The following is a 56992-nucleotide window of genomic DNA, read 5'->3' as shown; positions in this document are numbered from 1 at the left end:
ATCGGATGCGAATTGCTCTGATCAGAGTACGTGACAGGCCGTTCACCAGGCCTGGAAGTCGGGGGTGTGACCGCCGCGGCGCGGCCCGGCAGCCGGCGCCGGATCGCCGCCCCCACCGCGAGCGCGTCGGGCACCTTTGCCGCCCCCAGCACCCCGCCCAGGATCGGCAGCATGATCACACCGAGCACGATCAGTCGCAGCAGCGAACCGAGGCCGCCGCCGTGCTCGGTCAGCGACTCGAGTCCGAGCAGCTGGTCGACGATGTGGGCGGCCAGGCCGGCGATCATCGAGGCGACGATCGTGACCAGGATGGTGCGCACGACGTCGAGGCTGATCATCTTCCCGCCGGGGGGGTTCAGGTTCGCCCGTAGCACCAGGTATCCGATGGTGGCGCCGGCCAGGAAGCCCAGCCCGTTGGCCAGCCCCAGGTATCCGGCGACGATGCCCGGATCCGACACCAGATGCGGTACCGCGACCGATGCGGCGATCTTCACCGCGGTGATCACCAGGATCAGCACGATCGGCGTCCACGGCTGTTGGCGCGCGTAGAACACCCGCAGCTGCAGCAGCACCAGGGTGTAGGGGATCAGGGTGAACGCCGACAGTGAGATCGCCATGCCGAGGTAGCCCGCATCGGTCTGGCCGAAATTGCCGTAGGAGAACAGGGCGCTGCCGATGGCCGGGCCGCCGACGGTCATCATCGCGACGATCGGGATGAGCGTCAGCATGGTCAGCCGGGTCGCCAGGTTCAGATCGGCCAGCACCGCGGGCCCGTCGTCGGCGGCGGCGTTGCGGGACAGTCGCGGCATCACCACCGTCAGGACCGTCACTCCGATGATGCCGAACGGCAGCTGCAGGATCAGCCAGGTGTAGTTGTAGATCGCGGGCCCGGACGCCGCCGCGGCGCTGGCGATCTGGTTGCCGACGATCAGGCCGATCTGGCTGATGAGTACATAGAGCACCATCGCCAGCGCCATCATGCCGAACTGTTTGAGCCGGTCGTCGATGCCCCACAGCGGGCGCAGGCTGATGCGCTCCCGGCGGATCGCCAGGATCAGCACCAGCGCCTGGGCCACCACACCGAGGGTGGTGCCGATGCCGAGCACCAGCAGTTTGGCGTTGCCCATCTCGACGGGGTCGATGGACAGCTCGCCGGGCACCAGCAGATAGACCGCCAGCGTCAGGATCGCCACGATGTTGTTGAGCACCGGGGCCCAGGCGGGCGGTCCGAACACGTTGCGGGTGTTCAGGATTGCCATGTACACCGAGGACAGTCCGTAGAAGACGACCTGGGGAAGCAGCAGGTAGGCGAACGCGGTGGTCAGCGGCCGGTTCACCAGCGGATCGCTGCCGAGCATCAGATCCACCAGCAGTGGTGCGGCCGCCACCGACAGGATGGTCGCGACGATCAGCAGCGCGGTGGCCAGCGTGACCAGGCGCCGCACGAACGCGGTACCGCCGTCGGGGTCGTCGCGTTCGGCGCGCGCCAGGACCGGCACGAAGATCGCGGTGAACGTCGCCTCCAGCACCAGGGCGGCAATCAGGTTCGGCAGCTGGTTGGCCACCGTGAACGAACTGAGCAGCGGCCCGCCGAGGATGAGCGCCAGCAGCACCATCCGGGCGAACCCGGTGAGCCTGCTGACCAGGGTGGCCAGCGCCATCCCCCAGGACCGGGACACCACCGCGGAGTCCGAGAGCTCTTGACGGGGCTGCCGTGCCGTCGGGTCCTGGTCGCGGGGACCACCGGCCCGGCGCCGGGTGTCGTGCCCGCGCGGTACCCGTTGGGGGGCGTTCATCGCGGCTCGTCGCCGGGACGGGCCCGATCGGAGCCGTGGGCCAGCGCGGTGTCCAGCGGATCGGGCCGCCGGGTCGGCGGGGCCAGGTCCGCGCGGTCGGGTTCGCCGCGGAACCGGTGCCAGAGCCGCCGGCCGACCAGCAGAGCCAGGATCGCGCCGCCGGTCAGTGTGATGAAGAACAGCACCTTGCCGTAGGCGTTGGAATGCACCGACAGCCGGACCGGATCGCCGAGCGGCAGTCCGTCGGCGGTGCTCAGGTTCACATCGACGGCGAACCGCTGGGTGAAGTGCACCTCGATGGGCACCCGCAGCGGCAGAAACCCCGGCGGCAGTTCGATCTCACCGGGGTCGGTCACCGTCATGCCGGGTGGGGCGGCGATGTGCAGCCGGACCCGGATCGGCACCGGCAGGTCGTTGCGCAGGGCCAGCGGCAGCGGGCTGCGTTCGGTGGCCAGGGTGTAGGAGCCGCCGGGGTTCACCACGGTGACGGCCCCGAACAGATCGGCGACGGTGCGGCTGACGGTCGAAAGACGTTGTTGGGCGGCGGCGTTGCGCTCATCGGCGGGTACCGACTGGCTCAGCGCGCGCAGCATGTCCTCCCGCAGCGGGGCGGTGTACTGGATGCCGGTCAGGCCCGTGCGCTGATCGACGGTCAACGCCGAGGTCAGGCCCCAGAGCCTGCCGGTGATGGCGGCGATGCCGGACGTCACACCGTTGTCGAACCGGCCGGCGGGTTCGCCGGCAGGCTGGGATGGCGCTGCGGGCGCGGGTGGCGCGGTGCGCGGAGTCTCGACGATCACCGCGCGCAGCGGTCGTGGATAGGCCAGGCCGGCCCCGATGGCGGTCGCCACCGAGGTCAGCACCCGCTGCGCCTCATCGGGATTGAGATCCCAGGTCAGCGGCGGCATCACGATCTGGGTGCGGGGTTCGGTCCCGGGGGCCAGGCCGCGCCACAACAGTGACCCGATCGCGTTCTGCAGCCGGGCCGCCCGTGAGTCGTGCTGCAGCGGGATGCGCAGTGCGTCATCGAGGTAACTCGGGGTGATGGGCGCGCCGCCGGCGCCGGCCAGCGCGGCCGCCAGGCTGGGGTCGAACGGGGCGGTGACGATATCCAGGGAGTCGCGTTGCGGGGCGAGGTCTGCGTCGCCGGCGGCCAGTGGGGCGGGAGCGACCGCGACCGTGGGGCCCTGCGCGCCGAGTAGCGAGACCGCGGCGGGCGTCAGCGGCCCATCACCGATCAGGGTGGCGCCGCGTACCGAACGCACCCCGAGAATCTGGTCGACGATGTCGGCGGCCCCGCGGGTGGCGACGGTGCTCAGGCCGGTGTCGCCGACGCGTTGAAGGGCGTCGAGGTCGGCCTGGGCGTAGACGGTCGCCGTGACGCAGGTGCGCTGCGCCAGCGCCCGGAGTCGGCTCAGCCAGTCGACGGCGGCCTCCTGGCCGTTCCCGGGACGGGTGGGTGCGTTGAGGCCGCCGTTGGGGTCGTCGCTGACCACATAGCCGCTCGTCATCGCGTTGACGGTGATCAGCAGGTCGGGGTCGACGGCCAGGCACAGCGCGTCACCCAGGGCGCCCTCGTCGTCGACCTGGGCGCTGGTGGCGAAATCCGCCGCCGACAGCAGGGTGTCGAGCCGCCCGCCGGACGCCAGGGAGGTGGCCAGGTCATCGTCGAGCAGGCGGACCGGGGTGGTACCGCCGGGGATTCCGGCGGCCAGCCTCGGACGGTCGGCCAGAGGCCACAGCATCGTCATCGCCACCGGTCGGGACGTGTCCGGCGGTACCACCGCACTCACCCCTTCGGCATCGCCGGTCGCGGGGTCGGGGGGGACACCGAGGACGGGGAGCAGGAAGCGGGCATCGTCGAGCCGCGCGGGAGCGCCGTAGTCGGGGGTGCCGTTGACGTTCACCAACAGCGGGTAGATGCCGGGCTCATCGATCTGCAGCGAGGGCTCCTGGGTGCCGCGCACCGGGTAGGACAGCGTGAACGGCACCTCCTGGCCGCGTTGCAGCTCGGTGGACAGTGTGATGAAGGGCGCGACGGCCGCGTACTGGTCGAGGTTTCCGGACAGATTGGTGCGCAGCCCGGCCGACGCGGTGACCGCGGGTGCGTGTTCGAGGCGCACCACGACGTCGCGCACCGGTCGGTCGCCGATGTTGCGGACGGTGCCGGCGACGGTGACGATCGCGCCGGTGGTGGTCGTGACGGTGTCGGGGGTGACGCGATCGATCCGCAGCTTCAAGAATGTGGTGGTGCCCGGTTCGCCTGCGGCGGCGCGCGGCAGCAGTGCGGGGGTCGCGAAGAGCAGCAGCAGTACGGCGGCGGTGAGGACGCGCAGCACCCTCGCGAAGATCACTGGGCCGGACCGCAGCCGTTCGCACGCCGGGGCGGTGACTCCTCGGGGCGACGGTTGCGGGTGTGCGAATGGGTCTGCGGGCGCCGCCGCGGCGAACTGTGCGGTAGCGGCGGCAACGCGCTCTCGCCGTCGGTGTGCAGTTTGTCGATGAGCTCGCCGGCCACCACGGCCAGGCGCCGTTCGTCGGCGTAGGCCAGCCGGGCCGGCAGGTCACGCAGCGGAACCCAGGCCACCTCGGTGACCTCCATGTCCTCGTCGGAGAGGTCACCGCCCAGGAATCGCATCAGGTAATGGTGCACCGTCTTGTGGACGCGTCGGCCCTCGGTCACGAACCAGTAGTCGATGCTGCCCAGCGCTGCCAGCACGCTGCCCTGCACGCCGGTCTCTTCGGCGACCTCACGGACAGCGGTCTGCTCTGCGGTCTCACCGACCTCGATATGTCCCTTGGGCAGCGACCACAGCATGCGACCGCGTCGGTCGATCCGGCCGATCAACGCCGCGACCTGGGTGTCCTTCGGCCCGTCGAGACCGTCGATGACGAGCCCGCCCGCGGAGGTCTCGTGCACGGTGCGCAGCCGTTCGGGAGCCCGCCGGGAGGGGCGGGGCTTGCGGTTCTGGCCGGGCTTGGCCGGCTGGCCGGCGCGCTCGGAGGCCACCTGGTCGGATGACGAGGAAGCCGTTTCCCCCGACGGGGTGGCGCGTTCGGCGTCGGCTTCGGGCGGACCGGCAGCGCGACGGCCGCGGCGACGCCCTCGGCGCCGTCGCGGCTTGGCCTTATCACCGTCCGACACTTAAGCGATAGTAGTTGCCGCAGGTTTACCTGCTCGCCACACGCGCCGGTCGTGGCCGGGCTGTCGCCGGGTCGTTACCGGGTTGGGAGACCGATTAGGCTCACCGAACGTGCCGACCGACCCGACCCATGACGCCGCCGATGCCGAACTGCTGGCGGGGGCCTGGGTTGCGCTGAACAGCTACGGCGATGTGCTCCGCGATATCGGTGCGGTGTTCGCCGCCGCCGGCCACGACCTGTACCTGGTGGGCGGGAGCGTCCGCGACGCGTTGCTGGGGCGGCTGTACTCGGATCTCGACTTCACCACCGACGCCCGTCCCGAACAGATGCAGAAGCTGCTCCGCGGCTGGGCGGATGCGTTGTGGGACACCGGTATCGAATTCGGCACCGTCGGCGTGGGCAAGGCCGGGCACCGATTCGAGATCACCACGTTCCGGGCCGACAGCTATGACCAGGTGTCGCGCAATCCGCAGGTCCGTTTCGGCGACACGCTCGAGGACGACCTGGTGCGCCGTGACTTCACCGTGAACGCGATGGCGGTGCGGATCACCGCGGCGGGGCCGGCCGAGTTCCTCGATCCGCTGGGCGGGCTGGCGGCCCTGCGGGACCGCGTGCTCGACACCCCGTCGGCCCCGCAGGTGTCCTTCGGCGATGATCCGCTGCGGATGTTGCGGGCGGCGCGATTCGTGTCACAGCTCGGATTCGCGGTGGCGCCGCGGGTGCTGGAGGCGCTGCTGGAGATGGCACCACAGCTGGGCCGGATCACGGCGGAGCGGGTGGCCGCCGAGCTGGACAAGTTGCTGCTGGGCGCCGATCCGGTGGCCGGCGTCGACCTGATGGTGCAGACCGGCCTGGGTGCGGTGGTGCTGCCCGAGGTCGGCGAGATGCGGATGGCCATCGATGAGCATCACCAGCACAAGGACGTGTACTGGCATTCGCTGACGGTGCTGAAACAGGCCGTGGACCTCGAAGCCTCGGGCAACCCCGATCTGGTGCTGCGGTGGGCGGCGCTGCTGCACGACATCGGCAAGCCCGGCACACGCCGCCACGAACCCGATGGGGGAGTCAGCTTCCATCACCACGAGGTGGTCGGCGCGAAGATGGTCCGCAAACGGATGCGGGCGCTGAAGTACTCCAAGCAGATGGTCGACGACGTGTCGCAGCTGGTGTACCTGCATCTGCGCTTCCACGGTTACGGCGACGGCCGGTGGACCGACTCGGCGGTGCGCCGCTACGTCACCGACGCGGGTCCGCTGCTGGACCGGCTGCACAAACTGGTCCGCGCGGACTGCACCACCCGCAACAAGCGCCGGGCGGCGCGGCTGCAGGCCAACTACGACGAGCTCGAGGCACGCATCGCCGAGCTGGCCGCGAAGGAGGATCTGCAGCGGGTGCGGCCCGACCTGGACGGCAACGCCATCATGGAGATCCTCGGGATCCCGCCGGGCCCGCTGGTCGGCAAGGCGTGGAACCACCTCAAGGAGCTCCGGCTGGACCGCGGGCCACTCGACCATGACGAGGCGATCGCCGAACTTCACCGCTGGTGGAACGCGCAGCAGTCCTGATGCGTCTGAACAGGCATGGACTATTGCCTGGGTGACGGGGCCGGCGGCGCGCAGATCTGGACCGCCGACCCGACCGTCGATGTGGACGGTGACGGGGTGCTCGACGCGATCGGGTTGGACCTCGATGGGGACGGCCGCCCCGATGACGCGCTGGCCGATCTCGACGCGAGCGGGTTGGCCGATCACGCGGTGCACGACCGGGACGGCCCGGCGCCGGCCTACTTCACCGATGACGGATCGGGCACCTGGGCGGTGGCGATCGATCGGGCCGGACAGCTGCGCTGGTTCGGCCTGGACGGGGTGGAGGCGACCGGCGGACCCATGGTGGATTTCGACGGAGACGGCCACACCGATGACCGGTTGCTCGACGTCGACGCCGACGGGCTGGCCGACCGGGTGCTCGGCCACCACGAGGGGACGGCTACCGCCTACGCCGATCGCGACGGTGACGGCAGCTGGGATGTGCAGTTCACCGATGCCGACTCCGACGGCGCCGCGGACTCGGCTACCGATCTGAGTTGAGTCGTAGCAACTCGGCCGCCTCGTCCTGGTAGGCGTGCTCGGCCCAGCCCTGGGGTGTCGCGTCGAACCGGCCGTCGCGCAGGGCCGGGTCCGCGCCGGCGTCGAGCAGCTGCCGGATCAGCGTGAGGTCACCGGACCACGCGGCGTGGTGCAGGGCGGTGGCGCCGCCGGCGTCGCGGGCGTTGGGCTGATCGGGGAGTCGGGGAAGCACGGGATCGACTCCCGAGATATCGATACCGTGCCGGGCGAGCAGGGCCAGCCGGTCGGTGAAGCCGTTCTCGGCCGCCCAGGACACCTGCCGCTGCCACATCTGCGCGCGGGTCTCCATCGCCTCACCGAGCCGCCGCTCCCACGGGCTCGGACCCGCGTCGGCGAGACCGTGGGCGAACAGCAGCTCCAGGTGCGCATCGTCGGGCCGGAACATCCGGTTGTAGAGGGTCTGCTGGTCGGCCGGATGGGCCCCGCGGCGCAACAGCAGCTCGGCCAGATCGGCGGCGAGCGGATGCCGCGGCTGCCGGCGCGGCCCCTGTTCACCCTCGCCGAACACCCCGGTCAGCACGGTGAACGGGGTCGCCATCCCGCGCCATAGGAAGCCCGCGTTCGGGTCGGCGCCGGCGTCGAGCAGCAGCGCGGCCGCGGCCAGGCTGTCGTGTTGTGGCGTTCGTGCGTACGCCAGATACATCAACGGGACCCAGCCGTGCGGACCGCCGGTGGCCCCGGCCAGTGCCGGGTTCCGGCGCAACAGGGCGGACAGCGCCCGTGGATCTGCTGCCGCGGCGGCGGCCCACACATGGTGTTCGATCAGGCTGGGGTCGGCGCGCAGGAGTTCGGCGGCGGCCTGCCGGCGGGGCGGGGCGTCGGCCTCGTCGTAGCGCAGCGTGGCCAGCGCGCAGAACCGGTCGGCCGGATCGGCGGCGGTCTCGTCGAACCGGGCCGGGTCGACGCTCAGTTCCGCGGCGGCCTCGAGGTAGTGCACGAGTGCGGGCCACCCGCTGAAGCCGTACTTGCGGGCGACGGTGAGGTGCGCATCGTGCAAGGCGAAGCGATCGCGGCCCAGTGCGGTGTCGGGTTGGGGATGGTGCTCGCGGACCAGCGCCAGTGCGGCCGGGTCGGAGATGCCACGCTGCAGGCGCCGGGCTTCATCACGCAGCCGGGTGAGCGAGGGATTGTCGGGCAGGCAACTGGCCATGACGGCCTCCTCTCGATAGCCCGTGGTCCGCGATGCCGGGCCGAGAAGAGGTCATCGAATGGCAACTGCAGCAGGGAGGCTGAGCCTCTTCGAGCGGACGTCGGGCGGTCCTGCGCGCCCGACGGGGATGCTACCCCCGGCCGGCCCCGGGCGGCCCGGCAAACGCCTGCGCAATGGTCAGCCACTTCTGCGCATCGGGGCCGACGGCCACCACGTCGAGTTCGTGCGGCGGCCTTCGCTGGGTCACCAGCATGCAGAAGTGCTCGGCCGACCCCGTCACGGTCTGGGCGGCATCCTCGGGTCCCCACGACCACAGCTCGCCGTCCGGCCCGCGCAGTTCCACGTGAAACAACTCCGCCGGCGGGGTGAGCCCGTGCACAGTGAAAGCGAAATCTCTTGTGCGCACGCCGATATGGGCAACCGAGCGCAGCCGGGCGGTGGCCGGCCGCCGGACGCCGAGTGCGTCGGCGACATCCAGCCCGTGCGCCCAGGTCTCCATCAGCCGTGCCGTGGCCATCGACGGCGCGCTCATCGGCGGGCCGAACCAGGGCAGCTTGCGGCCGTCGGCGACGCTCAGCAGCGCGTCGTGCAGCGCGGCCCGGTCACGGCGCCAGGAGGTGAGCAGCTCCGCGGGCGGGGTGAGCGCCAGCTCCTCGGCGCCGGCGTCGACGAACCCGAGTGGATCCTTGGCCGCCGCACCGAGCACCGCGGCGAACGCGTCCTCATCGGTGACGGATTTCAGCGACACCCGGTCGGTCCACCACAGGTGGGCGATCTGGTGCGCGACGGTCCACCCGGGGGCCGGTGTCGCGGTCCGCCAGCCGGCGTCGGGCAGGTCGGCCACCAGGGTGTCCAGCGCATCGCTCTCGGCGCGCAGATCGGCCACCATCGGCTCGGCTCCAGCCATGGCTGAACTCTAAACCGGGGAGGCCCGCCGTCCGATACCGGCGTGCGCGGCGAAGCCCAGCAGATAGAGCACCGACCCGACCAGCACCAGCGGCACCGACCGCCCGTCGGCCGGGATCACCATCGCCGCCCCCGCGATGGCGGTCACGAACGTCACCCAGAACAGCGCGTCCTGGACGGTGAAGACATGACCGCGCAGCGCGTCGTCCACATCGATCTGCATGGCGCTGTCGGCGCACAGCTTCACCACCTGACCGGCCGCGCCCAGCACGAACCCGCAGCCGATCATCACCGGCAGGTACAGCCACGCGGCGAACAGCTGGACCACGGCGGCCAGCAGCAGCGCGCCGTTCGCGGTGCGGTATCGGCCCCAACGGCCGACGGCCCACGGGGTGATCACCGTGGACAGGAACGATCCGGTCCCCGTCGCGGCGACGAAGACCACCGCCGTGCCCAGGCCGAGGCCGGCGACTTGATGGTCGCCGGTGTGCCGGACGATCACCAGCACCAGCAGTGTGTTGATCCCGAACACCATCCGATGTGCGGCCAGCCCGCTGAGCGTGGCGGCCACCGTCGGGACCGCGGCGACCGTCCGGATGCCGTGCACCCAGCCGGTGGACACCGCGTAGGCGGCCGATCCGTGCACGGCGCGGGCGCTGTCGTCGGGGCCCAGGACATGGGGGGAGAAGCGCACCGAAAGCCCCAGCGCGAGAGCCACGGGCGCGGCGGCCAGGAAGATCACCGCCGAGGCGGCGGCGTCGTCGGCGCCGAGCAGCCAGCGCGGCAGCAACATGAAGTTGGCGCCCACGAACGTTGCCAGCGCGCCCGTGGCGGTCGCCACCGAGTTCATCGTCAGCACCTTGTCGCGGGGCACCACGTGTGGCAACGCGGCCGACAGACCGGAGGACACGAAGCGGGTGAACCCATTGACGATGAGTGCCCCGAACAGCAGCACCAGATCGCCCGAGCTGACCGCCAGCGCCGCACCGACCGCGAGTACCAGCAGCAGCCTGCCGATGTTGGCGCCGATCAGGACCAGGCGCCGGTCCCAGCGGTCCAGCAGCGCCCCGGCAAACGGGCCCAGGGCCGAATAGGGCAGGAAGAGCACGGCGAATGCACCGGCGATCGCCCATGGATCGGCGGCGCGTTCCGGGTTGAACAGGATGGCCCCGGCCAGCCCGGCCTGGAACAGTCCGTCGCCGAACTGGCTGACCGCCCGCAACTCCAGCAGTCGCCGGAACTCGGGCAGGCCGCGCACGGCCTGCCAGGTTCCCGGCGGATTGCGGGTGTCAGTCATCAGATCAGATCCTGTCCGGGCCGGGACTGCGATCGGCACCCGAATCAACAGTACAAATATCTCGGCGGGCCGCTTGTTGTTCGCCGCTGCACGGGGCTGCTGGTGACATGATGGACCAGTGGGACAGCCCGAGGAACCGGAGGATCATGTCACTCCGACGGCACCGCGTGTGCGCGCCGGAACCCTGCTGCTCGCCGACACCGACCTGCTCGAGCCGACGTTCCGGCGCAGCGTCATCTACATCGTCGAACACAACGAGGGCGGCACCCTCGGGGTGGTGCTCAACCGGCCCAGTGAGACCGCCGTCTACAACGTGCTGCCGCAGTGGGCGAAGCTGGCGATCAAGCCGAAGAGCATGTTCATCGGTGGTCCGGTGAAGCGTGATTCGGCGCTGTGCCTGGCGACCGTGCGGGTCGGGGTGGACATCGCCGGGTTGCCGGGCGTGCGGCATGTGCAGGGCCGCGTCGTCATGGTCGATCTGGACTCCGATCCCGACCAGATCGCTCCGGCGCTCGAAGGGGTACGGATCTTCGCCGGGTACTCCGGGTGGACCACCGGCCAACTGGAGGGCGAGATCGAGCGCGACGACTGGATCGTGCTCTCGGCACTTCCCTCGGATGTGCTCGTGGAACCGCGGGTCGATCTGTGGGCCCGGGTGCTGCGCCGTCAGCCGCTACCGCTGTCGATGCTGGCGACGCACCCGATCGACCTCAGCCGCAACTAGAGCGACCGGCCGAATCGGCGGGCGACAGGGTGCACGACACACAGGATCCGGCGCAGCCGCCGCCCTCCTCGCGTCGCGCCTGCTGCTGAGCTTCCTTGGCCGCGACCACTTTCGCGCTCTGCCAACAGCCGGCCGCGACGGTGCCGACCGCCCCGATGACGCAGACCACCAGCACCAGCACACCCATCTGGGCGGGTGCCGACAGCGCGACGACACCGCCGGCCGCCAGCATGGCGGCGGCGGCGAACTGGGTGGGCGCGACGGCGCGCAGCACCTGGCGCACCGGGTCGGCCGCGTACGGACGGTTCAGTGACCAGGTGGCAACACCGGCGGTCGCCACTGCCACGCACAGGCAGAGCACCGCGGCGATGAGCATCTGCCAAGGATACGAGGCAGCGCGGGCAGCGGTCAGCCGGGGAGGCCGATTGCCGGGGCGAGCACCGCGGCAGGGGATGTTCCCGCCATGCTGACCGGCACGGTGGCTCCGGCCGCGGGTGCGGCGGCGGGAGCTGGAGGCGTCAGCGCGGCCGGGGCCGGAGCGGGCGCCGCGACGGGTGCGGCCACCCGGAACCCATTGACGATGGCATCGGTGGCGGGTGCGGCGGCGACCGACTGCGATTCGGCGGTCGTCACCGACAGCGACACCAGGTAGCGATCGGTACCCGAGGTCGCGACGATATGTCGCCGCGAGGTGTTCAGCGTCATGTTGTTCTCGCGGAAGGTGCCCTCGATGATCGACGTGGGCACCCCGCCGATCTCGGCGATCGATCCGCCAGTGGCCCGCCAGGCGGTGAGCTGCTGACTGTCGACGAACCCGTGCCGGATGGCCTCGCGGGGATCAAAATCGCCGACCAGCTTGTACACCACCACCTGCGCGTTCGACGTGTACAGCCCGTCGCCCCCGACCCGGTCGGCGATCACCGCGAAGGCGTCGGGCACATTCGGGTCCGGGACCTGGGTCCAGCCGGTGGGACGCGGCAGCACGATGTTGAGTGCGGTGAACCCGCTCGGGGTCTGGGGCTCCATCGCCACGTTCCTGCTGGACAGGTAGTCGCGGATGGTGCCTGCCGGGTTCGGCGACAGCGGCACGGACACCGGGCGGGGGATGGCAGCGGTGGTGGTGGTGCCGGGCGGCGCGGCGGCCGGCACCACACCCGCCCCTGAGGCGGGTACGGCGGCGGGCCCGACGGGCTGCGAGGGCCCGGGGACGGCGGGCGCGGCCTGCGGGGTGACGGTCACGGTCTGGGTGACGGTGGCGGGGCCCGGTGGCGACGGCTGCGGAGCGAGCGGCTCGGCGGCGGCGGTGGGGCCGGTCAGGCCCACCACACCGGCGAAACCGGCGACGGTCCCCGCGAGCAGAATCCGCCAACGGTACGAGGTCTCGTTCATCTGACGCCGGTCCTTCCGAGTAGCACGTGCCTGGGTCAGGGGCCGACTGTAACCAGCTGTGGTTCAAGGTCACCAGGGCCGGAACAGAGCTGCAACCGTGCGGTGAGCGGGCTGCAACGGAACCGATACCAACCCGTGGCCGAAGCGCTCGCGAACGGCGCTTATACCCTGTTTGGCGTGACAGAACCCTCCGCCGACGCAGCCGCCGCCGACGCCGACGCCCCGAGCCACCGCTACAACGCGCAGCTGGCCGGTGAGATCGAGCAGACCTGGCAGCAGCGCTGGCATGTGCTGGGGACCTTCCATGTGCCCAACCCGGTCGGCTCGCTGGCGCCCACCGACGGCTCCTCGGTGCCCGCCGACAAGATGTTCGTACAGGACATGTTCCCCTACCCGTCGGGCGAGGGTCTGCACGTCGGGCACCCGCTCGGCTACATCGCCACCGATGTGTACGCGCGCTATTTCCGGATGACCGGGCGCAACGTGCTGCACGCGCTGGGCTTCGACGCCTTCGGTCTGCCGGCCGAGCAGTACGCGGTGCAGACCGGCACGCACCCGCGGACCCGCACCGAGGCCAACATCGTCAACTTCCGGCGTCAGCTGGGCAGGCTCGGGCTGGGCCATGACTCGCGGCGCAGCTTTTCCACCACCGATGTGGACTTCTACAAATGGACACAGTGGATCTTCCTGCAGATCTACAACGCGTGGTTCGACACCGAGCGCAACCGCGCCCGCCGCATCGACGAGCTGATCGCCGAATTCTCCTCCGGGTCGCGGCCGCTCGCCGACGGCCGGGCCTGGCAGGACCTGTCGGCGGGCGAGCGCGCCGACGTCGTGGACTCTTATCGGTTGGTCTATCGCGCCGACTCGGTGGTGAACTGGTGCCCGGGGCTGGGCACCGTGCTGGCCAACGAGGAGGTCACCTCCGACGGCCGCAGCGACCGCGGCAACTATCCGGTTTTCCGGAAGCGGTTGCGGCAGTGGATGATGCGCATCACCGCGTACTCTGACCGGCTGCTCGACGACCTGGACGTGCTGGACTGGCCGGACAAGGTCAAGGCCATGCAACGCAACTGGATCGGCCGCTCCACCGGGGCCGAGGTCCGCTTCGCCACCGAGGCCGGTCCGATCGAGGTGTTCACCACCCGGCCCGACACCCTGTTCGGCGCCACCTACATGGTGCTGGCCCCCGAACACGAGCTCGTCGACGCGTTGGTCGCCTCGCAGTGGCCCGCGGGTACCGACGACCGGTGGACCTACGGTGCGGCGACCCCGGCCCAGGCGATCGCGACCTACCGGTCCGATATCGCGGCCAAGTCGGATCTGGAGCGCCAGGAGAACAAGTCCAAGACCGGTGTCTTCACCGGCGCCTACGCCACCAATCCGGTTAATGGGCAGCAGATTCCGGTGTTCATCGCCGACTATGTGCTGGCCGGCTACGGCACCGGCGCCATCATGGCGGTGCCCAGCGGGGATCAGCGGGACTGGGAGTTCGCCACCGCGTTCGGGCTGCCCATCATCGAGGTGGTCACCGGCGGTGACGTCAGCGAGGCCGCGTACGGCGGCGACGGTGAACTGGTCAACAGCGACTACCTCAACGGCCTGACCGTGGCGGCGGCCAAGGAGGCCATCATCGCGCGCCTGGAAGCCGACGGCGCCGGCCGGGCCCGCGTCGAGTTCAAGCTGCGGGACTGGCTGTTCGCCCGCCAGCGGTACTGGGGCGAGCCGTTCCCCATCGTGTACGACGCCGACGGCCGGGCCCACCCGCTGCCGGAATCGGCTCTGCCGGTGGAACTCCCGGACATCCCGGACTATGCGCCGGTGATGTTCGATCCCGACGACGCCGACAGTGAACCGTCGCCGCCGCTGGGCAAGGCCACCGAATGGGTGAACGTCGAGCTGGACCTGGGCGACGGCCTGCGGTCCTACACGCGCGACACCAACGTGATGCCGCAGTGGGCCGGAAGCTCCTGGTATGAACTGCGGTACGCCGATCCGCACAACCCGGACACGTTCTGCGCCAAGGAGAACGAGGCCTACTGGATGGGCCCGCGCCCGGAGATCCACGGCCCGAGGGATCCCGGTGGCGTCGACCTGTATGTCGGTGGCGTCGAACACGCGGTGCTGCACCTGCTGTATTCGCGGTTCTGGCACAAGGTGCTCTTCGACCTGGGGCACGTCAGCTCCAGTGAGCCCTACCGCCGGCTGGTCAACCAGGGCTACATCCAGGCCTTCGCCTACACCGACGCGCGCGGCTCCTACGTGCCCGCCGCCGAGGTCATCGAGCGGGACGGCGCGTTCTGGTATGAGGACCAGCAGGTCAACCAGGAGTTCGGCAAGATCGGCAAGAGCCTGAAGAACTCGGTTTCCCCGGACGAGATCTGCGATGAGTACGGCGCGGACACGCTGCGGGTGTACGAGATGTCGATGGGTCCGCTGGAGGCGTCGCGGCCGTGGGCCACCAAGGATGTCGTCGGCGCGCACCGTTTCCTGCAGCGGGTCTGGCGCGCGGTCATCGACGAGACGACCGGTACCGAGCGGGTCAGCGATGACGAGCAGGTCTCCGAGGACACCCTGCGCGCGCTGCACAAGACGATTGCCGGGGTGGCCGAAGACTATGCGGCGCTGCGGAACAACACCGCGGCGGCCAAGCTGATCGAGTACACCAACCACCTGACCAAGGAGGGGGTGACCGCTCGGGCGGCGATCGAGCCGCTGGTGCTGATGGTCGCCCCGCTGGCGCCGCACCTGGCCGAGGAACTGTGGCGGCGGCTGGGGCACGAGGGCTCGCTGGCGCACGGACCGTTCCCGGCGGTGGACGAGCGCTACCTGGTGGACGACACCGTCGAGTTGCCGGTCCAGGTCAACGGGAAGGTGCGCGGCAAGATCACCGTCGCCGCCGACGCCGACAAGGCCGCGCTGGAAGCCGCGGCGCTGGCCGACGAGAAGGTGCAGGCCTTCCTGGCCGGTGCCACGCCGAAGAAGGTCATCGTGGTGCCCGGACGGCTGGTGAACTTCGTCGTCTGAGTTGCGATGTGTGGAGTCGCAGTCGGAACGAGTCCGACGAACACTCCTCACATCGCAACTGGCCCGAAGGTGGGGGCGGACCTCGCCGTTGGGCTAGTTTCTGACCCCGATGTGCACGTATTCGACTTTGCGCATACGGACGCGCGGATACTGGATGGCAGGGCCGCGGCGTGGCGGCGGAAATCCTGTCTGCGAGAACGACATACGGTGACAGCGGCCCAGTCTGGAGCGCGCAATGTCCGATAACCGGATCGTCGTCTACAAGGGACCCGGCCAGGTGGCCGTCGAGACGCTGCCCTACCCGAAGCTCGAGGTTCCCGGCGAGGTCGCCGACGCGATGGGCATGACCCGCAGGGCGGACCACGGCGTCATCCTCAAGTGCGTGTCGACCAATATCTGCGGCTCGGACCAGCACATGGTCCGCGGCCGCACCACCGCGCCGGTCGGTCAGACCCTCGGCCATGAGATCACCGGCGAAATCGTCGAAAAAGGTTCGGACGTACAGTTTCTCGAAGTCGGTGATATCTGCTCGGTACCGTTCAACATCGCCTGCGGGCGGTGCCGCAACTGTCGTGAGGGACAGACCGGTATCTGCCTGAACGTCAATCCGGCTCGCGCCGGTTCGGCCTACGGTTACGTCGACATGGGCGGCTGGCTGGGCGGTCAGGCCGACTACGTGATGGTGCCCTTCGCCGACTTCAACCTGCTGAAGTTCCCGGACCGCGACGCCGCCCTGGCCAAGATCCGCGACCTCACCATGCTGTCGGACATCTTTCCGACCGGCTACCACGGCGCCAAGACCGCGGGCGTCACCACCGGTTCGACGGTGTACGTCGCGGGGGCGGGTCCGGTGGGTCTGGCCGCGGCGTACTCGGCGCACCTGCTGGGTGCTGCCGTGGTGATCGTCGGCGACCTGAACGCCGACCGGCTCGCGCAGGCCAGGTCGTTCGGTTGCGAGACCGTCGACATCAGCGCCGACGCCACCCTGGAAGACCAGATCGCGGAGATCCTGAACACCAACGAGGTCGACTGCGCCGTCGACGCCGTGGGATTCGAGGCCAGCGGGCACGGCCAGGGGGCCGGTGAGCAGCCGGCCGCGGTGCTGAACTCGATCATGAACGCCACCCGGGCGGGCGGCTCGCTGGGCATCCCCGGCCTCTACGTCACCGGCGACCCGGGCGGCGCCGATGACGACGCCAAGCACGGCACGTTGAAGGTCCGGCTGGGTCTGGGCTGGGCCAAGAGCCACAGCTTCTACACCGGCCAGTGCCCGGTACTGAAATACAACCGAGGCCTGATGATGAGCATCCTGCACGACAAGGCGCACATCGCCGATGCGGTGAACGCGACCGTCATCGGGCTTCAGGACGCGCCGGAGGGGTACGCCGCCTTCGACTCCGGGGTGGCCCAGAAGTTCGTGCTGGACCCGCACGGGATGGTCCCGGCTTAGGTACCGGGGCGGACCGTGATCTCGTGGACGGAGCCGTCGCGTGGGGTGTTCACCGCCTGCGCGACGAGCCCGCCCACGGTCTCGGCCCGCAGAAACCTCGCCGGGTCATAGGTTCCACCCTCGTAGGCGACGAGGTCGCGCTGCATCTCCGAGTCGGTACGGCCCGGGAAGATCGAGGTCACCCGCAGCGACGGCTCGTCGGCGCGCAGCGAGTCGGCGAATGCCCGCAGCGCGAACTTGCTCGCCGAGTATGACGCCATGCCTGCCGAAACCTTCTGGCCTGCACCGGAATTGATGAACACCACCTGCCCGCCGGCGGCGCGCAGGGCCGGCAGCAGCGCCAGCGTCAGCGCGACGGCGCCGGTGACATTCACCTCGAAGCTGGCCCGCCACTCGTCGGCGGAGGACTGCGCGACGCTGCCCGGGAACAGCACCCCGGCGTTGTGCACCAGGACGTCGAGTTCGGCCAGCGGTTCGGCGGCGGACTCGATGGAATCCTGGTCGGTGAGGTCCAGCGGCCAGGTCGGCGCGCCGAGGCGTTCGGCCAGCGCGTCCAGGTGGGCGGATGGGCGGCCGGCCAGCAGCAGGGTGTGCGTGGGGGCGAGCGCGGCGGCGACGGCCGAGCCGATCCCCCCGCCGGCGCCGGTGATCAGGGCAGTGGGCACAGGAGAAAACACTACCGACACTGCACGCTGGGCCGCGGCGTCGCATTATTGATGCGATGCCACCGGACCCAAGCTTCGCCCCCACCCAGCTCGCAGCGCGCGCGGCCTACCTGTTGCGCGGTAATGACCTGGGTGTGATGACCACTGCCGCCCCGCTGCTCTACCCGCACATGTGGAGCTGGGACGCCGCGTTCGTCGCGATCGGGCTGGCCCCGCTGAGCGTGGAGCGCGCCGTCGTCGAATTGGACACCCTGCTCTCGGCGCAGTGGGGCAACGGGATGATCCCGCACATCGTGTTCGCCAACGGGGTGGACGGCTACTTCCCCGGTCCCGCACGCTGGGCCACCTCCGCGCTGGCCGAGCACGCGCCGCGCACCCGGCACACCTCCGGGATCACCCAGCCGCCGGTGCATGCCATCGCGGTGCAGCGCATCCTGGACCGGGCCAAGACCCGCGGACGCTCCACCCGGGCGGTCGCCGAGGCGTTCCTGGACCGGCGCTGGGATGATCTGGTGCGGTGGCATCGCTGGCTGGCCGAGTGTCGCGACCTGCGCGGCCAGGGCCGCATCACGCTGTACCACGGCTGGGAGTCCGGGATGGACAACTCCCCGCGCTGGGACAGCGCCTACGCCAATGTGATTCCCGGCATCGTCCCGGAGTATCAGCGCGAGGACAACAAGATCAACACCGACTCCACCCAGCGGCCGTCGGACACCGAGTACGACCGGTATCTGTGGTTGCTGGAGGAGATGAAGACCGCCCGCTACGACGATGAACTGCTCGCCAAGACCATGAGCTTCGCCGTCGAGGACGTGTTCGTCTCGGCGATCTTCTCGGTGGCGTGCACGGTGCTCGCCGAGATCGGTGAGGACTACAAGCGCTCCCCGGCCGACGTGCGTGATCTGTACGCCTGGGCCGACAAGTTCCGCGCGGGCGTCGTCGACGCCACCGACCAACGAACCGGCGCGGCAAGGGATTTCGATGTCCGAGCGGACAAGTGGGTGGCCACTGAGACGGTCGCGCAGTTCGCTCCGCTGCTGTGCGGTGGGCTGCCGCACGACAAGGAACGGGCGCTGCTGAAGCTGCTGGACGGTCCGCGTTTCAGCAGCCATCCGGACCTGCGCTACTCGCTGATCCCGACGACCTCGCCGGTCTCCCGGGACTTCCGGCCCCGTGAGTACTGGCGCGGCCCGGTGTGGCCGGTGACGACGTGGCTGTTCTCGTGGTGTTTCGCGCGACGCGGCTGGGCCGAACGCGCCAACGCGTTGCGTCAGGAGGGCCTGCGCCAGGCCAGCGACGGTACCTTCGCCGAGTACTACGAACCCTTCACCGGTGAGGCGCTGGGCAGCATGCAGCAGTCCTGGACGGCCGCGGCGGTGCTGGACTGGCTGGGTTAGCGGAGCTATGTGGTCGGCTGCTCGCCGAGGCGCTCCAGTGAACCGATCGCGGCGTTGAGGGTGGCCCGGTCCTCGGAGCTCAGATTGGCCAGCATGCTGGCCAGGAATGCCCGCCGCGCGTCGAGTGCCTCGCGGTGCTGGACCAACCCGCGCGGGGTCACCTCGACGAGCACGGCACGCAGATCGGAGGGGTCGCGGGAGCGCTTGACCAGCCCGAGCTTCTCCAGCCGACGGATGGCGACCGTGGTGGTGGGCGTGCGGACCCGTTCGTGGGCGGCGAGCTCGGTCATCCGGATCGGTCCGGACTCCAACAGGGTCAGCAGGATCGAGAGCTGAGCCAGCGTGAGGTCGCCGGCGCCGGTGTTTCCGGCACCACGGGTGTCCCCACGACGCAGCACCGAAAACAGTTTGGAGAGCACACGTTGCAGCTCTCCAGCCAGCTCAGCGGCCTGCGGTTCGGTCTCGACCATAATTCGCTAGTCTAACCTGTCGGTCCCTGTCAGGCTGGAACGCGCGGAAGTTCAAAGAACCTGGGACAGGAAGCGCCGCAGCCGCTCCGTCTCGGCATTCTCGAAGATCAGCTCGGGTGGCCCGGCTTCGACGACTTTGCCGTTGTCCATGAAGACCACTGAATCGGCGGCCGAGCGGGCGAAGCCCATCTCGTGCGTCACCACCACCATCGTCATACCGGTGGAACCGAGATCGGCGATCAGCTCGAGCACACCCTTGACCAGTTCCGGATCCAGCGCCGAGGTGGCCTCGTCGAAGAACATCACCTGCGGTGCCATCGCCAGGGCACGGGCGATCGCCACCCGCTGCTGCTGTCCGCCCGACAGGGTGGCCGGACGCACATCGGCCTTGTGCCGCAGCCCAACCCGATCCAGCTGGGCCAGCCCGAGCTCGCGCGCGGCATCGGGGGACATGCCCTTGAGCTTGCGCAGCGCCAGGGTCACGTTGTCCAGCACGGTGCGATGCGGGAACAGGTTGAACTGCTGGAACACCATGCCGATGCGCTGGCGCAGCTGGTCGGGGTTGTCGCCGAGCACCGACCGTCCGTCCAGCAGGATGTCGCCCTTGTCGGGTTCGTAGAGCCGGTTCAGCGTCCGCAGCAGGGTCGACTTCCCCGACCCCGACGGGCCGATGACGGCCGCCGTGCTGCCGGCGGGAACCTCCAGGTCCACACCGCGCAGCACCGCATTCGCACCGAACGACAGATGAATGTCCTTGGCGGCCAACGAGACTGCCTCAGCCATCAGATCATCTCCTCTTGGATCGGGGCGGGTTGTTTCCCGGTCCGCAGCCGCGCGTCGATCACGTTGACCAGATGGGTGAGCGGGATGGTCAGGATCAGGTAGAACAAGCCGGCGGCCACCAACGGCGACAGGCTGCCGGTCTGCGCGTTCAGGTCGCGGCCGACCTGGAACAGCTCGCGCTGGTTGGCCACCAGCCCCAGGAAGTACACCAGCGAGGACGCCTTGAGCAGTGAGATGAACTGGTTCACCAGCGCGGGCAGCACCCGGCGGATGCCCTGCGGGATGATCACCAGCTTCATCGACGACGAGTAGCTGAATCCCAGCGCGCGGGACGCCTCCATCTGTCCGGTCTCCACGCTCTGGATGCCGGAGCGGAAGATCTCGCCGACGTAGGCCGCCGACATCAGGCCCAGCGCGGCGATACCGAGCGGATAGGGGTTGTTCCCGGTCACGCCTCCGACGATCGGCCCGATGCCCAGTCCGATGATCAGGATGATCACCACTTCGGGCAGGCCGCGGAAGATGTCGGTGTAGACGCGGGCCGGCCACCGCAGCAGACGCGAACGCGAGATACCGGCGACGGCCAGCAGCAGGCCCAGCACCACACCGATCACGGCGGCCCCGGCGGTGAGGATCAGCGTGTTCGGCAGCCCCGTCTTGAGCAGGTCGGGGATGGCCTGGCGGTACAGGTCCCAGTTCAGGAACGAGTCGGCGAGCTGGCCCAGCACGGATCGGGGAGCCGGAGGTGCGCCCTGGTCGGTGGCCGTGGGACGTTCGGCGGCGATCGCCGCGAAGTCCGGAAGTTGCGGTGCCGGTGCAGCTTTGGAGCCGGGTTTCCAGCCCGGCGGCAGAGCCCGGGGCACCCAGTCGGTGTAGAGCTGGGACCAGGTGCCGTCGGCGATCACCGCATCCAGCCCGGCGTTGAGCGCGTCGATCAGCGGGGTGTTCTCCTTGGCGACGGCGTAGGCCACGAAATTGTCCAGGCTGAACGTGTTTTCGATGATGGTGGCCTGGTCGCCGGGTTGCACGGTGCCCACGGCCTGCTGCGACGGCGCCACCCAGGCATCGATCTGGCGGGTCTTCAGGCTGCCGTAGACGGTGTTGTAGTCCGGGAACTTCACCGGATCCAGCCCGAGGGTGTCCACGACGTAGGCCTCCTGCACGGTGCCCTGCACCACACCGATGCGCTGCCCGGCGGCCAGCTGGGAGAAGCTGGTGATCGGCGAGCCTGCCGGCACCACCAGCGAGAAGTAGCCGAAGTCGTAGCCGTTGGTGAAGCCGACCGTCTGACGGCGGGCGTCGGTGGTGGTGATCGACGAGGAGCCGACATCGAAGCGCCCGGAGGCGACCTGGGCCAGCAGCCCGGAGAAGTCGGTGCCGACGAAGTTGATCCGCAGGCCCAGTTTGTCCGCGATCGCCCGCAGCACCTCGTTGTCGAACCCGGTGAACTGGCTGGCCGCGTTGATGCAGATGCTGGGCGGGGCGTCGGACAGGGTGCCGACGGTCAGCACCCCGGGGGTGCCGAGGCCCAGGGCGGCGGTGTCGATGCCGTCCAGCGGTTCGACGCCCGCGGTGGTGTACTTGTCGGCGCCGGGGCCCTGAGCGGCGGCCGCCAGATTGGTGGGCAGCGCGCTCGCACTGTCGATACCCGGCGGGGCGCACTGATCGGCGGAGGCCGGCGCAGCCAGCCCGATTGCGCCGGCCAGCAGCGCGATCAGCACCGCAAGCACCGGGCGAAGCAACGTGGTCATCTGTAGAAAACTAGTCGCTGGGTCGCCGAGGCCGGAGCCTTCAGCTCATTTCGAACGCAAAGGGGTCCCGGGCTATCGGCCCCTCGAGCACGCCGCGGCGCACCAGTTCGGTCGCCATGATCTGCCCCATGAGATCGGCCGCCGCCGCGCAGGCCGCACGCGCCGAATCCGGGTCCTGATCGGTGATGGCGGCGGTCTCGTCCTCGTAGTGGCCGAGCAACGCCGCGGGCGCGTCGAGGTAGGCCGACCAATAGGCCCGTGGGATGAAGGTCTGCGCCGCCCGGATCGCTGCCTGCAGCCGCGGGCCGGCGTGGGCGTCGGTGACCGCCTCGCGGTACTGCCAGGCCGTCTCGTGGAAGCTGCGGGCATCACGGCTGTTGCGCAGCCCCGCGGCCAGCGCCCGCAGCGTGGTCTGCAGTTCCGGGTCGGCCTCGGTGGCCGCCCGCGCCGAGGCGATCCCGTTGAGCACCCCGTAGAGCTCGTGGTGTTCGCGCAGCACGTCGACATCGAAGCGGTGGATGAACGCGCCGCGGTGATACTGCGTCGACACGATCCCGTCGTGCTCGAGTTGCACGACGGCCTCCTGGATGGGCACCCTGCTGATGCCGAGGTCCTCGGCGATCTCGTTGCGGTCCAGCCGATCACCCGACCGGAGCTTTCCGGTGAGGATCAGGTTCACCACGTAGGTGACTACCAGGTCTTTCTCTTTGACCCCGTACTTCTTGGGCATAGCGGGTGAAGTCTCTCACGCAGAGTCCCGCCGCGGGCCGCTCTCTTTTTCAGCCGGCGGCCCGTTCGTCACGCCATGTGACCAGCGCCTCGGCGATCGACAGGTCGTAGTCGGGGCCGTTGACCCCGATGGTCAGCAGGGTGACTCCCAGGCCGACGAGCGATTCGGCGCCGGCGAGCGCGGCCTCGACGCTCTTTTCCGGCACACCGGAGGACCGCTCGATGGCGGCCGGGTCGCGGCCGACGTCGGCGCAGTGCGCGTCGAGCACCTCGGCCAGGCCGGGGTAGGTGCTCGCGTCGGTGAAACCGTGCCAGATGTGGGCGTGCTCGGCGACCAGCCGCAGCGTCTTGCGCTTGCCCTGTCCGCCGATCAGGACCGGGATCTCGCGCAGTGGAGCAGGGTTCAGCTTCGCCATCCGGGACTCGATGCGCGGCAGCGCCGCCGCCAGGTCATCGAGACGGCCACCGGCAGTGCCGAACTCGTAGCCGTACTCGTTGTAGTCCTTGTCCTTCCAGCCCGATCCGATGCCCAGGATCAGCCGGCCGCCGGAGATGTTGTCGACGGTGCGGGCCATATCGGCAAGCAACTCCGGGTTGCGGTAGGAGTTGCAGGTGACCAGCGCGCCGATCTCGATGCGCGAGGTCTGCTCGGCCCAGGCGGCCAGCATGGTCCAGCACTCGTAGTGCGGGCCGTCGGGGTCTCCGTAGAGCGGAAAGAAGTGGTCCCAGTTGAATGCGACGTCGACCCCGATGTCCTCGCAGCGGCGCACCGCGTCGCGCACCTGACCGTATTCGGTCATGTGCTGGGGCTGGAGCTGGACACCGATGCGGATGGGAAGGCTCATGTCTTCCACGTTATGCCTCAGGCGGGGTTGATGGTCGTCGCGCGAGCGCTCAGACGCCGATATTGCCGCCGTCACGCCACACCGCGACCACCGACGGTTTGGCGGTGCCGTTGCCGCCCTCGGGCCAGCGCGACAGCGGATCGTCGATGCTGTTGTCGTCGTTCTCGCCCGGATGTTGCACGCAGACCGTGACGAGATCGTCGGTGATGACCGGTCCGCAGGTCTCCGCGCCGAGGGGCACGGTGAGGAATTGCTTGGTCAATCCGCGGGTGGGCCCCTCCAGCGATACCGCGAACAAACCGTCGTTGGAGTCCAACGCATTGCCGTCGGTGGACACCCACAGGTTGCCGTGGCTGTCGAACGCCAAGTTATCGGGGCAGCTGATCGGGCTGACCTTCGTCTTGTCGAAACCGCCGAAGTAGGTGTCGGCAGCCTCGGGGTCACCGCAGACCAGCAGCAACTCCCAGGTGAAGGCGGTGCCCGCGTGGTCGTCGGTGATCTCGAGGACCTGACCGTTTTTGTTGTCGTTGCGCGGGTTGGCGGCGTCGGCCTTGGCCTTGCCCTCGGCGCCGCGGTTGGAGTTGTTGGTCAGCGCGACGTAGACCTTGCCGGTTTTCGGGTTGGCCTCGAAATCCTCGGGCCGGTCCATCTTGGTGGCGCCGGCCTTGTCGCCGGCGAGGCGGGTGAACACCGCGATCTCCTGCGCGGTCATCCCGTCGACCAGTGAATCGGCCTGCCCGTCGGCCTTGGAGCGCAGCAACGGAACCCAGGTGCCGGCGCCGGCGAACTTGCCGGAGGCGGGCAGTGTCCCGGAGCCGTTGATCTCACCGGCGGGAATGTCGCTGGACAGTTTGGCGACGTAGAGCGTGCCCTCGTTGAGGATGGTCATGTTGTGGGCCATGTCGCCGGGTCGAATCTTCTTGTCCGACACGAACTTGTACATGTAGTCGAAACGTTCGTCATCACCGGTGTAGGCGACGACGGTGCCGTCGTCGGTGACATGGATGGTGGCGGCCTCGTGCTTGAACCGGCCCAACGCAGTGTGCTTGATCGGCGGTGACGCCGGGTCCCAGGGGTTGAGTTCGACGACGTAGCCGAAGCGGTTCAGCTCGTTGGGCGTCTGCGTGACGTCGAACCGCGGGTCGAAATTCTCCCACTTGCGTTCGGTGGGTTCGACGGCCACGCCGTAGCGCTCCAGCCGTTCGGCGGCCGGCCCCGTCGGTGCGGGGGCACCCTCGGGTGCGCCGAAGTAGGAGTTGAAGTTCTCCTCACCGGAAAGAATGGTGCCCCAGGGGGTCACGCCGCCGGCGCAGTTGTTGACGGTGCCCAGCACGGTGCGACCGGTCGGGTCGGCGGCGGTCTTGAGTGCATCCGTGCCCGCGGCCGGCCCGACGATGGTGAACGGGGTGTCGGCGGTGATGCGGCGGTTGTAGCGGCCCATCACCGGGCGCAGGCCCTCGGGGGTGCGCTCCACCTCGACCACCGAAAGACCATGGGCGGCAATGGCGATCTCGAACTGCTCGCGGGTGGGGTTGTCGGCGTCGTAGCCGGGGTGCATGAACTGCTCGGTGGTGTACTCGTGATTGGTCACCAACAGGAACCGGTTCGGGGTGCCCTCGATCGGCAGCAGGCCGGCAAAGTCGTTGTTGAATCCGAACTGCTGGCGCTGAGCGGCCGCGCTCTGCCGGTTCACGTCGAAGACGGGGGCGCCGGGGAGCACCGGGTCACCCCAGCTGATCACCACCGACTGGCGGTAGCCCTCGGGGATGATCACGGCGTCTTCACTGTTGGGGGCGACGGCGGCAAAGTTCATTCCGGCCGGCGTCGGCGGCTCGGCCGGCGCGGACGCCGACGTGGACGACGTTGCGGCGGTGTCTGATCCGTTGGTCGAGCAGGCCGCCAGGGCGGAACCGGCGCCGACGGCGGCGACGGCGATGCCGGCCGCCTTGAGCGCGGAGCGACGGTTCAGCGCCTGCACGATATCGCCGAAGTACTCGTTGTCACTGGTATTGGGTGCCGGCTTCGAGCAGGCGTCGCCGCACCGGTATCGGCAGGTGACATGTTGGCGCGACGACCGACCGTGGTGTGCGACAAAGAGATTCAACGGAATAAGCGCCATGACTGGGGGATCCTTCCACCTCGAACACCGGCGTGGGCTGGACGCCGGTTCGGGGGAAAGTTACGTGAGCCGGACTAGCGGACGGCAACCAGAAGGTGAACGGCAGTCGACGGACCCGACAGTCCACTCAGCGCAATGTTTGACACGTCACGAAATGTGCTGCCGCCGGGCTGCGGGTTCGGCCTATAGTCCATCGATACCTGACGAAAGAGTCAAATATGTCGGTTCGCCGCGCTGAAGGATTCGCCGTCCGACGTTGGCTGCAACTCGGCGCGGCCTCGGCCGGGGTGGGCGCCGCGTTATGGGGGTTCTCGGTGGCGGGGCCGCAGACCGGTGTCGCGGCAGCGGACACCGGAAGCACGTCTTCGGCGTCCTCGAGCGCATCGTCGGACGGCAACCGATCGGTGCGGTCGGTCCGCACGGTCCGGTCGGCGGACGATCCACGGCGCACGCAGCGCTCGGCGGCCACGGACAAGGATGAGGAGAAACGGGCCGATCCCGACGACGTGTCCGACCTCGAGGCCGAGCGACCGAATCGCGTGGTCAGTGAGGCCCCGGCGGGAGCCGTCACCGAGACGGTGAACGTCCCGGCAGCACAGCCCATCTCGACGCCTGCGCCCGCGCCGTCGCCCACCCGGTCATGGCAGAGCCCGTACCAGCGCTGGGTGGCCCGGTCGCTGGCCGCCTGGACCACGGACAGCCTCGGCTGGATCGAGTCGCTGCAGACATCCGACCGCACCAAGCAGCAGCTGGAGGCGTCGCTCTTCACGATCCGCCGCACCTTGTTCAACCAGGCGCCCACCATCGACCCGGTCCAGATCAGCGGTGTCCTCGACGGCCCGGTCACCGGCACCCTGGCCGCCCACGATCCCGACGGTGACCGGTTGGTCTACGTCCTGACCCGGGGACCCGCTTCGGGCACTGTGCACATCGACCGCGACGGCACTTTCACTTATACCCCCGGCGAGGATTTCGACGGGGTGGACGCGTTCCGGGTCACCGCCATCGACATCGGTTTCCACACCAATCTGCTGGAACCGCTGCGGCCGGTCGGAAGTAACCCGTTGCGGTCGTTGATCAATCAGGGTGCGGTGACGTTCGCCTTCAGTTACACCGCGGGTGCCGAGCACTGGACCGTCGAGCGCCGGGAAGCGTTGCAGCGTGCTGCGGACGCCCTGATCCTCTACTTCCGCGTGAAGAAACCGGTCACCCTCAGCTACGACGTGGAGGGCGAGGACGACCGGGGCCCGCTGGCCTCGCTGGCCGGAGCCGGCAGCGACCCGGTGAGCGAGGACCCGGGCTTCTGGGACACCGTGATTCAGCTCAAGTTGCTCACCGGTGTCGATGTGAACGGCGCTGCCGCCGATGGCGAGATCAGCTGGAATTTCGGCTACGGCTGGGGGCTGGGCCAGTCGGTGGGAGCCGACGAGTACGACTTCCATTCCACGGCGATGCACGAGCTGCTGCACTCGTTCGGATTCCAGTCGGGGATCGGGGAGGCCGGTGACAACGAGGGCCGGAACTGGGTGATTCTGGACCAATTCGTGGCGACGGCTGCCGGCGACCGCCCTATCGGCCGAAACCTCAGGTGGGACAGTGATTTCGATGGCTACCTGGCCGGCCAGGACGGTGGCCTGTACTTTTCCGGGCGGCACGCGGTTGCCGCCTACGGCGGGTTCGTTCCGCTGTACTACCCGTCTCTGTGGGAGCCGGGCAGTTCGGCCCACCACACCGACGACATCACCTTCGCCGGCGAGGACCAGCTGCTGATGAACGCCATGACCGGCACCGGCCCGGGCATCCGGGTGCTCAGCGCGCTCGAGATCGGCATCATGCGGGATCTCGGCTACACGGTGGTGCCGGTCAGCCGGTGACGATGCCGCGCAGGATCTCGATCAGCTTGCGTGGCTGATCGCCCTGCACCGAGTGGCCGGCCCCCTCCACGATATGGGTTTGCCGGAATCCGGGTGCACCGTCGGCGAACGCCGCGGCGTCCTCGTCGTTGACGAAAAAGGAGTTCGCGCCGCGCACCAGTGTCGTCGGCATGGTGATGGCCGGGACGTCCTCCCACAGACCGGTGAAGGATTCCGGCATGCCCTCGCTCTTGTCGGTGGCACCCCTGCGGATGGTGTCATACCGCCAGGTCCAGGTGCCGTCGTCGAGGCGTTTGGCGTTGTGGAACACGCCGCGGCGCAACGAGTTCCGGTCGCGGTGCGGGGCGGCGGCGACGGTCACGTCGAGCATCGCCGCAAACGACGGGAAGGTCCGCTCGCCTTGCACCAGGGCGACCGCCCCGAGCTGGGCCTTCGACATCTGCTCGTGCCGCTCGGGGGCGGACGGGGTGACGTCGACGAGCACCAGTTCGGGCACGAGGGCCGGTTCGGTGGCCGCGACCCGCAGTGCGGTCAGCCCGCCCAGCGACATACCCACCACGAGCCGGGCGTCGGCGGCATGCTCGCGCAGCACGGGTTTGACGGTTTCGGCGTTGAGCTTGGGGCCGTAGTCCCCATCTTCGCGCCAGGCCGAGCGGCCGTGCCCGGGTAGATCGATGGCCAGCGCGGGCAGCCCGAGTCCGAGGATGACGGTGTCCCAGGTGTGTGCGTTCTGGCCACCGCCGTGCAGGAAGACCACCCGGGGCGACCCCGAACCCCACTTGACGGCGCTGATTTCGCCGAGGTCGAGCCGCTGCGCCGGGGGAACCTCGGTCACTCCGGCCTGTTCGGCGTTTTCGTGAAGCAGGGCGAATTCGTCGAGGTCCAGCAGTTCGTCATCGGAGATCTCGGGGAAGCTCACGAACTCTTTATACGTCCCCTGAAACGACGAGAGTGCGGTGAGATCGCCATTTCGGAGGGAAACGCGATCTCACCGCACTCTCGGTGAAAAGAATCAGCCCTCGATGAAGGCTTCCAGCTGGGTGCGGGCGACATCGTCGGCCAGCTGCTCCGGCGGGCTCTTCATCAGGTAGGCCGAGGCAGGCAGGATCGGGCCGCCCAGGCCGCGGTCCAGGGCGATCTTCGCGGCGCGCACGGCGTCGATGATGATGCCCGCGGAGTTCGGCGAATCCCAGACCTCGAGCTTGTACTCCAGGTTCAGCGGCACGTCACCGAAGGCGCGGCCCTCCAGGCGGACGTAGGCCCACTTGCGGTCGTCGAGCCAGGCGACGTAGTCCGACGGGCCGATGTGCACGTTCTTGTCGTACACCTTGTCGGCCAGCGAGCCGGTCAGGTTGCTGGTGACGGCCTGGGTCTTGGACACCTTCTTGGACTCCAGGCGCTCGCGTTCGAGCATGTTCTTGAAGTCCATGTTGCCGCCGACGTTGAGCTGGTAGGTGCGGTCCAGGGTGACGCCGCGATCCTCGAACAGCTTGGCCATCACGCGGTGGGTGATGGTGGCGCCGACCTGGCTCTTGATGTCGTCACCGACGATCGGCACACCGGCATCGGTGAACTTCTTGGCCCACACCGGGTCCGAGGCGATGAACACCGGCAGCGCGTTGACGAACGCGACCTTGGCGTCGATGGCGCACTGGGCGTAGAACTTGTCGGCCTCTTCGGAACCGACGGGCAGGTAGGACACCAGCACGTCGACCTTGGCGTCCTTGAGGACCTTGACGACGTCGACCGGGTCGGCGTCGGAGACCTCGATGGTCTCGGAGTAGTACTTGCCGATGCCGTCGAGCGTCGGTCCGCGCTGCACGATGATGTCGGTCGGCGGTACGTCGGCGATCTTGATGGTGTTGTTCTCCGACGCACCGATGGCCTCGGACAGGTCGAAGCCGACCTTCTTGGCGTCCACGTCGAACGCGGCGACGAACTTCACGTCGCGGACGTGGTACGGCCCGAACTTCACGTGCATCAGGCCGGGGACGTTGGCGTTCTCGTCGGCGTCGCGGTAGTACTGCACACCCTGGACCAAGGAGGATGCGCAGTTGCCGACTCCGACAATCGCGACCCTGACTTCGGTGGACTCAGGCTTCGACATGGTCATTCTCCTTTGGATCCTCGGTGGTGTTCACGGCTGTGTTTCCGGGTTGCCCTGTGCGACGCGTTCGGCCGCGATCAGTTCGTTGAGCCATTTGACTTCGCGCTCGCTGGACTCCAGGCCCAGCTGGTGCAACTGCCGGGTGTAGCGGTCCAGTGAGGTACTGGCCCGCGCGACCGCTTCCCGCAGACCTTCGCGGCGTTCCTCGACCTGACGGCGGCGGCCTTCCAGGATGCGCATCCTGGCCTCGGCGGGCGTGCGGTTGAAGAACGCCAGGTGCACGCCGAACCCGTCGTCGGTGTAGTTCTGCGGTCCGGTGTCAGCCACCAGTTCGGCGAAACGTGCCTTGCCGGTATCGCTGAGTTGGTAGACGCGACGGGCGCGCCGCATCTTGGGGGTTCCGTCCGGTGCGGCGTCCTCGACGATGAGGCCGTCGGCCTGCATGCGCCGCAACGCCGGGTACAGCGAGCCGTAGGAAAACGCACGGAAGGCGCCCAACAGCCCCGTCAGGCGCTTGCGAAGTTCGTAGCCGTGCATCGGCGACTCCAGCAGAAGTCCCAGAATGGCGAGCTCCAGCATCGAATCACCTCCCCTGTGCGGCCAGGTGCCGCATCTGCCGCCCACTACTGTGGTGGTCGCTACGACGGACCAACACGTCGGCAAAGTGTATCGCGCCGATATATACGGCGCTACATGAGGGACCAAACCCCGGTGATTTGTGGAGGTCTTGTCGGACTCATTCCGACAAGACCTCCACAAATCGCGTGCGTGTCTAGGGGCTGGGGTAGTTGATCCGCTTCACCGAGGCATCGCCGTTGAACTCGATATAGCCACTGTTCCCGAACTGCGGCGAGACGTAGACGCTGATCTCGATGCTCTCCGGCGGGGCGGTGATATCGGAGTTCGGCCCGACGCTGATGTGGATCTGCTTCACCTCGGCCGGGTCGATGCCGAGGGTCTCCGGGGCGCCGCGGATCAGGCCGACGAAGGTGGGCACGTCGAAGGCGGCCAGGTCGACAAGCCGGGCATCGCTGCTGACGCTGGTCTCCGAGGGGTCGTCCCAGCCCCCGCGGTAGCTGTAGCGCAGCACCCGGCGCGGCTCGTTCGGGTCGGGACGTTCCAGCGAGGCGTAGTCGTCGAAGATCGTCAGGTCGAAACCCTTGGTGTCACCGAATTTCGCCTTCATCTGCTGGAACAGCCCGTTGAGGCCGCCGAGGGACTGCAGCTGTCGCGGCGCGGTCAGCACGGTCGCGGGAATCCCGTCGTCCTTGGCTCCGGGATCGGTCTCAAAGCTCAGCGGTGAGGACGTGTTGCCGTACAGGCCCCAGCCGATCGCGATCCCGAGGACGACCAGGACGACGGCCGTCGCGATGCGGATACCCCAGCCCGCGCCGGGGCCGATGGCGACCGCGGATCGTTCGGGTTGGAGTTTCGGCAGCTTGATCGGTGAGCTCGTGGTCTGCAGATCGGAGACCAGCGACTGCAGCTCACCGAGCGTGGCTGCCTGGGTCGCCGCCGCGACCCGCTGCCGGTGTTCCTCCATGGACAGCTGGCCTTCGCTCATCGCGCTGTCCAGAACCTTGCACGTGTCATCGCGGTCGGAGTCTTTGGCCCGGGTACCCGCTGTCTGCCGTGTCGCCACGCCGATGATCGTAAGACGCAGGAGCTCAGCTCGGGTTTTCGACGCGTGTGACGGTGCCGGAGGGGTCCAGATAGATGTAGCCGTTGCGCCCCGATGTGGTGCTGACCCGGATCAGCGTCTCCAACCCACCGGCCTCGGCGATGTGATCGATATCGAGATAGGTGTCCTGCACATCGCCGGGTGCGATCTGCAAGGTGGCCGGCGCCGCCTGCCACGCGGCGACCGTGGCGGCGACGTCGAAGGCACCGAGATCGGTCAGATCATCGGTATCTGATCGCGATGTGGCTGACGGATTCCCCCACCCGCCGCGGTAGGTGTAGAGCAGCTTGCGCGCATCGTCGGCCGGGTCCGGCAGGTAGACGTAGGCAATGTCGGGTTTGAAGGCCAGTTCGTAGCCCATGGTGCTGCCGAACCGCTTGCGGATCTCGTCGAGGATGCCGGTCATGCCCTCGACGGTGTCCATGTGCCGCGGCAGGTTCAGCACCAGCGGTGGCACATCGTCGACCGGCGAGGCCGGCGCCGCAGTGGTCTCCGGTGCCGGGGCCTCCGGAACGGCGGCGGTCGGCGTCTCGGTGGGCGCCTCGGGCTCCGACGCGACGGCCCAGCCGACGGCCACGATGAGCACGACCAGCCCGCCGGCCACCGCCACGGCGATTCCGCGGCGACGCGGTGACGGTGGTGACGGCTGCGGCAGCGGATCGTCGACCTGCAGGTCAGCGAGCAGCCCGTGCAGCTCGGCCAGGGTGGTCGCGGCGATGGCGGCGTCGATGCGCCGCTGGTGCTCGTCCATCGCGAGCTGGCCTTCGCTGAACGCGTTGTCCAGCGCCTTGCACGCGGCATCGCGGTCGGTGTCACGCGCCCGTGTTCGTGCTGTCTGCCGTCCCGCCACGACCAATGATGCTAGAAGTTCTGCGGTCATCCCGCTGCCGTCGCGCCTCGGTAGCTGGGGCACCGACGTACTCTGGTGGTCGTGCGATTGCAGCGACAGGTGGTGGACTACGCCCTGCGGCGTCGGTCCCTGCTGGCCGAGGTGTATTCCGGGCGGACCGGTGTCACCGAGGTCTGCGATGCGAACCCCTACCTGTTGCGCGCCGCCAAGTACCACGGGAAAACCAGCTCGGTGATGTGTCCGATCTGCCGTAAGGAACAGCTGACGCTGGTGTCCTGGGTGTTCGGGGAGCACCTCGGCGCGGTGTCGGGCTCGGCGCGCACCGCTGAGGAGCTGGTGCTGCTCGCGACCCGTTTCGACGAATTCGCCGTCCATGTGGTGGAGGTATGCCGCACTTGCAGTTGGAACCATCTGGTCAAGTCGTACGTGCTAGGCACGCCGCGCCCGAAGAACGGGACACGCGGCAAGAGCACTCGAACGGCGCGTTCCGACGCGCGTACGGCCAGTGAATAGCGAAGGGCGCCAAAGCAGGTCAGCGGACGATGCCGGAAACGAGCGGTCCGCTGGCGCGAGTCCTGCGCGCCCGAACCCGCCCGCGCACCGCGCACCGCCCACCGGCGGCGTCCCGGACGACCGTAGGACCGCGCTGATCCCGCCGGTCCGCCACGAGGTGGCACCGCACCTGCGTGACCCGATCGACGTCGTCAAGGCCGCCCTCGACGGTGGGCCGCCGCGTCGGCCACCGTTCCCGCCCCCGCCCCCGGGTGGCCCCGGCGGTCCGGGTGGTCCCGGTGGGCCGCCTCCCGGGGCTCCCACCCCCAAGTCCGGACCCCGTTTCCAGTGGAAGTGGGTGCGCCGCACGCTCTATGCCGCGCTGGTGCTGTTCGTGGCGCTGCCGATGATCACGTTCGGCATGGCGTACCTGATCGTGGACGTGCCCAAACCGGGTGACATCCGCACCGCGCAGGTCTCCACGATCCTGGCCAGCGATGGCAGCGAGCTCGCGAAAATCATTCCCCCCGAGGGCAACCGGGTCGATGTGAAGATCGACCAGATCCCGGTGCAGGTCCGCAACGCGGTGATGGCCGCCGAGGACCGGGACTTCTACTCCAACCCGGGCTTCTCCTTCACCGGATTCGCACGCGCCTTCCTGAACAATCTGTTCGGTGGTGGCAGCGGGCTGCAGGGCGGATCGACCATCACCCAGCAGTACGTCAAGAACGCCCTCGTCGGCGACGAACGCTCCGGCGTCGGCGGATTGGTGCGAAAAGCCAAGGAACTCGTCATCTCCACCAAGATGTCGGGGGAGTGGTCCAAGGACCAGGTGCTCGAGTCCTACCTGAACATCATCTACTTCGGCCGCGGCTCGTACGGCATCTCCGCGGCGGCTCAGGCGTACTTCGGGAAGCCGGTCGAGCAGCTCAACGTGGCCGAGGGTGCGCTGCTGGCGGCGCTCATCCAGCGGCCCTCCACGCTGGATCCGGCGGTGGATCCCGAGGGCGCCGCCGACCGCTGGAACTGGGTGCTCGACGGGATGGTCGAGATCGGCGCGCTGTCCCCGGCCGACCGGGCCGCCCAGGTGTTCCCACCCACGGTGGCACCCGATTTCGCGAGTACGGCCAACCAGACCACCGGACCCAACGGACTCATCGAGCGCCAGGTGACCAAGGAGCTCCTCGAGCTCTTCGACATCACCGAGCAGACGCTGAACACCGAAGGCCTGAAGATCACCACCACGATCGACCCGCAGGCGCAGAAGGCCGCCGAGGAGGCCGTCGCCGAGACCCTGGAGGACCAGGAGCCGGATATGCGGTCGGCGGTGGTCTCGATCGACCCGCGCACCGGCGGGGTGAAGGCGTACTACGGCGGATCGGATGCCAACGGCTTCGACTTCGCGCAGGCCGGCCTGCCGACCGGTTCGTCGTTCAAGGTGTTCGCCCTGGTGGCGGCGCTGCAGCAGGGTATCGGGCTGGGCTACAACATCGACAGCTCACCACTGGAGCTCAACGGCATCAAGATCACCAACGTCGAGGGTGGCGGCTGCGGGACCTGCAATATCGCCGAGGCGCTCAAGCGGTCGCTGAACACCAGCTACTACCGGCTGATGCTCAAGCTGCAGAACGGCCCGCAGGACGTGGCCGACGCCGCGCATGAGGCGGGTATCGCCGAGAGCTTCCCCGGTGTGGAACACACGCTGAGCGAGGACGGCCAGGGCGGTCCCCCCAACAACGGCGTCGTGCTCGGGCAGTACCAGAGCCGGGTCATCGACATGGCCTCGGCGTACGCCACCCTGGCCAACTCCGGGGTCTACCACCGGCCGCATTTCGTGCAGAAGGTGGAGGACTCGCAGGGCAACGTGCTGTTCGACAACTCCGGGGGCGACGAGGGCGAGCAGCGCATCGACTCCGCCGTCGCCGACAACGTGACCGCCGCGATGCAGCCGATCGCCGGTTATTCCAATGGCCACAACCTGGCCGGCGGGCGTCCGTCGGCGGCCAAGACCGGCACCAACCAGCTCGGTGACACCGGGGCCAATCGGGACGCCTGGATGGTCGGCTACACGCCGTCGCTGTCCACCGCGGTCTGGGTGGGCACCACCGGCGGGGACAAACCGCTGGTCAACCAGTGGGGTGGGCCGGTCTACGGCTCAGGGCTGCCGTCGGACATCTGGAAGGCCACCATGGACGGTGCCCTCGACGGCACCGACAACGAGACGTTCCCGAAGCCGCCCGAGATCGGTGGCTACGCCGGTCCGCCGGCCGCGCCGCCCCCGCCGCCGCCGTCCTCGGATCCGGCCATCCCGCCGCCGCCGTCGGAGACGGTGATCCAGCCGACGCTGGAGATCGCGCCGGGCATCACCATTCCGTGGGGTCCGCCGACGACGGTGCCGGTCGGCCCGCCGCCGCCTCCCGGTGATCCCAACGCACCGCCGCCCCCGCCCGGCGCACCGGTCGCACCGGGCGCACCGATCCCGCCGCCGCCGTGACCGAGGGCGACGCGGGCACTGTTTCTCCCGCGCCGCTCGCGGGTGACCGGCGCAGTGCCGACGGCCGGGACATGCCCAGCCGCAATGACGCGATCGGCTCGGCGCTCGCTGCCACCGTCGGCGGCCCGGTCGGTCGCCACGCCATGATCGGGCGTTCCCGATTCTGGACACCGCTGCGGGTGATGCTGTTGATCGGCGTCATCTTCCTGGCGCTGGGTTACTCCACCAAGGCGGCCTGCCTGCAGTCCACCGATACCGGCACCGCCGCGCAGCGCGTCGCCAACTGGGAGAACCAGCGCGCCTACTACTCGCTGTGCTACTCGGACACGGTCCCGCTGTACACCGCGGAACTGTTGAACCAGGGCAAGTTTCCGTACAAGTCCAGCTGGATCGAGAAGGACGGCGACGGCAACCCGCACGTCGTGTTCGACGGCAGCCCGCCCGTCCGCTACATGGAGTATCCGGTCCTGACCGGCATCTACCAGTACCTGTCGATGTCGCTGGCGAAAACCTATTCGGCGCTGACGACGCTGGTGTCGGTGCCGTTGGTGGCCGAGGTGGTGATGTTCTTCAACATCTCCGCGTTCGGGCTGGCGTTGGCCTGGCTGCTGACGGTCTGGGCGACCGCACTGCTGGCCGGCCGGCGCATCTGGGATGCCGCGCTGGTGGCGGCGTCCCCGCTGCTGATCTTCCAGATCTTCACCAACTTCGACGCGTTGGCGGTGGCCTGCGCGACGGGCGCGCTGCTGGCCTGGTCGCGCCGCAGACCCGTGCTGGCCGGGGCGCTGATCGGAATCGGGGTGGCGCTCAAGCTCTATCCGCTGCTGCTGCTCGGGCCGTTGCTGGTGCTGTGCCTGCGGACCGGGCGGATGCGGGAGTTCACTCGCACGACGGTCGCCGCGGTCCTTGCCTGGGTGGCGGTCAATCTGCCTGTGCTGGTGCTGTTCCCGCGGGGATGGTCGGAGTTCTTCCGGCTCAACACCCGCCGCGGTGACGATATGGACTCCATCTACAACGTGGTGAAGTCGTTCACCGGCTGGCAGGGCTTCGACCCGGGGCTGGGGTTCTGGGAGCCGCCGACGGTCACCAACGCGGTCACCGCGGTGCTGTTCGGACTGTGCTGCGCGGGGATCGGCTATCTGGCGCTGACGGCCGCCCAGCGCCCGCGGCTGGCTCAGTTGGCGTTCCTGGTGGTGGCCGCGTTCCTGCTGACCAACAAGGTGTGGAGCCCGCAGTTCTCGCTGTGGCTGGTGCCGCTGGCCGTGCTGGCACTGCCCCACCGCCGAATCCTGTTGGCCTGGATGACGATCGACGCGCTGGTCTGGGTGCCGCGGATGCTCTATCTGTACGGCGAGCAGAACCGCGGGCTGCCCGAGCAGTGGTTCACCGCCACCGTGCTGTTGCGCGATATCGCGGTGGTGGTGCTGATCGTGCTGGTGATCCGCCAGATCCGCAGGCCCGAGCTGGACCTGGTGCGCCATCACGGTGCCATCGATGACCCGTCCGGCGGGGTGTTCGACCGCGCCCCGGACAACCCGCCGCGCCGGCTGCCGCCGTGGCTGCGGCCTGCCCCGGCGCCGCTACTTCCCGCCGAGAATCCGGATTCGTACCCGACACACCGCTGATCGTGAGCCGATCGCCGGGACGATTTCGCAGATCAGCACCCGTTCCAGTAGTCTGGGCCGGTTGCCGACGCAGGCGACCCTCCTGCCACGGAACACGCCGTGGCCGCAACGACCATAGGAGGTGATGGGTTCCTTATGCGTCCATACGAAGTCATGGTCATCCTTGACCCCACTCTTGACGAGCGCACCGTAGCTCCCTCGCTGGAGACGTTCCTGAACGTCATCCGCAAGGACGGTGGCAGTGTCGACAAGGTTGATATCTGGGGCCGCCGCCGGCTGGCCTACGAGATCGCCAAGCACGCCGAGGGCATTTACGCCGTCGTCGATCTGAAGGCTGAGCCCGCGACCGTCTCCGAGCTGGATCGCCAGCTCAATCTGAACGAGTCGGTGCTGCGCACCAAGGTGATGCGGACCGACAAGCACTGAGTCGACGCGACACCACTGTGTACGTCGGTGCAAGTCCGTAGGCTCGCCTGCGACTGCACTTGTACGCATACGCCGCTTTGACTACACGCCCAGGAGGATCTCGTGGCTGGTGACACCGTCATCACTGTTATCGGAAACCTGACCGCTGACCCGGAACTGCGTTTCACGCCGTCCGGTGCCGCGGTCGCGAACTTCACCGTGGCCTCCACGCCGCGGACGTTCGACCGCCAGACCAATGAGTGGAAGGACGGCGAAGCGCTGTTCCTCCGCTGCAACATCTGGCGTGAGGCGGCCGAGAACGTGGCCGAGAGCCTCACCCGCGGTTCGCGGGTGATCGTGTCCGGTCGGCTCAAGCAGCGGTCCTTCGAAACCCGCGAGGGTGAGAAGCGCACCGTTGTCGAGCTCGAGGTCGACGAGATCGGCCCCTCGCTCCGCTACGCCACGGCCAAGGTCAACAAGGCCAGCCGTGGTGGCGGTGGCGGCGGCGGTGGGTTCGGCGGCGGTGGCGGTGGTAACAGCGGCGGTGGTGCGCCACGCGGCGGCGGTTCCGAACAGCAGCCCAAGGACGATCCGTGGGGCAGCGCCCCGGCGGCCGGTTCCTACAGCGGCAGCGACGACGAACCGCCCTTCTGACAAGTATTTTCAGCAGTTTTCAAGAAAGAGATTGACCCATGGCCAAGACCAACAAGCGGCGGCCGGCACCGGAAAAGCCGGTCAAGACCCGCAAGTGCGTGTTCTGCTCGAAGAAGGGCAAGAACCAGATCATCGATTACAAGGACACCGGACTGCTCCGGACCTACATCAGCGAGCGCGGCAAGATCCGTGCCCGTCGGGTGACCGGTAACTGTGTCCAGCACCAGCGCGACGTCGCCGTCGCGGTCAAGAATGCCCGCGAGGTGGCTCTGCTGCCGTTCGGTTCGTCGACGCGGTAGGGGAGAGACACATCATGAAGCTGATTCTCACCGCTGAGGTGGAACACCTGGGTATCGCCGGCGATTCGGTCGAGGTGAAGGACGGTTACGGCCGTAACTACCTGCTGCCCCGTGGGCTGGCGATCGCTGCCAGCCGTGGCGCCGAGCGCCAGGCCGAAGAGATCCGCCGTGCCCGCGAGATCAAGGAAGTTCGGGGCGTCGAGCACGCCAACGAACTGAAGAACGCCCTGGAGTCCCTGGGCGCCGTCACGCTGCCCGTGCGGGCCGCATCCGACGGCGGCAAGCTGTTCGGCTCGGTCACCCCGACCTCGGTCGTCACCGCCATCAAGAAGGCCGGCGGACCGAACCTCGACAAGCGCACCGTGGAGCTGCCGAAGGCCCATATCAAGGCCACCGGCACCTACCAGATCGGCGTCAAGCTGCACCCCGGCGTCACCGCCGCGGTCTCGCTGAACGTCACTGCGGAGTAAGAGCAGTCCTCAAACGCCCGGGTCGGAAGCTCATCGCTTCCCACCCGGGCGTTGCTGCGTTCTCAGGGCGGACCCAGCGAACTGGTCTCCGTAATCCACATACAGCAACACAACCCGGCTGTTAACCTGTTCGGCTTCTCGACGCAATCCAACACGCCCGGAAGTGCAACCTAACCCGACACGCCGTGGCAGTTAGTGTCCACAGCGTCACATCGAAGAAAATCTGCCTCTACCTGGAGCGGGCCGCTGAAGTCGGAAGTTTGTGCACAGGTTGTCCACAACCCGTCAACACCGCTGACCGAAGCTGTGCACACGCCATCCACAGGTTCGCTAACAGGGCCCGGTTGCACGCGACTCAGCAAAGCCTTACGTTTGCCGTCGCGACCACCTCCGCGCTACTTGTCGGGGGCGTTCGTTATTGTCGCGCGCAGGTGGCATCGAATGTATGTGCGATGAGTTTCGGAGGGGGAGGTGGGACGCTCAGTGGCTGTCGTAGACGATTTCAGTCGTGGTGGTGACCCGGGAATCGATGAGCCGCCCCGCGAGGACATCGGGCGCCAGCCCCCGCAGGACATGGCGGCCGAACAGGCCGTACTGGGCGGCATGCTGCTGTCCAAGGACGCGATCGCCGACGTCCTGGAGAAGATGCGGCCCAGCGACTTCTACCGGCCCGCCCACCAGGATGTCGCCGAGACGATTCTGGATCTCTACGACCGCGGTGAGCCGGCCGACGCCGTCACCGTCGCCTCCGACCTCGACCGGCGCGGGCTCCTGCGCCGCGTCGGTGGGGCCCCCTATCTGCACACGCTGATCTCCACCGTGCCGACCGCGGCCAACGCCGGTTACTACGCCACCATCGTGGCCGAGAAGGCGCTGCTGCGCCGCCTCGTGGAGGCCGGCACACGCGTCGTGCAGTACGGCTACGCCGGCGCCGACGGGGCCGATGTGCACGACATCGTGGACCGTGCCCAGTCCGAGATCTATGACGTCGCCGACCGGCGGCAGTCCGAGGACTTCGTGGCCCTGGAAGACCTGCTGCAGCCCACCATGGACGAGATCGACGCCATCGCGTCCTCCGGGGGTATCTCGCGCGGAATCCCGACCGGGTTCGTCGACCTCGATGAGATCACCAACGGCCTGCACGGCGGGCAGATGATCATCATCGCGGCCAGGCCCGGCGTGGGTAAATCGACTCTGGGACTAGATTTTATGCGGTCCTGTTCCATCAAGCACCGGCAAGCCAGCGTCATCTTCTCCCTGGAAATGAGCAAGTCCGAGATCGTGATGCGCCTGCTGTCGGCTGAGGCCAACATCAAGCTCGGCGATATGCGGTCCGGGCGCATGAATGATGACGACTGGACCCGGCTGGCCCGGCGGATGAGTGAGATCAGCGAGGCGCCGCTCTATATCGATGACTCGCCGAACCTGACCATGATGGAGATCCGAGCCAAGGCGCGACGCCTGAAGAAAAAGGCAGATCTTCAGTTGATTGTCGTCGATTACCTGCAGCTGATGAGCTCCGGTAAAAAATACGATTCGCGCCAGCAGGAAGTGTCGGACTTCTCGCGTAGTCTTAAATTGATGGCAAAAGAATTGCATGTTCCAGTGGTGGCAATCAGCCAGCTCAACCGAGGCCCGGAACAGCGCACTGATAAGCGCCCACAGGTCTCTGACCTGCGTGAATCTGGCAGCTTGGAACAGGATGCGGACATGGTGATGCTTTTACATCGCCCCGATGCCTTCGATCGCGAAGACCCTCGTGGCGGTGAAGCAGACATTATTCTTGGTAAGCACAGAAATGGCCCTACTGCGAATATCACCGTGGCTCACCAATTGCACTTGTCGCGCTTTACCAATATGGCGCGGTAGTCCGAAACTGCCGCTGCTGATTCTCAAACTTGATGCCGAATTCTCGTTGCGAATGTCCATGAAGTTCGAATTGGACATTCAGACATTGTATGTTTGCCACTCGATTCTTAATGATGGAGCGGGCGCTTGGCGCAAGTTGGCTGAGCTGGGCGAAGGTCAGCTGACCGGTGCCGGGTTGGCGAGATCTCCTTTGAACGGTGCTGGGCCTAGTGGGTTTCTGGGCTGAGAACTGCTTGAATGAATGATCCCTTGGCTGCGCTGTAGGCCTCGCGATCGTCGCTATGGCGTTGAGCAAGAACGTGTTTGAGTGCGGCGTAGTCCGCTGTCAGGGTCGAGTCCGCGCGCAGAGCATCGCGAAACGCAATCTGCTGGTGGCAACGCGGGGTACCGGCTGTCATGACGTGCAGGTGCGCGATGCGCCGGCCGCCGACTACCTTCACGAACAGCCGACGCCAGGGCCGTTGGTCGAGGAGCGGTGCAACGTAATGCCAGTCATGCGGGCCAAGAACCGCAGCCATCGAATCTGCTTCGTCTAGCTCGGCCACGGCGGCTTGCAGGTCGATGATGGGTTTGGCCGGGAGGTCGGGGACCGCTGTTGAGCCGACGTGCTCGATACGAGCCGTCAGCCATGGCGCGAGAAGTACCTCGACAGTGTGGCGTAAGCGCTCGCCTTGCGATTGCCATTCGGGATCCGCGTCGACGACTGCAATAGCCTCGTCCGCCCATCCGGGCCGGGAAGGACTGGCGTTCGATGTGGTCGTGAATGTGTTCGCGGTGTAGAGGTCCAGAGCGTCGCCGGTGATAGCGGTCGTCAGCTCACTCAGCGAGTCAAGGTGCAGATCGGCCACTTTGGACTGGGGCCGCGTGGCGTGCAGGTAGCCCCAGGGTCCTCGGCGAACCAGCGCTGTGCGCAGGTTGGCGCCGTGGGCGGGAATAATGTCGTTGTCGAGGCGGTCGCCGACGTACATGATCTCGTGCGGCGAGAGCTGCGCGGCGCTGATCACCTTCTCGAAGAACTGCGGTGAGGGTTTCGCAACACCCCAGTCTGCTGATGAGGCAACGAAGTCGGCCACGACCCCGAGCCCTTCGAGTGTGTTGGCAACGCCACGGGGTTGGTTGCCGGCGATCCCGACGATGAATCCAGCGCTTCTGGCTGCGCGCAGGCAGTCCAGCGCATCAGGATAGAGGTCAGCGGTGGTGATCGCGAGATGTGTTGAAGGGGGCTCGACTCGCAGCATGGGCCATGCCGATCGATGGTCTTCACCACGCTCGATCAATGCACCTATGACACCCATCAACGTAAAGGGTGTGACGCCGGCGTGCTGCGCGTGCTCGGTCCACATGCGTGATTCATCCACGAGCGTCTCGCCGACGTCGAAGACGAGCGCGCGGACGCCTTCTGGCAGCCTCACGCCGCTCGCGTCGTGTCGATCCGCTTCGCACGGAATGTGGTTGGGGGTCATGAGGGTGTGGTGAGGCGGGGATCCGGTATCGCACGAATGGCGAGAAACCCGGTGGGTTCGCGGTGTAGGCAGTCGTACTTGTCTTGGTCAATGTCGGCCGCGGCCGGAGCAGGGCGTGGTTCGACTAGTCGCTCGATGAGGAACCCAGCCTGGAAAAGTTCTTCGCACGTCTGCTCCAGTGGTGTAAGCCAGTACCGCACCTGCCACCCACGGCTCCAGATTTCGTCGATTATGCGTGGTTGGAAGTAGTTGCCGCCGTGGCGAAGCCAGTCTCCGGTGGGGTGCAACCGCGATAGGACGAGCGCCCCGCCGGGGCGAAGTACGCGACGGAACTCGCGTAGTGCGGCCACTCTGTCATCGACGTACTCCCAGGCCAGCGCGAAGAGCACGTAGTCGAAGGTGTGGTCGTCGAGCCAGTCGAGGGGTACGGCGAGGTCGTGGGTTCTGAAAGTGCCTGTAGGTACGCGTTGCTGGGCCAGTGCGACCATGCGAGGGCTCTGGTCGAAACCGATCACCCGCGCCCGTCGGGCGGTCAGCTCGCCGGCGTAGAGCCCTGGCCCGCACGCCGCGTCCAGGATCGTCGTGCCTGCGACATCGCCGAGCAGGCCCAGGCAGGCGGGTCGGTCGTAGTGTGCGTTGAAGAGGCCAGCTTGAGCGTGCTCGAGGTACTCGTCTGCGAAGACCTCGTACTGGGGACGCTTTCCCACGGCTTCGGTCATCAAGCCATTATCGAACAGGGCGACACGTCATCGAAACACCAGTGACCGCGGAAGTCGTTGGGTTCGTGCCGACCCGGAACAATGACCGCGTTCGGCAGCGCGGAAGACAGTTAGGGTCTTTTGTGGGGGTGGGGGCAACCAGCAGCTCTTCGCGCTGACAGGCAAAGCGCGGCGGCACTGTTGCTGGTCATCTTCAGCACATAGGATCCCGATGTGGGCGCACCGAAGGTCGGCGCATCGGTATTGCTGCTTCTGGCGGTGGGACCTCTATTGCTGCTTGCTCCTTGGTGGCCGCTACCGTCACTCGTAGTGGCTCCGCTAGTTGCCCTCGCGGCGGTCTACACAGCGGTCATCTTCGCGCTGAGCTGTCGATGGTGGGCGAAGCGCAAACGCGAACTGACAGTGTCAGCGTCCCCGTCTGAATGTCGTGCACAATGGCAGGCCGGCCGCTGGGACATCGACCCGCGCCACGCCTACCTGGCCAATGTCGGTGACGCCACCGCCTACGACGTGACTGTCACGCTATCCGACAAAGTCGTTTGCACCGCTGAGACAGTTCCGCCGTTCAGCGCCGAGCGGCTGTCTTCGTCGTCGGGACTGCCGTGCTACGTAAACCTGTCTATCCGGCAACGACTCGGCGCTTCAGCCGCGATGACGAAGCAGAGTCGCGACAGCGGGAACGCCGTCCCCGAATCGTCCGAGTTTGACGTTCAAGTTCGATGGCGTACGGCTTTTGGCGAATGGCACACCCAGAGCGCAGTGATCGACTAGATCGGGCCCTGCAGGGCATCCGAGGGTAAACGCGTCGCTATGCGCCGATCGCTATGAAATCGTCAGGAATGTAGCCGTGCGTGCGAGGCAGCAGAATGTGCGGCCCAGGTGGCTTGGAACGACTACCAGGCCGCGGCTGTGGTCGATGATGTGAGGGTGCCGCGTTTGATCTCTCCTGCGATGGCGTCGGGATTGTTCGCCGGATCTGACCAGCCCGAGATTGCAGTAGAGCAGGGTGTGGTGTTGCGGCCGTGGAAGCTCGACGATGCTGGCGCGGTCATGGAGGCGTTCGCCGATCCCGAAATCCAGCGTTGGCACGTGCGACGTGCGGATTCAGTAGAAGAAGCCGCGGAGTGGATCACCGCTCGGCAACGCGGATGGGCCGCCGAGTCGGAGCTCAGCTGGGCGGTAGCCGAGCAGCAGACCGGCACCCTGCTGGGCCGGGTGACGCTAGGTAGCGTCAAACTGCATGACGGGTCGGCGGGGCTGGCGTACTGGATGGCCCCGGCCGCCCGGGGAAGAGGCTTGTGCACGCAGGCGGCGCAGGTGTTGTGCCGGTGGCGTGTCACTTGGTAGGTGGCCAGTGCCGCAGGATCGGAGACCGGGTCGTGCGGTTCAACGCGTACGGGCCGTTCTGGATGTGCATCCGCGCACCCAGTCGCGCATCGTCGAGGACGTGGGCGCCGGAGGCAACCACATCGCTGATCAGGCCCGGGACGAGTTCCTCCATGGTCTGCCAGCCTTTAGCGAGCAGGCTGTGCAGATGCGCGCCCTGCGGTATACCGCGCCGCGCAGAGGCGTTCTCGGGCAGCCGGTCTCGTTCGATGATCGAGACGCGGTGGCCGGCGTCGGCAAGTGCGGCGGCGGCCAGCAATCCGGCAATGCCGGCCCCGAGGACAACAGAGTATTCCGTCATATCGTGCACGCCTCCCCGCGTGTCGAGCTGAGCGATGGCGATGACGCTAACACCAGAATAAGAAAAGTAAGCGTAAATTAAGCAAAGTCTAAGAAAGGTGGTCGCTGTGATGACTAGGGGTTGGTGATGATTGGTCAAGGTGAGGAAGCTGGTGAAGCCGGGTCTGGTGCCGACGGGCGGAACGGACCTGAGCAGCGGGTGGCGTTGGTCACCGGCGCGTCCCGCGGTATCGGTGCGCAGGTGGCCCGGTTCCTCGGTACCGGCGGTGTGCATGTGGTGGTCAACTACCGCGAGAAGGCAAAGCGGGCGAACACGGTGGTCGAGGAGATCTGTGCGGCCGGGGGGCAGGCGTCGGCTGCCGGTGCCGACGTCTGCGATGAAGCGCAGGTGCAGGCGTTACTGGCAGATATCAGGGAGCGGTTCGGTGCGCTGGATGTGCTGGTGCTCAATGCCTCTGGTGGTTTGGAGCGCGGCGCCGACCCGAGTTATGCGATGCAGCTGAATCACGATGCGCAACTGCGCCTCGTTGAGCTGGCTCTGCCGCTCATGCCGCGAAGGTCTCGGATCGTCTTCGTCACCAGCCATCAAGCGCATTTCTATCCTGGCAAGCCGGTGCCCGAGGGCTACGAACCCATCGCGGCGAGTAAACGTGCCGGCGAAGATGCGCTGCGGGCCGCCAGATCCACGCTGAGCGAACGTGGAATCGAACTCAAGGTCGTCTCCGGGGACATGATCGACGGCACCATCATCGTGCGGCTGCTGCACCGCAAGGATCCCGCCGCTGTCGAGGCCCGCCGTGACCACGCCCCGTTGCCCACAGTCGAGGAGTTCGCCACCGTGATTGCCCGCGCGGCCCTGCAGCCTGGTGCCCCCGACACGACCTACGTTGGCGGCGCCGACTACTTAGTATGACGCCAGCGGTGGTGTAGGCGCCGACTCGCCATCACCGCCTACTCAGGTGAACCGTTGGCGGCAGTATGGATTTGGCAGCGCCGTCCCTGGCGCTGATGGATGCGCCGGCCAGGCGATCGCCCCGGCCAGCAAAGCGTTGCCCATGAGGTCTTCTGCGGTCGTGGTTGTTCCTCAGCGATGGGATGAGTACAGGAGTTGCTCAATAGCGGTAACAGCTGCGGCGGTGCCGTCCTCACCAGCGACGCGGGACGCCAGTCGCTGTGTGGTTTCCCGCAGGTCGGCGTCATCGAGTGTGGTGCGGATGGCTGCGGCGAGGCGATGCGCGGTCAGCCGGCGCTGGGGAAGGGGTGTGATGGCCACGCCGAGCGAGTGCAGACGCTGCGCCCAGAAAGGCTGATCGCCCGCGGGTCCGGGCAGCGGGATGCTGGGGATGCCTGCGCGTAGGGCTGCGGCTGTGGTGCCGGCGCCGCAGTGGTGTGCGATGGCGGCCATCTGTGGGAACAGCCACTCGTGCGGTGTGTCGCGGATGGTGAGGATGTTCTCTCCGGTGACGTCGATTCCGGCCCAACCGGATTGGACGATGCCGCGCACACCGGCCTGCCGCAGCCCCGCGGCGATGATCTCGGCGAGCTGCTCGGCGCGTGCGGCGGTGACGACGGTGCTGCCCAGCCCGATGAACACCGGCGCGGGGCCTGCGGCCAGGAACTCACCGAGGACCTGTGGGGGCTGCCATTGGACAGGAGTTGGTGGCCACCAATACCCGGTGACTTGCAAGCCAGTCCGCCAGTCCACGGGGCGAGACACTACGTTGGGTGAGTAGGCGTGCAGGATCGGCCAGTCCGCAGCCGTGCGTCGACGCCGAAGTGCCCGTGCAGAGGCTCTCGGCAGTCCGAGTTCGCGCCTACAGTGCGCGACGACGCCACCGTAGAGACGATCGATGGCCCACGCGGTGGCCCCGGCGGCCATCCGGTTACCAAACCCACCGAGCGACCAGGCGCCCAGCAGGCTCGGGGGATAATCGGCGGTCGGCGAGATGGGTTGCATCCGGACCCCGACCGAGGGGATCCCTTGTGCTTCTGCCAGGGGATGGCCGGCCAGTTCGGCCAGCGGCGGCAGCAACAGGATGTCGGCCGGTACCTCACCGAGCGCGTCGATGATCATTTGCCCGGTGTCGCGTTGCCCGGACGGGGCAAACATCGCGGCGAACAGTTCTTTCGAGCTGGCCTCCGCGTGGTCGGTGCCTGGCGTGAAATCGGCCGGCAGTTCCCGAAACTCGCAGCCGGCGCCGATGATCAGGTCGGCGAACGGTGTGTAGGCGGCGATTGTGACCCGGTGCCCGGCCTGCTGAAGTGCAGCGCCCAGACCGGCCAGCGGGGCGACGTCACCGCGGCTGCCGACCGCCGCAATCGCCACGGTGCTCATCGCGCTCCGCTGACGATGCGAACAAAGATGTCAATCAGGTCCTCGGCGTAGCGGCCTGCGTTGTAGCCGGGTTCGCGCAGCACTGTCTCGACGACTCCATTGACGGCTCCGCGCAGTGCGATCGCGGTGGACTGCAGCGGGAAGTCGCCGAACTCACCGTCGCGTTGGCCGCCAGCCAGAATCGGGTGGGGGTCGAGTACAGCGAGCTGCTCGGCGATGTCGGGGCTCAGTCCGAGCTCTTCGAATCGGCGCCCGTCGGAGGGGACGTAGGTCGTGCCCAGCGAGGCCAGCGCCTTCAGGGCGGTGCGATGCGTACCGAAATAGCCGATGCTGGAACGAATGTAGGCGTGCAACTTGCCTGTGGCGGTGCGCTCTGCGTCGATTGCAGGGGCGACCCGGGCGATCATCGTGCGGTACATGTGCTCGACGATCGCGTCGACGAGATTGTCCTTGGTGCCGAAATGGTAGAGCACCGCGCTCATGGCGATTCCTACCCTATCGGCGATCTTTCGGATCGACGTCTCGGCGAAACCTACCTCAGCGATCACATCGATCGCAGCAGCCACGATCTGGGCCTTGCGTGCCGATCGGATGAAGGACTCTTGCGGAGCCTGGGTGGACGACATGCCCCGACCGTAAGTGGATCTGCCGCTCTTTAGAAGGTGTGATCTAAAAACAGATCAACTGATCAATAAAAGTACCGTGGTGCGCGGACGCTCGGAAGTCACAGCACTCATGAGGGGGAAGCCGCAGCTATTGTCCTGGTCAAGCCCGTGGACCTAGGCGCGGTGACCATCCCACATTGGCAAATCGCCTTCAGCGCACCCTCCACGAGGCCATCAACGGCACTCCCCGCCGGTAGAGTGTGAACTGGCGACTGGCGCAGGTGGGACACCACCGGGAAGCAACAGTTCGGAAGCATCGACCGCCTGGGTGCTCCTCTCATGATTGAGGAGCACGACCATGCCCGCAACAATCATCGACGGCGCCCGCGTCGCCAACACGATCTTGGCGCAGACGCATCAACGAGCATCCGACATCGCTACAGTTCTGGGGCGCAGGCCGTGTCTGGCTACAGTCCTGGTCGGAGATGACCCCGCCTCGCGAACCTACGTCCGGATGAAAACCAATCGCTGCCGCACAACAGGACTGGACTCTCGCAGCCGTCACCTCTCGGCGTCAACGACGACGAGCGAGGCCGTGGCGCTCGTGCGCGCGCTGTCGGAGGACCCCGGTGTAGACGGGATTCTCGTCCAGCATCCAATGCCCGCCCACCTTGACGAACGTGCCGTCTTTGAAGCAATTGCTCCCGGTAAGGATGTCGATGGGGTGACTCAGGCATCTTTCGCCGCCATGGCACTGGGCGGCAATGGGTTTCATTCCTGCACCCCAGGTGGGATCATGGAGCTGCTGGATGCTTACGAGGTCGATGCAGCGGGTTTGCGCGCTGTTGTCGTGGGACGTAGCTCCATTCTCGGTAAGCCGGTGGGGATGTTGCTGCTCGCCCGCGATGCCACGGTCACATACTGCCACTCTAAAACTGTCGATCTCGATCAGATCGTGGCTGAGGCGGACGTCGTCGTCGCCGCGGTCGGCAGACCCGAACTGATCAAGGGAAGGTGGATCAAACCCGGCGCGGTGGTCATCGACGCCGGCTACAACCCCGGCAACATCGGTGATGTCCAATACGCCGAGACCGCCGAGCGGGCCCGGCTCATCACTCCTGTGCCGGGTGGTGTGGGACCGACAACGATCGCTGTGCTTCTTCGGCAGACCGTCACGGCAGCCGAAGTGGCGTCGCTCTGAGTGGCACCACTCGGGAATCGAGTGCCAGCTCCGCCGTAGCGGACGAGAGTCATGAGAGTTGTTGCAGTCAAATCAAATTCGGAGGCGTCTCGTCGTGGAGCTCGCCTCACGTGACTAAAAAAAGCCGTGGGTTTGGAAGGGGACGCTCAGTGCGGCGCGAAGACAAGTGGCGCTTCCAAAACAATGGACGCGAAAGTGAGAATTTAAGGTATGGACATCTCGTGAGAACGCTTTTGTCTTCGCAGTTCAGGCCACTGCGAGTGGACATGAAGTTTGAGAAGCCACAACCTGTAGGTTCTCATGGCAGATGGCGGAATCTCATGACGGGCCGGACGCCCGTCGGTGCCGGCGACGAGATCGCGGTACTGCCACCCATTTCCGGGGGATGACGGCCTGCCGTGTCTGCCTGTGGCGGGACAGCTGCGAACTCACATCCGCTGCTTGTGCTAACTCAGTACTGATGCAGCGGGCTTTGAGGCGCCGAACCCGCGTCGGTGAGGTGTCCGAGCCGGTCGCCGTCACGCCCACCACCGCCGGTACAGGTCGCAAGAGTTATCGATAGTCCTGCCTGGGCGACAATGCGTAATCAGGGATTACACATTCGTCAGCAGCGTTGACGCGATCGTCGTCAGCGCTTTCACCGCCGGTGTGGCGTCGCGCTGGCACTGCGCTTGCACAACAGCACCATCAATCGCGACGCCGAGCGCTTGCGCCGTCCGGGCTCTATTCGGACCCGGCGGAAGTGTCGCCTTGATCGCCGCGACCATATCCGCTTTATGGCGAGCGGCGATGGCGTAGACCTCGGGCAGTTCGGCGCCGATCTCATTGACGCTGTTGATGAAGGCGCACCCCCGGAAGGAGTCCGCCGTCAGCCATTCCTCGACCGCGGCGACCACCGCGACCCGGCGACGACTACCAGCAGCGTGGCGATCAAGTGCATCGACAAACCAGTCCATCCAACGCCGATGCCGCAAGTCCAAAAAGGCCAATATCAGTGCGTCCTTGCTCGGAAAATGGCGATAGAACGTGACCTTGGTGACGCCAGCTTCGGCTATCACCTTGTCGATGCCGGTCGCTCGAATGCCCTCGCGGTAGAACAGCCGATACGCAGTGGCCAATATCCGTTCCCGAGCCGGCAGGGTCGGCACATCAACATGCGGATCAAGAGTCTGGGAGATGCTCACACCACCATAGTAGACAGTTCTGTCCACATAGCCACCAGGCCCGGTGGACAAGTCTGTCTACATGACGTACCGTACCCGTCATGTAGACAGGTACGTCTACATGGCCAAGGTAATGAAACCAACTCCCCACAGAAAGACCATCATGACCACGACCACCGCCATCACTGCGAAGCCTCCCGTCCCACCGTTCACCGATGAATCGGCCACCTTGAAGGTCCGGCTGGCTGAAAACGCCTGGAATAGCCGCGATCCGCAGGTCGTAGCGCAGGCCTACTCGGCCGATAGCGTCTGGCGCAACCGCTCCGTGTTCGTGACAGGCCGAGAACAGATCATCGACTTCCTGAGCGGCAAGTGGGAACGCGAACACGAGTACCGCCTCGTCAAAGAGTTGTGGGCCCACAGCGAGAACCGCATTGCGGTCCGCTTTGCCTACGAATACCACGACGATGCGGGTCAATGGTTTCGCGCCTACGGCAATGAGAACTGGCTATACAACGAACACGGTCTGATGACCCACCGCCACGCCAGCATCAACGACGTGCAGATCGACGAAGATGAGCGCAAGTTCTTCTGGGACCGGAACGCACCGCGACCGGAGGGTCACCCCAGCTTGTCCGACCTCGGCTTGTGATCGTGGCGCTCGGGAGCCCGTCACACCGAGCGCGCCTGAGACACCTTTGAGGTGAGAACGCAATGCCCCCTCCGGCGGGCCCAACCCGCCAGATGGGTGCGGACGCCATCCCGTAGGCCAGGCCAGACGCACGAGTTGCGGACCAGCGCCTTTCGTTCCGACGTATCACTGACAGCCCTACTCAATCGCCACCGCTGAACTGAGCGTCCTCCCGCGATCCCAGGGACGCAGCGCGCGAGGTGTTGTGACGTTGGAGACGCGGGTCGTTCATTGTGCTACGCGGGCCTGCGCGTATCCGCCAGGCCTGTAAGCCCATTTGGGTCATCGGCCTCACGCTTCTGGCGGGGGACTGCCCCCAGTTCGGTTGACTCCTGACACGTGAGGATTCGTCCTTGCTGGAAGGATCAATCTCGTGCCGAAACCGGTTCCTGCCGAGTTCCGAGCCGAGGTCATTGCTGTGGCCCGCAAGGGTGAGGCGCCGTTGCGCCAGATCGCGAAAGAGTTCGGTATCTCGTAGGCCTGTCTGCGTCGCTGGCTCAAGATCGCCGACCGTGAGGACGGTGACGGGCAGCCCGCGTCTGCAGGAGGCCGAAGTGATGCGCCGCGCGGTCGGCTACCTGTCACGGGACGCCAACCCAAAATGATGTACCCGCTGGTCCTCGACCTTGCCGACGACGGCGTGCCCGTCACGGTGACCTGCCGGGTCCCGGGATTCTCCACCCAGGCGTTCTACAAATGGCGTAAAACACCCCTGTCCCAGCGTGATTGGGACGACGCGCACCTGATCAACGCCGCCCGCGACATCCATGCCGACGACCCCGCCTTCGGCTACCGATTCATCGCCGACGAACTGCCCGGGCGCGGAATCACTGCCGGCGAGAACCGCGTCGCACGGCTGTGTTCCCAGGAGCGCATCGAATCGATCTTCGCCAAGAAGCGTGGACTGAACCGTCGATCCGGACCACCGGTGCACGACGACCTCGTGCAGCGTCAGTTCAACGCCAAGGCCGCCAATCAGGTCTGGCTGGCCGACATCACCGAGCACCGCACCGATGAGGGCAAGCCCTGCCTGTGCGCCATTAAAGACGTTTACTCCAAACGGATTGTGGGCTACTCGATCGACTCGCGGATGAGGTCCTCGCTCGCTGTCGCGGCCCTGGATCACGCCGTTGCGCTGCGCTCACCGGTCGCGACGATCGTTCACTCGGACAGGGGTAGTCAGTTTAGGTCCCCAAAGTTCGTTCATGCGCTGTCGCACAACGGTTTGCATGGAGCGATGGGCCGCGTCGGTGCGTGCGGGGACAATGCCGCGATGGAGTCGTTCTTCGCCCTGCTGCTACCCAACGTGCTCGACCGAAAACGATGGCCCACCCGAGCCGAACGCCGCCTGGCGATCGTGGCCTGGATCGAGCGGACCTACCACCGACACCGCCGGCAACGCGCACTCGGGGCCTCACACCCAATCCCCCGGAACGGACTCCGGCCAGCCGACGTCCGGTTCTGGGTAGGCGACGTCGTCCAAAGTGGGGCGTTATGAGATGACGGGGAACTTGGCGAGCGCCTCTTTGAGGTGGATCATGTCCCACGGCAGGTGTTCACAGATTCCCAGTCCGACGACTTCTGCTTGCGAAGCCGCGTCGGCCATGACGCGTATCACCTGGGGCAGAGTCATTTTCCCTGCGGGGTACATCTCCAACCAGTTGATCTCAGGGTCTGGTTCGGCAAACAACACCGAGCGGAATGAAGCCGGGTCGAGCACGTCGACGTCGAGGTGGATTGCGAGATGGTCGATGCCTTCCTCGCGAATCCAGGTCAGTATGGCGGAGCTGTCGACGGCCAGCGCCTCAGGACTTGCGACTCGTAGGCCGAGTCGGCCGATGACCTCCGATTCCTGCTCGGTGAGGCCGACTTCCCGTAGACCCGCGTACATCACCCGGCCCGGCTCGATCTTCTGCTGTACCTCCGCGGAGAATTCGGCATCGCCTTCGCCGAGCAGATTGCCCAGAACCATCGTGTGTGCGTTTGCCCATTCGGCGGGTGTCTTGATGTCGGGATGGGCATCAATCCACAGCACGCCGAGCTTGCCCCCGTGACGCTCGTTCAGGTAGGAAAAGGGTGCTTGCTCTACCAGGCAGTCTCCGCCGAAGACGACCACTTTGTCGGGTTGCGCGTCGTCGAGGACGGCCCGTGCGCGCCGGAGTTGGTCGAGCAGCGCTCGACGGTGCGCGATTCCTCGCTCCGGGGTGTCGTCGGGATCGAATGGTTCCACTTCGACCGTGAGTGTCGGCTGACCGTTGTCCGGGGCAAGGAATGCGAGCAGATCCGTGCCGAGGGGGTAGTTGCGGTTGTTGCCACCCTGCCATTGCGGCATTGCTAGTCGGATGGTTTTCGAGCCGTCACTGGTCACGGGTGTCCTCCAGTCATTGTGCGCATGTCATTTCGTGCTCCTCGATCGGTGAGTGCACCACATATGAAGCGGTTGTGCATATCCAAACTGCGGCTCGAGTGCGGCCGTGTGTCGGGCTCGCAGTCGGGGACGGAGAGCCCGTTCTCAGGCCCGCCTTGATGTCAGCTCTCGATGTTGCGCACAGCGATGGAGTCTTGTTCTCGCCGAGAGACTTCCCGACGCGGCTGCGGATCCTTTTCAAGGAGGGTCCACCCCACACCCCGACCATAATCGGACAGTAGTTCGTCGACAAGGCAATGCTGACAGCCTGCCCGTCCGAGCCATGAGCGGGCGATCGGCCCTTCGCCGCGGCGCTTCCAGCGCCTGGCCCAGGCTGGAAAGCACGCGAGAACTCGCGCCAGATGAATTACCGTCGTGGCATGGCCACCACCGGCACCGTGCGCTCTTGGAACTCCGAGGAAGGCTGGGGTGTCATCGATTCGGTCGAAACCGCGGGGGGTTGTTGGGCACACTTCACCCACATTCAGGCCGACGCCTATACCGCCGCTCGCGGATTCCGCACTTTCGACCGTGGCCAGCCGGTTGAGTTCACGTGGGAGAAGTACCCGCAGGACGGCTATGAGTTCCGTGTCATCGCGGTGTGGCCTACTACGGCCACCCACTAGTAGGCACTGAGCTGTCTTGTCGCAATGAGGGGGTGCAATGTCCATGGGAGGGCCGCGCAGTCAGGGGCTGCTCGACGTAGGTGACGGCAACCAGATGTATTGGGAATGCCGGGGTAATCCTGTGGGGCGGACGGTGTTGTTGGTGCACGGCGGACCCGGCAGCGGGAGGTCCCGCACCGCTCACAAGGCATTCGATCACAACATCTTTCAGGTCGTCTCGTTCGACCAACGCGGATGCGGAGACAGTGTTCCCAGCGCCGCGGATCCGGGCACGGACATGTCGGTCAACACCACCGAGCATCTGTTGGCCGATATGGAGGCGCTACGCGCGCACCTGGGTGTGCAGCGGTGGCTGCTGCACGGAGGTTCCTGGGCATCCACGTTGATCCTGGCCTACGCGCAACGCCATCCCCAGCGTGTTGAAGGCATCATCCTGGTCGGGGTCACGATGACCCGACCACGCGAAATCGACTGGCTATACCGCGGTCTACGCCTGCTCCTGCCCCAGCAGTGGGAGCGTTTCCGCGATGGTCTTCCTGAATCGCTGCGCGACGGCAACCTCGTCGAGGGCTACCGGCAACTCATGAATGATCCTGATCCCGACGTGCGGGCGAACGCTGCGCGTGATTGGTGCGCCTGGGAGGACGCCGCGATTGCCCACGAAACTCAGGGCAGCCCAGGACAATACAGTGCCAAGGGCGATGAGCAGCGGTTGGCCTTCGTGCGGATCTGTACCCACTTCTTCGCCCACCACGGATGGCTGCAAGATGGCGAACTACTGCGCGGCGCCTATCAGCTCGCCGACATCCCCGGAATCCTCATTCACGGTCGGCTGGACCTTTCCGCGCCGCTGTTGACCGCCTGGGAACTCGCCCAAGCGTGGCCCGAGGCAGAACTCGTGGTCGTCGAGGACTCAGGACACACCGGCAGCCCGGCGATGCGGACTGCAGTCGAAGCAGCGATCGCACGATTTACCAGTGGTGTTGATTGAGTAGCCGTCGACGTTGGTCGCGGGCGGTTTTGGTGAGTTCGTCGAGCAATGCCCTGCCGCGATCGGCGAGGTTGATCGGGCGTACGCGCCGATCGTTGGGCCACTCAGCCCTGGGATACCGAACACCGGCCGAGTCCAGCGTGGTCATCGGCGATTTCAAGCAGAGCGCAACAGGGTCTCGAGCGGCATGAACCCCCGTCGCCGGCGGCAGAGCACGAGGTCTCACGATCACACCGCGCCGCACTGGTAGGCGGAACGTCCTTGGTCAGGGGGGCGGTTGCGGGATCCACCGGGAGGCAAGGACGTTGCAGATGGCGCGTTGCTGATCCTCGCCAAGGGGATGCATGAGCAGTCCCTCGATGGTGAATACGCCGATCATGACTTCGGCGTCCAGGCTGTCTGGGGCCGCGCCGGCGGCTTCGAGTTCGTAGCGGAACAGGCTAGCGGTCAGCAGGTGAAAGTTGTCGTGCCACAACGCGACTGACGGTGAGCGCTCGGCGCGGGCGTGGACGGTGCTGACCAGGCGACTCATCTGTTGCAGTTGCTGTACCACCCACAAAAGGCGCACTGGGATGGGCTCGGCGGCCACCGATTGGTACTGCGCCCACGCGTCGGTCATCACCTCGTCGAGGACGGCGATCAGGACGGCGTCCTTGTCCTCGAAGTACCAGTAGATGGTGTTGGCTGCGACCCCGGCCGCCGCGGCCAGGCGGCCCATCGGGGTGGCGTCGTAGCCGGCGTCGACGAAGAGTTCGCGGGCGGCGGTGACGATCTCCGCCCGCTTCTCCTGCGGCGGTTGGGGCCGCTTGTTCCTCGGCATCACCCGAGCCTAGTCGATCTTCTTGAACGGCATTCAATGAACTGCTACCTTCTCTTGAATGACGATCAACGAACCGGCTGCACCGGGCGGGCCCGGCACCGCTCACACCTATGTCCGGCACGACGTCACCTTCCCCTCCGAGGGTGAGGCGTGCGCGGCGTGGCTGTACCGTCCCGACGGCGTGCAGATGCCGCCAATCGTGGTGCTGGCTCATGGGTTCGCCGCGTTCCGGGAGCTGCGTTTGGACGCGTACGCTGCCCGGTTCGCCCAGGCCGGGTACGCCGCGCTGGTGTTCGACTACCGGTCCTGGGGCGCGAGTGCCGGTCAACCGCGCCGCGTACTCGACATCGCCGCCCAGCATGCCGACTGGCGTGCCGCGGTGGCCTATGCCCGTGGCCTCGTCGGTATCGATACCACCCGGGTGGTCGGGTGGGGGTCCTCATTCGGCGGCGGACACGTCTTGGATCTCGCAGCCGAAGACCGCAAACTGGCGGCCGCGATCGTGCAGGTGCCGCACGTCACCGGCCCCGCATCGGCGTTCGCGCAACCCCCAATGCTGCTCGCCCGCTTGGCGTTGGCCGCGCTGCGCGACCAGGTCGGGGCATGGCTGGGCCGCCCGCCGCGCCGCGTGAAGTCCATCGGACGACCCGGTGAGGTCGCCATGATGACCTCACCCGGCGCCTACGACCTAGTGCTGCAGATGGCTGGGGACAAGCGCGACGAACTGCTGGCCGACAACGATGTCGCAGCCCGCATCGCGCTGCGAGTGCCGTTCTACTCCCCGGGCCGACACGTCGCCAAAATCACCGCGCCCACGCTGGTGCAACTGGCCATCAGAGACGACGTCACGCCGTATGCCAAGGCGCGCAAGATCGTGGCTCGCATCCCCAAAGGCGAGGCGAAGTCCTATGACTGCACGCACTTCGAGCCCTACCTCGACCCGCACTTCGAGCGCATCGTGTCCGATCAGATCGCCTTCCTGCACCGCCACGTCGGAGCCACCCGATGACGACACCACCAACGACAGCGCCGACTCTTCCGGCGTCGGTGCACACTCTGGTGGTCGGCGCGGGATTCGCCGGGATGGCCGCCGCCGCGGCGGTCCTACGCGCAGAGCCCCAGACGGACCTACTGATCATCGAACGGGCCGACGAGGTCGGCGGGACATGGCGCGACAACACCTACCCCGGCTGCGCGTGCGACGTCCCGACGTCGCTGTACTCGTTCTCCTTCGCCCCCAGCTCCGAGTGGAGTCACACCTTCGCCCGCCAACCTGAGATCCACCGCTACCTCACCTCGGTGGCTGACCAGACCGGGCTGCGGCGCCACCTGATCACCGGGTGCGAGCTACTCGGCGCGACATGGGACGACGACCGGCAGTGCTGGCAGGTGCAGACCGCCCTGGGCACGCTGACCGCCACGGTCCTGGTCGCCGCTACCGGAGCCCTGTCCACCCCGAAGCTGCCCGATGTGCCGGGACTGAACGACTTCACAGGCACGGTGTTTCACTCGGCCACGTGGAATCACGACCACGACCTGACCGGTGAGCGGGTGGCTGTGATCGGCACCGGGGCCTCGGCGGTGCAGTTCGTCCCCGAAATTGCCGACCGGACCTCCCACCTGACGGTGTTCCAGCGGACGCCGGCGTGGGTGATGCCCCGAATGGACCGCACCCTGAGCCGCGCCGAAAAAGCCTT

The 56992-nt window shown here is 67.2% G+C and carries 52 protein-coding genes, 2 pseudogenes and 1 riboswitch (2 of these 55 running past the window's edge); of the genes and pseudogenes, 25 read left to right on the top strand and 29 right to left on the bottom strand.

Annotated elements, in window-relative coordinates:
- The 3 genes in view from murJ to C6A86_RS29050 are tightly spaced (each overlapping or abutting the next) and all read right to left on the bottom strand, a layout consistent with a single transcriptional unit that may run on beyond the window.
- Positions 1–1796, bottom strand: partial view of a murein biosynthesis integral membrane protein MurJ gene (murJ, locus tag C6A86_RS29060; RefSeq protein ID WP_105363382.1) — the 5' portion only. 1795 nt of this gene lie to the left of the window's left edge; the window shows 1796 of its 3591 coding nt (coding positions 1–1796); it begins with the start codon at positions 1794–1796; its stop codon lies beyond the left edge, outside the window.
- Complete coding sequence (locus C6A86_RS29055) at positions 1793–4150, bottom strand: hypothetical protein (RefSeq protein ID WP_311100974.1); 2358 nt, start codon at positions 4148–4150, stop codon at positions 1793–1795. The genes murJ and C6A86_RS29055 overlap by 4 nt, the downstream gene beginning before the upstream one ends.
- Positions 4147–4941 carry an NUDIX hydrolase gene (locus tag C6A86_RS29050; protein ID WP_105362168.1) on the bottom strand — a complete coding sequence of 265 codons (795 nt, stop codon included), beginning with the start codon at positions 4939–4941 and terminating at the stop codon, positions 4147–4149. The genes C6A86_RS29055 and C6A86_RS29050 overlap by 4 nt, the downstream gene beginning before the upstream one ends.
- Before the next feature lie 109 nt (positions 4942–5050).
- Here C6A86_RS29050 and C6A86_RS29045 point away from each other — a divergent pair, with 109 nt between their 5' ends.
- Together C6A86_RS29045 and C6A86_RS29040 are read left to right on the top strand one after the other, a co-directional pair.
- Positions 5051–6505 carry a CCA tRNA nucleotidyltransferase gene (locus C6A86_RS29045; RefSeq protein ID WP_105362169.1) on the top strand — a complete coding sequence of 485 codons (1455 nt, stop codon included), beginning with the start codon at positions 5051–5053 and terminating at the stop codon, positions 6503–6505.
- A gap of 15 nt (positions 6506–6520) precedes the next feature.
- Complete coding sequence (locus C6A86_RS29040) at positions 6521–7027, top strand: pullulanase (RefSeq protein WP_105362170.1); 507 nt, start codon at positions 6521–6523, stop codon at positions 7025–7027.
- On the opposite strand, the gene C6A86_RS29035 is transcribed toward C6A86_RS29040, so the two are convergent.
- The 3 genes from C6A86_RS29035 to C6A86_RS29025 all read right to left on the bottom strand — a co-directional run bounded on the left by C6A86_RS29035 (position 7011) and on the right by C6A86_RS29025 (position 10419).
- Positions 7011–8216 (bottom strand): ankyrin repeat domain-containing protein, encoded by a 1206-nt coding sequence (locus C6A86_RS29035; RefSeq protein ID WP_105362171.1) that lies wholly within the window; start codon positions 8214–8216, stop codon positions 7011–7013. The genes C6A86_RS29040 and C6A86_RS29035 overlap by 17 nt on opposite strands.
- Before the next feature lie 130 nt (positions 8217–8346).
- A complete protein-coding gene (locus C6A86_RS29030; protein WP_105362172.1) occupies positions 8347–9123 on the bottom strand; it encodes a TIGR03084 family metal-binding protein in 777 nt (258 codons plus the stop codon).
- A 9-nt stretch (positions 9124–9132) separates the two neighbouring features.
- Positions 9133–10419, bottom strand: a complete 1287-nt coding sequence (locus C6A86_RS29025; RefSeq protein WP_105362173.1) for an MFS transporter — start codon at positions 10417–10419, stop codon at positions 9133–9135.
- A 118-nt stretch (positions 10420–10537) separates the two neighbouring features.
- Here C6A86_RS29025 and C6A86_RS29020 point away from each other — a divergent pair, with 118 nt between their 5' ends.
- Positions 10538–11143 (top strand): YqgE/AlgH family protein, encoded by a 606-nt coding sequence (locus C6A86_RS29020; RefSeq protein WP_105362174.1) that lies wholly within the window; start codon positions 10538–10540, stop codon positions 11141–11143.
- Here C6A86_RS29020 and C6A86_RS29015 read toward each other — a convergent pair.
- Complete coding sequence (locus C6A86_RS29015) at positions 11130–11519, bottom strand: hypothetical protein (RefSeq protein WP_105362175.1); 390 nt, start codon at positions 11517–11519, stop codon at positions 11130–11132. The two genes, C6A86_RS29020 and C6A86_RS29015, sit on opposite strands and share 14 nt — an antisense overlap.
- A 32-nt stretch (positions 11520–11551) precedes the next feature.
- Positions 11552–12532, bottom strand: a complete 981-nt coding sequence (locus tag C6A86_RS29010; protein WP_105362176.1) for an LpqN/LpqT family lipoprotein — start codon at positions 12530–12532, stop codon at positions 11552–11554.
- A 177-nt stretch (positions 12533–12709) separates the two neighbouring features.
- On the opposite strand from C6A86_RS29010, the gene leuS reads away from it, so the two are divergent.
- Together leuS and fdhA are read left to right on the top strand one after the other, a co-directional pair.
- Positions 12710–15559: a leucine--tRNA ligase gene (gene leuS / locus C6A86_RS29005; RefSeq protein ID WP_105362177.1), complete on the top strand. Its 2850-nt coding sequence runs from the start codon at positions 12710–12712 to the stop codon at positions 15557–15559.
- 235 nt (positions 15560–15794) lie between these two features.
- Complete coding sequence (fdhA, locus tag C6A86_RS29000) at positions 15795–17009, top strand: formaldehyde dehydrogenase, glutathione-independent (RefSeq protein WP_311100973.1); 1215 nt, start codon at positions 15795–15797, stop codon at positions 17007–17009.
- Here fdhA and C6A86_RS28995 read toward each other — a convergent pair.
- Entirely contained in the window at positions 17006–17674 is a 669-nt protein-coding gene (locus C6A86_RS28995) for an SDR family oxidoreductase (protein WP_105362866.1), read from the bottom strand. The genes fdhA and C6A86_RS28995 overlap by 4 nt on opposite strands.
- A 56-nt stretch (positions 17675–17730) precedes the next feature.
- Here C6A86_RS28995 and C6A86_RS28990 point away from each other — a divergent pair, with 56 nt between their 5' ends.
- Positions 17731–19071, top strand: coding sequence for an amylo-alpha-1,6-glucosidase (locus C6A86_RS28990; protein WP_105362865.1), 1341 nt, complete (start codon positions 17731–17733; stop codon positions 19069–19071).
- Positions 19072–19076: 5 nt separating this feature from the next.
- Here C6A86_RS28990 and C6A86_RS28985 read toward each other — a convergent pair whose 3' ends face one another.
- The 6 genes from C6A86_RS28985 to C6A86_RS28960 are packed head-to-tail and all read right to left on the bottom strand — an operon-like array spanning position 19077 to position 25768.
- Positions 19077–19541 (bottom strand): MarR family winged helix-turn-helix transcriptional regulator, encoded by a 465-nt coding sequence (locus tag C6A86_RS28985; RefSeq protein ID WP_105362864.1) that lies wholly within the window; start codon positions 19539–19541, stop codon positions 19077–19079.
- A 51-nt stretch (positions 19542–19592) separates the two neighbouring features.
- Positions 19593–20324 (bottom strand): amino acid ABC transporter ATP-binding protein, encoded by a 732-nt coding sequence (locus C6A86_RS28980; RefSeq protein WP_105362863.1) that lies wholly within the window; start codon positions 20322–20324, stop codon positions 19593–19595.
- Positions 20324–22075 carry an ABC transporter substrate-binding protein/permease gene (locus C6A86_RS28975; RefSeq protein ID WP_105362862.1) on the bottom strand — a complete coding sequence of 584 codons (1752 nt, stop codon included), beginning with the start codon at positions 22073–22075 and terminating at the stop codon, positions 20324–20326. Before C6A86_RS28975 ends, C6A86_RS28980 begins: the two co-directional genes overlap by 1 nt.
- Positions 22076–22115: 40 nt before the next feature.
- The gene (locus C6A86_RS28970) at positions 22116–22805 is read right to left on the bottom strand and encodes a GntR family transcriptional regulator (RefSeq protein WP_105362861.1); all 690 of its coding nucleotides are present in this window, start codon (positions 22803–22805) and stop codon (positions 22116–22118) included.
- A 49-nt stretch (positions 22806–22854) separates the two neighbouring features.
- Positions 22855–23649, bottom strand: coding sequence for an LLM class F420-dependent oxidoreductase (locus C6A86_RS28965; protein WP_105362860.1), 795 nt, complete (start codon positions 23647–23649; stop codon positions 22855–22857).
- A gap of 49 nt (positions 23650–23698) precedes the next feature.
- The gene (locus C6A86_RS28960; RefSeq protein ID WP_105362859.1) at positions 23699–25768 is read right to left on the bottom strand and encodes a PhoX family phosphatase; all 2070 of its coding nucleotides are present in this window, start codon (positions 25766–25768) and stop codon (positions 23699–23701) included.
- Positions 25769–25986: 218 nt separating this feature from the next.
- Between C6A86_RS28960 and C6A86_RS28955 the strand changes: the two genes are divergently transcribed.
- On the top strand, positions 25987–27642 hold the full coding sequence (locus C6A86_RS28955; RefSeq protein ID WP_105362858.1) for an Ig-like domain-containing protein: 1656 nt from the start codon (positions 25987–25989) through the stop codon (positions 27640–27642).
- Here the strand turns inward: C6A86_RS28955 and C6A86_RS28950 are convergent.
- The 5 genes from C6A86_RS28950 to C6A86_RS28930 all read right to left on the bottom strand — a co-directional run bounded on the left by C6A86_RS28950 (position 27632) and on the right by C6A86_RS28930 (position 32280).
- A complete protein-coding gene (locus tag C6A86_RS28950) occupies positions 27632–28561 on the bottom strand; it encodes an alpha/beta fold hydrolase (RefSeq protein ID WP_105362857.1) in 930 nt (309 codons plus the stop codon). The two genes, C6A86_RS28955 and C6A86_RS28950, sit on opposite strands and share 11 nt — an antisense overlap.
- A 93-nt stretch (positions 28562–28654) precedes the next feature.
- Positions 28655–29749 carry an inositol-3-phosphate synthase gene (locus tag C6A86_RS28945; protein WP_105362868.1) on the bottom strand — a complete coding sequence of 365 codons (1095 nt, stop codon included), beginning with the start codon at positions 29747–29749 and terminating at the stop codon, positions 28655–28657.
- 30 nt (positions 29750–29779) lie between these two features.
- Positions 29780–30328, bottom strand: coding sequence for a PadR family transcriptional regulator (locus C6A86_RS28940; RefSeq protein WP_105362856.1), 549 nt, complete (start codon positions 30326–30328; stop codon positions 29780–29782).
- A gap of 193 nt (positions 30329–30521) precedes the next feature.
- Positions 30522–31391 carry a DUF1707 domain-containing protein gene (locus tag C6A86_RS28935; protein ID WP_105362855.1) on the bottom strand — a complete coding sequence of 290 codons (870 nt, stop codon included), beginning with the start codon at positions 31389–31391 and terminating at the stop codon, positions 30522–30524.
- A gap of 25 nt (positions 31392–31416) precedes the next feature.
- Positions 31417–32280, bottom strand: coding sequence for a DUF1707 domain-containing protein (locus tag C6A86_RS28930; RefSeq protein ID WP_158263254.1), 864 nt, complete (start codon positions 32278–32280; stop codon positions 31417–31419).
- 81 nt (positions 32281–32361) lie between these two features.
- Between C6A86_RS28930 and C6A86_RS28925 the strand changes: the two genes are divergently transcribed.
- The 8 genes from C6A86_RS28925 (at position 32362) to dnaB (ending at position 40588) form a co-directional block, all read left to right on the top strand.
- Positions 32362–32793 carry a DUF5318 family protein gene (locus tag C6A86_RS28925; RefSeq protein WP_057169383.1) on the top strand — a complete coding sequence of 144 codons (432 nt, stop codon included), beginning with the start codon at positions 32362–32364 and terminating at the stop codon, positions 32791–32793.
- Entirely contained in the window at positions 32786–35266 is a 2481-nt protein-coding gene (locus C6A86_RS28920; protein WP_396834472.1) for a transglycosylase domain-containing protein, read from the top strand. The genes C6A86_RS28925 and C6A86_RS28920 overlap by 8 nt, the downstream gene beginning before the upstream one ends.
- Before the next feature lie 71 nt (positions 35267–35337).
- Positions 35338–36891, top strand: a complete 1554-nt coding sequence (locus tag C6A86_RS28915) for a glycosyltransferase family 87 protein (RefSeq protein ID WP_105361463.1) — start codon at positions 35338–35340, stop codon at positions 36889–36891.
- Between the two features lie 135 nt (positions 36892–37026).
- Positions 37027–37317, top strand: coding sequence for a 30S ribosomal protein S6 (rpsF, locus tag C6A86_RS28910; protein ID WP_057169208.1), 291 nt, complete (start codon positions 37027–37029; stop codon positions 37315–37317).
- Positions 37318–37419: 102 nt separating this feature from the next.
- Complete coding sequence (locus tag C6A86_RS28905; protein ID WP_105361502.1) at positions 37420–37950, top strand: single-stranded DNA-binding protein; 531 nt, start codon at positions 37420–37422, stop codon at positions 37948–37950.
- A 38-nt stretch (positions 37951–37988) separates the two neighbouring features.
- A complete protein-coding gene (rpsR, locus tag C6A86_RS28900) occupies positions 37989–38249 on the top strand; it encodes a 30S ribosomal protein S18 (RefSeq protein WP_057169210.1) in 261 nt (86 codons plus the stop codon).
- Between the two features lie 14 nt (positions 38250–38263).
- Complete coding sequence (gene rplI / locus C6A86_RS28895) at positions 38264–38719, top strand: 50S ribosomal protein L9 (protein WP_105361501.1); 456 nt, start codon at positions 38264–38266, stop codon at positions 38717–38719.
- A 483-nt stretch (positions 38720–39202) separates the two neighbouring features.
- Entirely contained in the window at positions 39203–40588 is a 1386-nt protein-coding gene (gene dnaB, locus C6A86_RS28890; protein WP_105361500.1) for a replicative DNA helicase, read from the top strand.
- 206 nt (positions 40589–40794) lie between these two features.
- Here dnaB and C6A86_RS28885 read toward each other — a convergent pair whose 3' ends face one another.
- The gene (locus C6A86_RS28885; RefSeq protein ID WP_311100971.1) at positions 40795–42051 is read right to left on the bottom strand and encodes an HAD-IA family hydrolase; all 1257 of its coding nucleotides are present in this window, start codon (positions 42049–42051) and stop codon (positions 40795–40797) included.
- Complete coding sequence (locus C6A86_RS28880) at positions 42048–42770, bottom strand: class I SAM-dependent methyltransferase (RefSeq protein WP_105362536.1); 723 nt, start codon at positions 42768–42770, stop codon at positions 42048–42050. Before C6A86_RS28880 ends, C6A86_RS28885 begins: the two co-directional genes overlap by 4 nt.
- Before the next feature lie 213 nt (positions 42771–42983).
- Between C6A86_RS28880 and C6A86_RS28875 the strand changes: the two genes are divergently transcribed.
- On the top strand, positions 42984–43541 hold the full coding sequence (locus tag C6A86_RS28875; protein WP_142406931.1) for a hypothetical protein: 558 nt from the start codon (positions 42984–42986) through the stop codon (positions 43539–43541).
- Between the two features lie 165 nt (positions 43542–43706).
- Entirely contained in the window at positions 43707–44117 is a 411-nt protein-coding gene (locus C6A86_RS28870) for a GNAT family N-acetyltransferase (RefSeq protein WP_233212936.1), read from the top strand.
- Here C6A86_RS28870 and C6A86_RS28865 read toward each other — a convergent pair.
- A complete protein-coding gene (locus tag C6A86_RS28865) occupies positions 44107–44457 on the bottom strand; it encodes an FAD-dependent oxidoreductase (protein ID WP_158263244.1) in 351 nt (116 codons plus the stop codon). The two genes, C6A86_RS28870 and C6A86_RS28865, sit on opposite strands and share 11 nt — an antisense overlap.
- Positions 44458–44661: 204 nt before the next feature.
- Here C6A86_RS28865 and C6A86_RS28860 point away from each other — a divergent pair, with 204 nt between their 5' ends.
- Complete coding sequence (locus C6A86_RS28860) at positions 44662–45369, top strand: SDR family oxidoreductase (protein WP_233212938.1); 708 nt, start codon at positions 44662–44664, stop codon at positions 45367–45369.
- 171 nt (positions 45370–45540) lie between these two features.
- On the opposite strand, the gene C6A86_RS28855 is transcribed toward C6A86_RS28860, so the two are convergent.
- From C6A86_RS28855 to C6A86_RS29245, 3 genes and pseudogenes are all read right to left on the bottom strand, one after another.
- Positions 45541–46791 carry a glycosyltransferase gene (locus C6A86_RS28855; protein WP_105362540.1) on the bottom strand — a complete coding sequence of 417 codons (1251 nt, stop codon included), beginning with the start codon at positions 46789–46791 and terminating at the stop codon, positions 45541–45543.
- Positions 46788–47273 carry a TetR/AcrR family transcriptional regulator gene (locus tag C6A86_RS28850; protein WP_396835452.1) on the bottom strand — a complete coding sequence of 162 codons (486 nt, stop codon included), beginning with the start codon at positions 47271–47273 and terminating at the stop codon, positions 46788–46790. The genes C6A86_RS28855 and C6A86_RS28850 overlap by 4 nt, the downstream gene beginning before the upstream one ends.
- Positions 47274–47279: 6 nt before the next feature.
- A pseudogene (locus C6A86_RS29245) lies at positions 47280–47417 on the bottom strand (TetR family transcriptional regulator); the annotation flags it as partial.
- A 238-nt stretch (positions 47418–47655) separates the two neighbouring features.
- Positions 47656–47733: riboswitch (ZMP/ZTP riboswitch) on the top strand.
- Between the two features lie 21 nt (positions 47734–47754).
- Between C6A86_RS29245 and C6A86_RS28845 the strand changes: the two are divergent.
- Entirely contained in the window at positions 47755–48597 is an 843-nt protein-coding gene (locus tag C6A86_RS28845) for a bifunctional 5,10-methylenetetrahydrofolate dehydrogenase/5,10-methenyltetrahydrofolate cyclohydrolase (RefSeq protein WP_105362548.1), read from the top strand.
- A 593-nt stretch (positions 48598–49190) separates the two neighbouring features.
- Here the strand turns inward: C6A86_RS28845 and C6A86_RS28840 are convergent.
- Complete coding sequence (locus tag C6A86_RS28840; protein ID WP_105362542.1) at positions 49191–49781, bottom strand: TetR/AcrR family transcriptional regulator; 591 nt, start codon at positions 49779–49781, stop codon at positions 49191–49193.
- Between the two features lie 142 nt (positions 49782–49923).
- On the opposite strand from C6A86_RS28840, the gene C6A86_RS28835 reads away from it, so the two are divergent.
- Both C6A86_RS28835 and C6A86_RS28830 read left to right on the top strand, forming a co-directional pair.
- Positions 49924–50412, top strand: a complete 489-nt coding sequence (locus C6A86_RS28835) for a nuclear transport factor 2 family protein (RefSeq protein WP_233212937.1) — start codon at positions 49924–49926, stop codon at positions 50410–50412.
- Between the two features lie 412 nt (positions 50413–50824).
- Positions 50825–51949: pseudogene (locus tag C6A86_RS28830) on the top strand (IS3 family transposase).
- Here the strand turns inward: C6A86_RS28830 and C6A86_RS28825 are convergent.
- Positions 51944–52819 carry an arginase family protein gene (locus C6A86_RS28825; RefSeq protein ID WP_199196124.1) on the bottom strand — a complete coding sequence of 292 codons (876 nt, stop codon included), beginning with the start codon at positions 52817–52819 and terminating at the stop codon, positions 51944–51946. The pseudogene C6A86_RS28830 and the gene C6A86_RS28825 overlap by 6 nt on opposite strands.
- 419 nt (positions 52820–53238) lie before the next feature.
- Between C6A86_RS28825 and C6A86_RS28820 the strand changes: the two genes are divergently transcribed.
- Positions 53239–53484: a cold shock domain-containing protein gene (locus C6A86_RS28820; protein ID WP_199196125.1), complete on the top strand. Its 246-nt coding sequence runs from the start codon at positions 53239–53241 to the stop codon at positions 53482–53484.
- A gap of 37 nt (positions 53485–53521) precedes the next feature.
- Positions 53522–54475: a prolyl aminopeptidase gene (pip, locus tag C6A86_RS28815; protein ID WP_105362545.1), complete on the top strand. Its 954-nt coding sequence runs from the start codon at positions 53522–53524 to the stop codon at positions 54473–54475.
- A 265-nt stretch (positions 54476–54740) separates the two neighbouring features.
- On the opposite strand, the gene C6A86_RS28810 is transcribed toward pip, so the two are convergent.
- Positions 54741–55295: a TetR/AcrR family transcriptional regulator gene (locus C6A86_RS28810; protein WP_105362546.1), complete on the bottom strand. Its 555-nt coding sequence runs from the start codon at positions 55293–55295 to the stop codon at positions 54741–54743.
- 58 nt (positions 55296–55353) lie between these two features.
- Between C6A86_RS28810 and C6A86_RS28805 the strand changes: the two genes are divergently transcribed.
- Together C6A86_RS28805 and C6A86_RS28800 are read left to right on the top strand one after the other, a co-directional pair.
- Positions 55354–56304: an alpha/beta hydrolase gene (locus C6A86_RS28805; protein WP_105362547.1), complete on the top strand. Its 951-nt coding sequence runs from the start codon at positions 55354–55356 to the stop codon at positions 56302–56304.
- Positions 56301–56992, top strand: partial view of an NAD(P)/FAD-dependent oxidoreductase gene (locus tag C6A86_RS28800; protein ID WP_311100970.1) — the 5' end (the start) only. It continues 817 nt past the right edge of the window; the window shows 692 of its 1509 coding nt (coding positions 1–692); its start codon is at positions 56301–56303; the stop codon falls past the right edge of the window. Before C6A86_RS28805 ends, C6A86_RS28800 begins: the two co-directional genes overlap by 4 nt.

Origin of the sequence: Mycobacterium sp. ITM-2016-00316 (assembly GCF_002968335.2) — a bacterium.
Classification (GTDB): domain Bacteria; phylum Actinomycetota; class Actinomycetes; order Mycobacteriales; family Mycobacteriaceae; genus Mycobacterium.
Note: the sequence above shows the minus strand (reverse complement) of the source record. Positions and strands in the feature narration are given on the sequence as shown.

What these genes read in the sequence shown, in the direction of transcription:
- C6A86_RS29030 (WP_105362172.1), bottom strand. Translation starts at nt 9,123, where the DNA reads ATGGCTGGAGCCGAGCCGATGGTGGCCGATCTGCGCGCCGAGAGCGAT.
- C6A86_RS28885 (WP_311100971.1), bottom strand. Translation starts at nt 42,051, where the DNA reads ATGACCCCCAACCACATTCCGTGCGAAGCGGATCGACACGACGCGAGC.
- pip (WP_105362545.1), top strand. Translation starts at nt 53,522, where the DNA reads ATGTCCATGGGAGGGCCGCGCAGTCAGGGGCTGCTCGACGTAGGTGAC.
- C6A86_RS28835 (WP_233212937.1), top strand. Translation starts at nt 49,924, where the DNA reads ATGACCACGACCACCGCCATCACTGCGAAGCCTCCCGTCCCACCGTTC.
- C6A86_RS28960 (WP_105362859.1), bottom strand. Translation starts at nt 25,768, where the DNA reads ATGGCGCTTATTCCGTTGAATCTCTTTGTCGCACACCACGGTCGGTCG.
- C6A86_RS28955 (WP_105362858.1), top strand. Translation starts at nt 25,987, where the DNA reads ATGTCGGTTCGCCGCGCTGAAGGATTCGCCGTCCGACGTTGGCTGCAA.
- C6A86_RS28810 (WP_105362546.1), bottom strand. Translation starts at nt 55,295, where the DNA reads ATGCCGAGGAACAAGCGGCCCCAACCGCCGCAGGAGAAGCGGGCGGAG.
- C6A86_RS29010 (WP_105362176.1), bottom strand. Translation starts at nt 12,532, where the DNA reads ATGAACGAGACCTCGTACCGTTGGCGGATTCTGCTCGCGGGGACCGTC.
- C6A86_RS28940 (WP_105362856.1), bottom strand. Translation starts at nt 30,328, where the DNA reads ATGCTGGAGCTCGCCATTCTGGGACTTCTGCTGGAGTCGCCGATGCAC.
- C6A86_RS29025 (WP_105362173.1), bottom strand. Translation starts at nt 10,419, where the DNA reads ATGACTGACACCCGCAATCCGCCGGGAACCTGGCAGGCCGTGCGCGGC.
- fdhA (WP_311100973.1), top strand. Translation starts at nt 15,795, where the DNA reads ATGTCCGATAACCGGATCGTCGTCTACAAGGGACCCGGCCAGGTGGCC.
- C6A86_RS28980 (WP_105362863.1), bottom strand. Translation starts at nt 20,324, where the DNA reads ATGGCTGAGGCAGTCTCGTTGGCCGCCAAGGACATTCATCTGTCGTTC.
- C6A86_RS28805 (WP_105362547.1), top strand. Translation starts at nt 55,354, where the DNA reads ATGACGATCAACGAACCGGCTGCACCGGGCGGGCCCGGCACCGCTCAC.
- C6A86_RS28865 (WP_158263244.1), bottom strand. Translation starts at nt 44,457, where the DNA reads ATGACGGAATACTCTGTTGTCCTCGGGGCCGGCATTGCCGGATTGCTG.
- rpsF (WP_057169208.1), top strand. Translation starts at nt 37,027, where the DNA reads ATGCGTCCATACGAAGTCATGGTCATCCTTGACCCCACTCTTGACGAG.
- C6A86_RS28965 (WP_105362860.1), bottom strand. Translation starts at nt 23,649, where the DNA reads ATGAGCCTTCCCATCCGCATCGGTGTCCAGCTCCAGCCCCAGCACATG.
- C6A86_RS28880 (WP_105362536.1), bottom strand. Translation starts at nt 42,770, where the DNA reads ATGACCGAAGCCGTGGGAAAGCGTCCCCAGTACGAGGTCTTCGCAGAC.
- C6A86_RS28850 (WP_396835452.1), bottom strand. Translation starts at nt 47,273, where the DNA reads ATGAGCGCGGTGCTCTACCATTTCGGCACCAAGGACAATCTCGTCGAC.
- C6A86_RS29040 (WP_105362170.1), top strand. Translation starts at nt 6,521, where the DNA reads ATGGACTATTGCCTGGGTGACGGGGCCGGCGGCGCGCAGATCTGGACC.
- C6A86_RS28985 (WP_105362864.1), bottom strand. Translation starts at nt 19,541, where the DNA reads ATGGTCGAGACCGAACCGCAGGCCGCTGAGCTGGCTGGAGAGCTGCAA.
- C6A86_RS28845 (WP_105362548.1), top strand. Translation starts at nt 47,755, where the DNA reads ATGCCCGCAACAATCATCGACGGCGCCCGCGTCGCCAACACGATCTTG.
- rpsR (WP_057169210.1), top strand. Translation starts at nt 37,989, where the DNA reads ATGGCCAAGACCAACAAGCGGCGGCCGGCACCGGAAAAGCCGGTCAAG.
- rplI (WP_105361501.1), top strand. Translation starts at nt 38,264, where the DNA reads ATGAAGCTGATTCTCACCGCTGAGGTGGAACACCTGGGTATCGCCGGC.
- C6A86_RS28975 (WP_105362862.1), bottom strand. Translation starts at nt 22,075, where the DNA reads ATGACCACGTTGCTTCGCCCGGTGCTTGCGGTGCTGATCGCGCTGCTG.
- C6A86_RS29015 (WP_105362175.1), bottom strand. Translation starts at nt 11,519, where the DNA reads ATGCTCATCGCCGCGGTGCTCTGCCTGTGCGTGGCAGTGGCGACCGCC.
- C6A86_RS29035 (WP_105362171.1), bottom strand. Translation starts at nt 8,216, where the DNA reads ATGGCCAGTTGCCTGCCCGACAATCCCTCGCTCACCCGGCTGCGTGAT.
- C6A86_RS28945 (WP_105362868.1), bottom strand. Translation starts at nt 29,749, where the DNA reads ATGTCGAAGCCTGAGTCCACCGAAGTCAGGGTCGCGATTGTCGGAGTC.
- C6A86_RS28970 (WP_105362861.1), bottom strand. Translation starts at nt 22,805, where the DNA reads ATGCCCAAGAAGTACGGGGTCAAAGAGAAAGACCTGGTAGTCACCTAC.
- C6A86_RS28990 (WP_105362865.1), top strand. Translation starts at nt 17,731, where the DNA reads ATGCCACCGGACCCAAGCTTCGCCCCCACCCAGCTCGCAGCGCGCGCG.
- C6A86_RS28915 (WP_105361463.1), top strand. Translation starts at nt 35,338, where the DNA reads ATGCCCAGCCGCAATGACGCGATCGGCTCGGCGCTCGCTGCCACCGTC.
- C6A86_RS28855 (WP_105362540.1), bottom strand. Translation starts at nt 46,791, where the DNA reads ATGAGCACCGTGGCGATTGCGGCGGTCGGCAGCCGCGGTGACGTCGCC.
- C6A86_RS28820 (WP_199196125.1), top strand. Translation starts at nt 53,239, where the DNA reads ATGGCCACCACCGGCACCGTGCGCTCTTGGAACTCCGAGGAAGGCTGG.